Annotated in this window: 39 protein-coding genes (1 of these 39 running past the window's edge); 21 read left to right on the top strand and 18 right to left on the bottom strand. The window is 58.8% G+C overall.

The window, feature by feature from the left end:
• Nucleotides 1-239 precede the first annotated feature (239 nt).
• Nucleotides 240-1028: a response regulator transcription factor gene (locus AACY49_RS08765; RefSeq protein ID WP_258697718.1), complete on the bottom strand. Its 789-nt coding sequence runs from the start codon at nt 1026-1028 to the stop codon at nt 240-242.
• Nucleotides 1029-1150: 122 nt separating this feature from the next.
• Entirely contained in the window at nt 1151-1621 is a 471-nt protein-coding gene (locus tag AACY49_RS08770; protein ID WP_339523031.1) for a prepilin peptidase, read from the bottom strand.
• A gap of 75 nt (nt 1622-1696) precedes the next feature.
• On the opposite strand from AACY49_RS08770, the gene AACY49_RS08775 reads away from it, so the two are divergent.
• Nucleotides 1697-2137 (top strand): TadE/TadG family type IV pilus assembly protein, encoded by a 441-nt coding sequence (locus tag AACY49_RS08775; protein WP_258697720.1) that lies wholly within the window; start codon nt 1697-1699, stop codon nt 2135-2137.
• Nucleotides 2134-4902, top strand: coding sequence for an ATP-binding protein (locus AACY49_RS08780; RefSeq protein WP_339523035.1), 2769 nt, complete (start codon nt 2134-2136; stop codon nt 4900-4902). Before AACY49_RS08775 ends, AACY49_RS08780 begins: the two co-directional genes overlap by 4 nt.
• Here the strand turns inward: AACY49_RS08780 and AACY49_RS08785 are convergent.
• The 5 genes from AACY49_RS08785 to AACY49_RS08805 all read right to left on the bottom strand — a co-directional run bounded on the left by AACY49_RS08785 (nt 4872) and on the right by AACY49_RS08805 (nt 9297).
• Nucleotides 4872-6854: a pilus assembly protein TadG-related protein gene (locus tag AACY49_RS08785; protein ID WP_339523037.1), complete on the bottom strand. Its 1983-nt coding sequence runs from the start codon at nt 6852-6854 to the stop codon at nt 4872-4874. The genes AACY49_RS08780 and AACY49_RS08785 overlap by 31 nt on opposite strands.
• Before the next feature lie 171 nt (nt 6855-7025).
• The gene (locus AACY49_RS08790; RefSeq protein ID WP_258697723.1) at nt 7026-7583 is read right to left on the bottom strand and encodes a DUF4136 domain-containing protein; all 558 of its coding nucleotides are present in this window, start codon (nt 7581-7583) and stop codon (nt 7026-7028) included.
• Between the two features lie 38 nt (nt 7584-7621).
• The gene (locus AACY49_RS08795) at nt 7622-8233 is read right to left on the bottom strand and encodes a DUF4136 domain-containing protein (RefSeq protein WP_339523041.1); all 612 of its coding nucleotides are present in this window, start codon (nt 8231-8233) and stop codon (nt 7622-7624) included.
• A gap of 12 nt (nt 8234-8245) precedes the next feature.
• Nucleotides 8246-8995: a methyltransferase domain-containing protein gene (locus AACY49_RS08800; protein ID WP_339523043.1), complete on the bottom strand. Its 750-nt coding sequence runs from the start codon at nt 8993-8995 to the stop codon at nt 8246-8248.
• Nucleotides 8995-9297 (bottom strand): MazG-like family protein, encoded by a 303-nt coding sequence (locus AACY49_RS08805; RefSeq protein WP_205887656.1) that lies wholly within the window; start codon nt 9295-9297, stop codon nt 8995-8997. The genes AACY49_RS08800 and AACY49_RS08805 overlap by 1 nt, the downstream gene beginning before the upstream one ends.
• Nucleotides 9298-9568: 271 nt before the next feature.
• Between AACY49_RS08805 and AACY49_RS08810 the strand changes: the two genes are divergently transcribed.
• Both AACY49_RS08810 and AACY49_RS08815 read left to right on the top strand, forming a co-directional pair.
• Nucleotides 9569-9862, top strand: a complete 294-nt coding sequence (locus AACY49_RS08810) for a hypothetical protein (RefSeq protein WP_258697726.1) — start codon at nt 9569-9571, stop codon at nt 9860-9862.
• 181 nt (nt 9863-10043) lie between these two features.
• Entirely contained in the window at nt 10044-11384 is a 1341-nt protein-coding gene (locus AACY49_RS08815) for an MATE family efflux transporter (RefSeq protein ID WP_258697727.1), read from the top strand.
• A gap of 23 nt (nt 11385-11407) precedes the next feature.
• Here the strand turns inward: AACY49_RS08815 and AACY49_RS08820 are convergent, their stop codons facing one another.
• The 6 genes from AACY49_RS08820 to AACY49_RS08845 all read right to left on the bottom strand — a co-directional run bounded on the left by AACY49_RS08820 (nt 11408) and on the right by AACY49_RS08845 (nt 18183).
• Entirely contained in the window at nt 11408-12205 is a 798-nt protein-coding gene (locus AACY49_RS08820) for a DUF4123 domain-containing protein (protein ID WP_258697728.1), read from the bottom strand.
• Nucleotides 12202-13524, bottom strand: coding sequence for a contractile injection system protein, VgrG/Pvc8 family (locus tag AACY49_RS08825; protein ID WP_339523047.1), 1323 nt, complete (start codon nt 13522-13524; stop codon nt 12202-12204). The genes AACY49_RS08820 and AACY49_RS08825 overlap by 4 nt, the downstream gene beginning before the upstream one ends.
• 233 nt (nt 13525-13757) lie before the next feature.
• The gene (speA, locus tag AACY49_RS08830; protein WP_339523048.1) at nt 13758-15671 is read right to left on the bottom strand and encodes an arginine decarboxylase; all 1914 of its coding nucleotides are present in this window, start codon (nt 15669-15671) and stop codon (nt 13758-13760) included.
• A gap of 222 nt (nt 15672-15893) precedes the next feature.
• Entirely contained in the window at nt 15894-16265 is a 372-nt protein-coding gene (locus tag AACY49_RS08835) for a translation initiation factor Sui1 (RefSeq protein WP_320392362.1), read from the bottom strand.
• Nucleotides 16266-16542: 277 nt separating this feature from the next.
• Nucleotides 16543-17112 carry an NUDIX hydrolase gene (locus AACY49_RS08840; RefSeq protein WP_258697731.1) on the bottom strand — a complete coding sequence of 190 codons (570 nt, stop codon included), beginning with the start codon at nt 17110-17112 and terminating at the stop codon, nt 16543-16545.
• Nucleotides 17113-17115: 3 nt separating this feature from the next.
• The gene (locus tag AACY49_RS08845; protein ID WP_258697732.1) at nt 17116-18183 is read right to left on the bottom strand and encodes a DUF2333 family protein; all 1068 of its coding nucleotides are present in this window, start codon (nt 18181-18183) and stop codon (nt 17116-17118) included.
• A 315-nt stretch (nt 18184-18498) separates the two neighbouring features.
• Here AACY49_RS08845 and gcbA point away from each other — a divergent pair, with 315 nt between their 5' ends.
• From gcbA to AACY49_RS08925, 16 genes are all read left to right on the top strand, one after another.
• Nucleotides 18499-20169, top strand: a complete 1671-nt coding sequence (gene gcbA / locus AACY49_RS08850) for a diguanylate cyclase GcbA (protein ID WP_258697733.1) — start codon at nt 18499-18501, stop codon at nt 20167-20169.
• A 954-nt stretch (nt 20170-21123) separates the two neighbouring features.
• Complete coding sequence (locus AACY49_RS31790; protein WP_445262635.1) at nt 21124-22167, top strand: methyl-accepting chemotaxis protein; 1044 nt, start codon at nt 21124-21126, stop codon at nt 22165-22167.
• Between the two features lie 153 nt (nt 22168-22320).
• Entirely contained in the window at nt 22321-22818 is a 498-nt protein-coding gene (locus tag AACY49_RS08860) for a hypothetical protein (protein ID WP_258697735.1), read from the top strand.
• 348 nt (nt 22819-23166) lie between these two features.
• Nucleotides 23167-24906, top strand: a complete 1740-nt coding sequence (locus AACY49_RS08865; protein ID WP_339523055.1) for a protein-disulfide reductase DsbD — start codon at nt 23167-23169, stop codon at nt 24904-24906.
• Nucleotides 24907-25038: 132 nt separating this feature from the next.
• Nucleotides 25039-25491 carry a type II 3-dehydroquinate dehydratase gene (gene aroQ, locus AACY49_RS08870; protein ID WP_123358611.1) on the top strand — a complete coding sequence of 151 codons (453 nt, stop codon included), beginning with the start codon at nt 25039-25041 and terminating at the stop codon, nt 25489-25491.
• A gap of 46 nt (nt 25492-25537) precedes the next feature.
• Nucleotides 25538-25999 (top strand): acetyl-CoA carboxylase biotin carboxyl carrier protein, encoded by a 462-nt coding sequence (gene accB / locus AACY49_RS08875; RefSeq protein WP_258697737.1) that lies wholly within the window; start codon nt 25538-25540, stop codon nt 25997-25999.
• Nucleotides 26000-26016: 17 nt separating this feature from the next.
• Complete coding sequence (gene accC, locus AACY49_RS08880) at nt 26017-27375, top strand: acetyl-CoA carboxylase biotin carboxylase subunit (RefSeq protein WP_258697738.1); 1359 nt, start codon at nt 26017-26019, stop codon at nt 27373-27375.
• A 156-nt stretch (nt 27376-27531) separates the two neighbouring features.
• The gene (locus tag AACY49_RS08885) at nt 27532-29085 is read left to right on the top strand and encodes a Fic family protein (protein ID WP_258697739.1); all 1554 of its coding nucleotides are present in this window, start codon (nt 27532-27534) and stop codon (nt 29083-29085) included.
• Nucleotides 29086-29263: 178 nt separating this feature from the next.
• A complete protein-coding gene (gene prmA, locus AACY49_RS08890) occupies nt 29264-30142 on the top strand; it encodes a 50S ribosomal protein L11 methyltransferase (RefSeq protein WP_258697740.1) in 879 nt (292 codons plus the stop codon).
• Between the two features lie 30 nt (nt 30143-30172).
• Entirely contained in the window at nt 30173-31396 is a 1224-nt protein-coding gene (locus tag AACY49_RS08895; protein WP_339523062.1) for a DUF3426 domain-containing protein, read from the top strand.
• 185 nt (nt 31397-31581) lie between these two features.
• Nucleotides 31582-32592: a tRNA dihydrouridine synthase DusB gene (dusB, locus tag AACY49_RS08900; RefSeq protein ID WP_258697742.1), complete on the top strand. Its 1011-nt coding sequence runs from the start codon at nt 31582-31584 to the stop codon at nt 32590-32592.
• Entirely contained in the window at nt 32589-32909 is a 321-nt protein-coding gene (fis, locus tag AACY49_RS08905; protein WP_003186237.1) for a DNA-binding transcriptional regulator Fis, read from the top strand. Before dusB ends, fis begins: the two co-directional genes overlap by 4 nt.
• Before the next feature lie 80 nt (nt 32910-32989).
• Entirely contained in the window at nt 32990-34597 is a 1608-nt protein-coding gene (gene purH, locus AACY49_RS08910) for a bifunctional phosphoribosylaminoimidazolecarboxamide formyltransferase/IMP cyclohydrolase (RefSeq protein ID WP_258697743.1), read from the top strand.
• Nucleotides 34598-34748: 151 nt separating this feature from the next.
• The gene (gene purD / locus AACY49_RS08915) at nt 34749-36044 is read left to right on the top strand and encodes a phosphoribosylamine--glycine ligase (protein WP_258697744.1); all 1296 of its coding nucleotides are present in this window, start codon (nt 34749-34751) and stop codon (nt 36042-36044) included.
• 99 nt (nt 36045-36143) lie between these two features.
• Nucleotides 36144-38921 (top strand): hybrid sensor histidine kinase/response regulator, encoded by a 2778-nt coding sequence (locus tag AACY49_RS08920; RefSeq protein ID WP_339523065.1) that lies wholly within the window; start codon nt 36144-36146, stop codon nt 38919-38921.
• A 64-nt stretch (nt 38922-38985) separates the two neighbouring features.
• Nucleotides 38986-39582, top strand: a complete 597-nt coding sequence (locus AACY49_RS08925) for a MarC family protein (RefSeq protein WP_017336334.1) — start codon at nt 38986-38988, stop codon at nt 39580-39582.
• A 16-nt stretch (nt 39583-39598) separates the two neighbouring features.
• Here AACY49_RS08925 and AACY49_RS08930 read toward each other — a convergent pair whose 3' ends face one another.
• A complete protein-coding gene (locus AACY49_RS08930; RefSeq protein ID WP_339523069.1) occupies nt 39599-40306 on the bottom strand; it encodes a hypothetical protein in 708 nt (235 codons plus the stop codon).
• Nucleotides 40307-40365: 59 nt separating this feature from the next.
• A complete protein-coding gene (locus AACY49_RS08935; RefSeq protein ID WP_339523071.1) occupies nt 40366-41190 on the bottom strand; it encodes a hypothetical protein in 825 nt (274 codons plus the stop codon).
• Between the two features lie 242 nt (nt 41191-41432).
• On the opposite strand from AACY49_RS08935, the gene AACY49_RS08940 reads away from it, so the two are divergent.
• Nucleotides 41433-42083 (top strand): hypothetical protein, encoded by a 651-nt coding sequence (locus tag AACY49_RS08940; protein ID WP_339523073.1) that lies wholly within the window; start codon nt 41433-41435, stop codon nt 42081-42083.
• Nucleotides 42084-42205: 122 nt separating this feature from the next.
• On the opposite strand, the gene AACY49_RS08945 is transcribed toward AACY49_RS08940, so the two are convergent.
• The 3 genes from AACY49_RS08945 to cobJ form a co-directional block, all read right to left on the bottom strand.
• Nucleotides 42206-49240, bottom strand: coding sequence for a TcdA/TcdB pore-forming domain-containing protein (locus AACY49_RS08945; protein WP_339523075.1), 7035 nt, complete (start codon nt 49238-49240; stop codon nt 42206-42208).
• 76 nt (nt 49241-49316) lie between these two features.
• Nucleotides 49317-56402 carry a TcdA/TcdB pore-forming domain-containing protein gene (locus AACY49_RS08950; RefSeq protein ID WP_339523077.1) on the bottom strand — a complete coding sequence of 2362 codons (7086 nt, stop codon included), beginning with the start codon at nt 56400-56402 and terminating at the stop codon, nt 49317-49319.
• Nucleotides 56403-56990: 588 nt separating this feature from the next.
• Nucleotides 56991-57671: the final stretch of a precorrin-3B C(17)-methyltransferase gene (cobJ, locus tag AACY49_RS08955; protein ID WP_339523079.1), read on the bottom strand. 1023 nt of this gene lie beyond the right edge of the window; only the last 681 of its 1704 coding nucleotides appear in the window; its start codon lies beyond the right edge, outside the window; it ends in the stop codon at nt 56991-56993.

Genomic DNA, 57671 nt, shown 5'->3' on the forward strand with positions numbered 1-57671 from the left:
TCGTCATAACGCTTTGCCATTGCTAATCACCTTCGCCCTCTTGAGTGACTGAGTCAATCAACAAGGGCGACAGGTAGCCTGACACGGAGGGCGTTTGCCAAAAGTGACCCGCTGTAAGAGCGGAACCATAGGTGGCCGTTACCGCAGAAATGGATATGTACTCAGTCAACAAACTACAGGTCGGCTGTCAGGCCGCCTTCGCGGGCAAGCCCGCTCCCACAGTTGATCAGCGTACTCGCCTAGTGTGCAGTAACCCCCCGCACACCTGCATTACCGGGCGACAACGCCAACGCCACTTGTGTGCGGTTATGCATATGCGTCAACCGCAACACCTGCGACACATAAAGCTTCACCGTGTTCTCGGTAATCCCCAACTCACAGGCAATCTGATAATTGGTCTGCCCCTTGCCCACCAGCCGCGCCACTTCCAACTGCCGCGGCGACAGTTGATTGAAAACCGCCGGCATCGCCACTCGCTCCGTCTCACTGAGCACACCGTCAGCCGAATCTGACGCAGGCACCGAGGACGGCCCCCGACGAACCTTGTCCAGATCCTGATAAAGCTCGTCGATCGATTCACAAAGGTACTGCAGCTTCTGACTCAAATGCCCCAACTGCAGGTTTTTCTGCCGCTCCTGCAAGGCCACTTCCTGACGCTGCAAACCTTCGAGCAACTCAGTCAGATCAATCGGCTTCTGATAGTAATCGGCGAACCCGGTCCGCAAGGCCTTGATCACATCCTGCTTGTCCGCCCGCCCGGTGAGCATGATCGCCTCGAACGCCCGGTGCTTGCCGGACAACCGTTGCAGCGACTGGACGAGCTGGATGCCATCCATGTCGGGCATCTGCAAATCACAGAGCACCAGGCCGACATTCACGTCTTCTCTGAAACGTTCGATCGCCTGTTTGCCGCAGACACAAGGCACACAGCGATAACCGCTGCGCTCGAGAAACTCGCATAGCTCTTCGACAATCAATGGCTCGTCATCGACCACAAGGACTTTTATTGCCGAGGTAAGCTTGTTCACGTGTTACTCCATACCTGGTCAGGCTTGACCGCTCCCGTACCGACAGCCACAGGCTGTGCCACTACAGTGTTGAAAGTAGACGCACTTTCCAGCTCTGTACATAGAACGGCTGGCGCCTGCGACTAATGCATCCAGGCCAGTGTGAGCAACATGCCCACCAGCACGAACGGCGCAAAGGGCTGTTTTTTTGACGTTCCCGGTCCCAGGTAGCGAAGACGATCCCTAAGTCTCTGGCTCATATACAGCCAGAGTCTTGGCGCCAACAGCAGCCAGAACGCACTGGCCAATCCGGCGCCGATGAAACCGCCGAGCAGGTGCATGCCGTCCGTCGCAAGGCCCAGCGTCGCCATCAGTTTCACATCGCCCGCCCCCAGACGTCTCAAGGCATAACCGGGCAAGGTGAAGGCCAATGCCAACAAAAAAGCCCACCCCCCCTGTACCGCATCGGCCCCCAGCCACGTGGTGCCCGTCCACAGCAGATACGCCAGCGCCAGCCCACCCGCGCCAAGGGTCAGGCCATTGGCGATGTGCCGCTCCCGGACATCCTGTGCGGCGCAAAGCGCCAGCCAGATAAGTAGGACAACGTTCTGCATCCGGTAAAAAACGTCCGTTTTGGCTGAATGATTCTATGCTGATGTTACGCCGTGATGGTCAGGGTAGACGCACTCATGAAAACAGGCCTCCCCCGCAAACAAAAAGGTGCCGTGGCGATTGAGTTCGCCTTGGTGTTCATCATCTTCTTCGCCGTGTTTTATGGGCTGGTCAGTTACAGCTTGCCGCTGTTGCTGATGCAATCGTTCCATCAATCGACGGCCGAAGCGGTGCGCCGCAGTGTGGCGCTGGACCCGAGTACCGCCAATTACGACATCGCCGTCAGAAACATAGCGACCACCGAACTCACACGGCAACTGGCCTGGATTCCCGCCGCACTGAACTTCAATGTGGCCACCGACGCCAGCGCCACCTACACCGGCGGCGTGCTGACGGTCACCATCAACTACCCCACCAGTAAACTGAATCAAGTGCTGCCGTTCCTGGTGCTACCGGGGATCGGCTCGGTGCCCAATCTGCCGGCGACTCTTACCGCCCGATCGAGCCTGCAGTTTTGAGTTCCGGGGACAAACTCTTCGGGCGTCTGCTCAATCGCCAGCCACCACAGCCTCCGAACACGCCAGACCCTGCGAGCGTGCAACGTGTCGGTTTGCAGCTGCATCTGGATGACGAAGGTCGAGTGATTCACCTGAACGGCCCGCTGCGGCATTTGCTGACGCAACAAGTGCCACACGCACAGACACCGCACCTGCTCGATTACCTCATGCCCCATAGCAGCCTGTCGGTCGAAGGCGCGCCAGCCGACTGGCAGGGACAGAGCCTGGACCTGGACTTTTTCAGCCTCGCCGGGCAACCGCTGCACCTGCGTGGCTGGGTGCAGCCGTTGGGCGAAAAATGGCTGTTGCAGTTGATCGACATCGGCGACCTGTTGCTCGAACGCCGACAAGCACGCAGCCGTGAACAATGCCAGTTGCTCGCGGCTCAGGTCAGTGAACAGTTGCGCCTGTGCAGCCTGACGCGTCTGCCCGAGGTGCTGGCGGAGCAACTGCAAGGCCTGGCCCTGCGCTTTCAGATCCCGTGCATGGCCATGGCCTTGCTCGACGAACAGGCAGAGGGTTGGCTGATTCACCAGCATTACGCGGCCTTCGATGCACCCCGCTTGTGGGACATCAATCAACGCCTGGGCACCGGCCTCGACAGTTTGAATGGCTCCGCGCCCCAACACCTGACACCCAGCGAGCACCCGCGTCTGCAAAGCATCTTCGGCAATGCCGAAGGGTTCGCGGTGCCTTATCACAATGCCCAGGGTGTGGTCGCCTGGTTACTCTGTGGTTTCTACCCGGTGCAAGAGCGCGCCCCCGACCTGAACGAGCGCGACTGGTTGCAACTCACCGCCGCCCTGGCCGGGCCGCTGCTTGAGCGCTTGCGCGAGCATCAGCACCATCTGCAACTGGAGCGGCTGGAGTCGTTGCAAGCCTTGCTCGGCACCGGCTGGTGGGAGGTCTTCAGCGACACCGCCGAGGTGCAATTGGCGCCGTCACTCGCCAGTACGCTGAACCTTGCGAGTACTCGTTTGCCGCTGCACGACTGGCTCGAACAGATTCACCCCGCCGACCGTGAAGAGCTGACGATTCGCCTGCAAACCTTGCAAGACGAAAGCACACCGCTACTGCTGTGCGTGCGCCTGCATCGCCCCGACATGGCGCAAACACCGATCTGGTACCGACTGCAAGGCCAGGCCTTGGGCATCGGCAAAAACCGGCGGCTGGTGGGTTTCATGCTCGACATCAGCGACATCAAAAATCAGGAACAGAACGCCGCTGCCGCCCATGCCCGGCTGGACAACCTGATCGCCAGCTCACCGGCGGTGATCTACGTGCAGCGCTATGTCGAAGGGGCGCTGCAACCGACATTTTTCAGCGACAGCCTGCTGCCGCTGCTCGGCTGGTCGCTTGCCGATTGCGCCGCCGGCGCGCTGGTGGAACGGGTCCACCCCGAAGACCGTGATCGCTATTTCGAGCGCACCCGGCAACTGCTGCGCGAAGGTTCGGTGCGCGCCCGTTATCGGCTGCGCGACAGTCGCGGCGATTACCACTGGCTGCTCGACGAAGCCAAACTGCTGCGCGATGACCTCGGGCTGCCGGTGGAAGCCGTGGGGCTGTGGCTGGATGTCACCGAGGCGACCCTGGCCGCCGAGCAAGTCAAACAGAGTGAAGAGCGCTATCGGATTCTCGTTGAAGATTCCCCGGCGATGATCTGCCGCTACCTTCCAGACCTGACGCTGACCTTCGGCAACCGGCCGCTGGCGACCTACCTGGAATGCCAGCCCGAGCAACTGCCGGGGGCGAACCTGGGCAGCTGGATGTCGCCGGAACAGCGCGAAGCGTTCCTCCAGCGGCTCAGTCGGCTGAGCCCGGAGTTCCCGGTCAGCACCGCGGAAATCAACCTGCAACTGCCGGGAAGGGAACACGCCTGGTGGGTCTGGTCGGATCGCGGAGTGTTCGACGAGCAGGGTCGCTTGCTTGAGATTCAAGCCGTAGGCCGCGACAACACCGAAGTCCGGCGCGCCCAGCAACAGCTCACTCAAAGCGCGAAAATGGCCACCCTCGGCGAAATGGCCACCGGGCTGGCCCATGAAATCAATCAACCACTGAACGTGATGCGCATGGCCATCGTCAATGTGCTCAAGCGCCTGAGCAATGGCGATGCGCAAATCGATTACCTGACAGACAAGCTCAACCGCATCGACGCGCAAGTTCAGCGTGCGGCGCGGGTGGTGGATCACATGCGGGTGTTCGGCCGGCGTTCGGAGATCGAGCAGCACCCGTTCAATCCGGCTCAAGCCATCGAGGGCACGCTGTCACTGCTGTCCGAAGGCATGCGCGGCAAAGGCGTCGAGCTGCGGGTCAGCGAGACCGCTTTTGAAGTGCAGGTGCGCGGTTACGTCGATCAGCTGGAACAAGTGCTGATCAATCTGATGGTCAATGCGCGGGATGCATTGTTGAGCAAACGCGAGGCCGATCGGGAGTTCAAACCGTGGATTTCGGTGTACGCCGAACGCGATGAAGACTCGGTGCGACTGTGGGTCGAGGACAACGGCGGTGGTATCGATCCACGGCTGCTGGAGCGGATTTTCGAACCGTTCTTCACCACCAAACCGGTGGGCGTCGGCACCGGGCTCGGGTTGTCGGTCAGTTACGGCATCGTCGAAAACATGGGCGGTAAGTTGAGTGTAAGAAACTCGACCGAGGGCGCGCGGTTTTGTATCGAGTTGCCGATTGCCACGGGCGATCAGATCACCAGCGTCGCGCGCCCCGAGTGACAACTGAGGTTGGCACCGACGTCGACCATGTTCAAATCGATCCCGAGGCTTAACAGCAAGGTGTTGATCAAGCTGTCGAGCAACGGGCTGAGCACGCTGTTGATCGCGCTGACCAGCAAAGTGGTGACACTGCTCAGGATCGTCCCCAGATCACTGACGAGACTGCCCGACGGACCATACATATCCACGTGAATGTTAAGCGGGGTGTTGAGCAGACTGCTGACGATGCTGCTGGTGGAAAACGAGTAGTAGAACGGTGGCTGGTTGATTTCCGGCAGGCTGCTGGCGGGTGGTGCGGAGTAGATGTGGGAGATGTTGGTGTTCGCCGCCACGCTGGTGTCGGCAACGATATCGATACCGCCACCGACGCCGGGCACACGCGGATCGCAGGTGATGGGCAGAAAGAGAAGCCTGCGACAGGTTTTGATCCCGATATCGATCACCTTCAACGGCTGCACCGTGACCGTCGGCGGCGTGGTGTTGCTGCCGAACATGCTGGCCGCATCGATCCGGCCGATTTTCAGGTTGACCAGCGACGTATTGGTGCTGGTGGTCAGGGTTTTGTTGGTATTACTGACGCAGCTGTAGGCCGTGACGTAACTGCTGGCACTGGCGACCTCCAGCGCTACATCGAGCCGTATCGGCCCCGGTAGGACGATGATATCGGGCGTCTGGCAGGGCACGCCCAAGGCACAGGTCAGTGAATTGAGCACCGCCACCAGGTTGAGGTTGAGCAAGGCGTTGAGGGTGTTGGTCAGCGGCCCTGCAAGGTCCGCCACTGCATTGACCAGCGCCACAATGGCGTCGAGTGCCGGCAAGTCGATCGACAACAATGTGCGAACCTGCGCGGTTCTCACGTAGATCCTATTGGGGCCCAGTGGATCCAGCGCGGCGTTTTTCGGGTTGCCGATTGCCGAGAGTTGCGGCGGCTCCAGGACCTGCACCCGGGCCGTGATTTGCGCCAGCCCTGCCAGATTGATCGGCAGCGTTGCCACCAGACCATTCTTCTTGTTGGCCAGTTGCACGATGCCTTCGATCAGGTTGAACACGCTCACGTTTGTCGCCAACGCCGACATATTGCTGCCGTTCTCGACGTGCAGCATATTGCCCAGCACCACGGTCGTTGAGCCAGCGGCAACCTTGAGTGCTTGCAGCCCGACGATGGTCGCCGTCGCGCCGAGAGTGCCGCCGGGGTCCAGCACATTGACGGTGGTCTGGATCAACTGGCTGACGGTCACCGAAGCGCCCAACACCTGGTCATACCCGGCGGCATTGAGGCCAAGGTCGACCTTCAGCCGATCGAGATAATCAAGCAGGCTGATATTGGTGTTCACCAAACCGTTCCAGCCTGCCACGGAGAGGTTCAGACTGCCGCCCAGCAAACCGCCGAACAGCCCATTGAGGGTGGCCGACTTGCTGGTATCGATCGTCAGCACCGTGCTGCGAATGGTCAGCGATGCCAGCGGTGGCGGCAACGCAGCCACGGCGATCGCGGTCAGGTTGAGGGTCGCCCCGGCTGGAGCACCGCCGAACAGGGCGCCAATGCCTGCGGCGAAACTCTGCGGAACCGAATGGCTGACGCTCACCCGAATGGCTTCGCTGCTGCTCGGATCCGCCGCAAATACCCGAAGATTACTGGCATCCAGACTCAAGGTGCCACAGGCCACCGCCAGGCTGCGCGTGGGGTCAGGAAGGGTGAAGCCGTTGCGGTTTGCACTGGCGGTGGCATAGGCGGAAGCGGTGTCACCCACGGCGCAATCACCGTTGCGCGTGGCAACCTCCAGCGCGGCCATGTCCGCTACTTGCTGCAGGTGGCGTTTTTCCAGGTACAGGCGACCACTGTCGACCACGATCAGCAGGAACACCAAGGCCATGCCGAGCGTCAGCACCGCCATCAAACCGATCGCTCCCCGTTGCCGGGCCGGGCTACGAAACTGCAAGCCGGGAGACATGACGCACTCCTTTGCCGGCGCACTGCCGAGGGTTACCTCCATGGGTGAGCAGCAGTGTAGACAAGGGATCGCCAGATTGCTGGCAACTCGCCATCCCAGATAACAAAAAACCCATGTGGGAATGGGCTAATTGTGGGGGCGGGCTTGCTCGCGAAGGCGGCCGTTCAGCGTTTAGCGCGGTGGATAGTTAGCCAATATCCGCCCAACCGTCTCGCGGATCGTATTGCTGCGCTCCTGCGGATTCGGTGTGCGGCTGAGGGTCTGCTCGTCGCTGCCGCGCCACACCAGTTTGCCATCCTTGCCATCGAGCAGGTCGACCTGGATGGTCGCCACCTTGTAGCTGATGTTGCGGGTTTCGTTATACATCGGCCCGCCCCAATAACCGTTCCATGGGCTGCCCCAACCGCCGCCATAGTTAGTGGTCACCTGTTGCTGACGATCTTCGACGATCAGGTAGGTCTGCACCTTCAGATCCGAGCTGGCGCCGGCGGCGGCTGGGCGCAAACCGCGCTGATCCAGCTGATCGGCAACGGCCTGGCGGATGCGTTGTTCGGTCAGGTCACTCTTGATCCGTGGGTCGTCGGGACGGTATTGCAAGGCGGGCTCTTTCCAGCTCCAGCTACGATAGGCGGCAAAGTCGCGGCTGGCATCGAAGTCATGGTAGACCTGGTTGGCGGCACAGGCAGTGAGCAGCGCGGCCATGGCCAGTGAAACGAGACGGCGGAACATGATTTTTCTCCGATGAGGACATGCACCTGAACAGGAGGCTAACTGGGAGGATACGCCGACATGGCCTTTTCCACAGCTTCGCGAATGGCATCGGCACGCTCGCCCTGGTTGCCCTGACTGCTGGTTTCAGCGCTGGCACTCCACACCGGTTGACCGGTACTCGCGTCGAACAGATCGACCCGCACCACCACGACTTGCACCTGATAAGTACGGATGACCGGCACCGTGTTGTACATGCCGTAACCACTGCCGTAGCGGTTGTAGCCGCCATAACCGCCACCGTAATCAGAGCCGTCCTGCACCTGACGCAAACGGGTTTCCAAGCGCAAATCGGCGCTGACCCACAGGTCTGCCGGGCGGTTGTCGTGCAACGGGCGCAAGCCGCGTTGATCGAGGGCATTGCTGACGGCTTCGGCCACCTGCGCCGAGTCGGCCCAGGCCGTGCCCGGAGGCAGGCGCCCGTTGAGCCAGGCCCAACTGCGATAGCGCCCGTAATCCCGAGGCGCCGCCGGGTAGGCGCTGCGGTCGAAGGTGCTGGCGGCCTGCGGGGGGGCTGGTGGCAGAGGATTGGACGTCGCGACATAAGGGTTGCTGCCCTGACAGGCCGCCAACCCGAGACAGATCACCAGTAACCCTGAACGACTATGCATTTTGTGCTCCGGTCAGATCGGCCGACAGATCCAGTGCAAGTAGCGCCCAAGCCCGGCGAAGCTTGGGTGACGGCGGTGCGCCAGTTCCATTTCGAGCAAGTCCGGCAGTTCGACGCGGGCCTGGAACTCCACCGGCATGTAGTCGTAAAAAACCCGCATCCCACTCTGGGTTTCGACCTGCCACATGCCCTCAAGTTGCGCCGCCAGTTCCCGTGGATCCAGTGGCTGCTGCGGCGTCAGGCTCTGCTTTTCGCCGGCCATGTCATTCTTGCGCATCTTGCGAAAATGGCCCTTGAGCAGGTTCCGGTAGATCAACGCGTCACGGTTGTAGAACGCCAGGGACAACCAGCCATCCGGCTTCGTCAGCTGATGCAGCACCGGCAAAATCGCATGGGGTTCGGCCAACCATTCCAGCACGGCGTGGCACAGCACCAGGTCGTAGGGTTCGGTGAGCTGACCGAGCAGGTCCTGCCACGGCGCCTGAATGAATGTCGCCGTCTGCCCGGCTTCGGCGAAACGCTGGCGGGCGCCTTCAAGCATCGGTTCGGCGGGCTCGGCGAGGGTTACCTGATGACCGCGCTGGGCCAGCCACAACGACATGTGGCCCAGGCCGGCGCCGATGTCCAGTACCCGCAACGGGCGGTCCGGCAGGGTTTCGGCCAGGTCGGCCTGCAGCACGGCGAGCCGGATTGCCCCTTTGGCGCCCCCGTAGATTTTTTCGGCAAAGCGGGTCGCCAGCTGATCGAAATGACGGTCGCTCATCAGCTGAACCGCCGTTCGCTGTCCGCGAGTTTGTTGCGCACCACTTCATTCATGTCCAACCCCAACTCGCTGCACAGCAGCAGTAGATACAGCACGATGTCGCCGATTTCCTGCCCGGCATGGGCGAGTTTGTCCGCCGGCAACTGGCGCGACTGGTCTTCGCTCAGCCACTGGAAGATTTCCACCAGTTCGGACATTTCCACGCTCGCGGCCATGGCCAGGTTTTTCGGGCTATGAAATTGCCGCCAGTCATTGCGGTCGCGGATGGCGTGCAGGCGTTCGGTCAGTTCAACAAGGTTCATCGGGCTCTCCTGAAGGCGTATAGCTTCAGGGGGATGGCGGGTGAAGGCAAGTGGCAGTGGTTAAGCGGCGGAGGCGATTTTTTGTGGGAGCGAGCCTGCTCGCGAATGCGCGTTGATATTCAACGTAGATGTTGACTGACAGACCATCGCGAGCAGGCTCGCTCCTACAGGAATAGTGCAACCCTCTATGCTTGTGGGGAACCCGGGAGCACGATCAGTAGCCCAACGCTCGGACCCGGCAACCACGCCACCACTCCATCAGGACGTACACATGCAGGTAGAAAGCTTTTTCGAATGGCTCGGCCAGGCAATCGGTTCGGTCATCCGCTTTATCATCGATACCCTCAGTGGTCTGTTCAACCTGTTGAGCAACGCCGGCAGCAATTTTGTCGAAGGGCTGGCCCAGGCACTGGGCATGGAAACTTCGATCATCAGCATCATCATCTTGATCATCGGGCTGATGCTGCTGTGGTCGGCGATCCGCGCCTTCATGAACGCGTCGATCATCATGGGGATTGTCTGGTTGCTGCTGGGGCTGTGGTTGCTGAGCTGGATCATTCACTAACCCCAATCCCTCCCGCCCTGATCGTTCCCACGCTCTGCGTGGGAATGCAGCCCGGGGCGCTCCGCGTCCCTGACGGCGTGACGCAGAGCGTCACAGGAGTCATTCCCACGCAGAGCATGGGAACGATCATGCAGATCGCGCTCACCTGCCGCTACAATGCAGGCGCCCCCAAGGAGCCTGCATGTCCAACCTGATTGCCGACTGGCGCGACCGTCCGACTCATCGTCGCGTCTGGGCGCTCGCCGCCCCCATGATTCTCTCGAACATTTCCGTACCGCTGGTGGCGCTGGTCGACAGTACCGTCATCGGCCACCTGCCCCATGCTCATCAGCTCGGTGCCGTTGCGGTGGGCGCCAGCCTGTATACCTTTCTCGCCTGGGCCATGGGTTTTCTGCGCATGGGCTCCACCGGGTTCGCCGCCCAGGCTGCCGGGCGCGGGGATGGCGCCGCGTTGCGGCAGATATTGCTGCAAGGTTTGTTGTTGGCCATGGGCCTGGCCATTCTGTTGGGGGCGTTGGGCGTGCCGTTGAGCGGCGTCGCGTTGCACTTCATGCAACCGTCGGCGGAGCTGGATCAACTGACCCGCGAGTTCTTCCACACGCGGCTGTTCGGCTTGCCGGCGGCGCTGGCCAGTTATGCGCTGGTCGGCTGGTTCCTCGGCACCCAGAACGCCCGGGCACCGCTGGCCATTCTGTTGAGCACCAACCTGGTCAACATCGCGCTGAACCTGTGGTTCGTGCTCGGCCTGGAGTGGGGCGTGGTCGGCGCGGCGCGGGCCTCGGTGATCGCCGAGTGGACCGGCGCGCTGATCGGCCTGTTCATGACCCGCAAAGCCCTGCGCGCCTATCCCGGCCATATCGCCTGGGCCGCGCTGGCGTTGTGGCAGAGCTGGCGCCCATTACTGGCGGTCAACCGCGACATCTTCATCCGCAGCCTGGCGTTGCAGTCGGTGTTTTTCCTGATCACCGTGCAGGGTACGCGGCTGGGCGACGCCACGGTCGCCGCCAACGCATTGCTGCTCAACGGCCTGCTGCTGACCGCCCACGCACTGGACGGTCTGGCCCACGCCGTGGAAGCCCTGTGCGGACACGCCATCGGCGCTCGCGACCGAGAGGCCCTGCGCCGCTCACTGGTGGTAGCGTGCGGCTGGTCGTTGCTGGCGAGTGTGGGGTTTGCCTTGCTGTTTCTGTTCGCCGGGCACCTGTTCATCCAGATGCAGACCGACATCCAGAGCGTGCGCGACACCGCCTTCATCTACCTGCCTTACCTCGCCGCACTGCCGCTGATTGCCGTCTGGAGTTACCTGCTCGACGGCCTGTTCATCGGCGCCACCCGTGCCCGGGAAATGCGCAACGGCATGCTGTTGACGGTGCTCCTGCTGCTGCCCTTCGCCTGGGCGCTGCAAGGTCTGGGCAACCATGGCCTGTGGATAACCTTCCTGCTGTTCATGTTGCTGCGCAGCCTGACCCTTGGCGCGTTCGCCTGGTACTTGCGCAAGAACGACAGCTGGTTCAAAGGCTGACGAGGGGCAGACCTTCAACACATTCAGGGTTGATCGTTCTGCCACAGGTTGCGCAGGCTATCGAGACGTTCCTGCTGAGTGATTCCCGGCAACGGTAGCTGGGGCATAGCATCGGGGTGCTGCAAGCGTAGCCATAACCAGCCATCGAGCACCGGGCGTTCGCTGAAACCCAGCGCCAGCCCTTCCTGCAGATGGGCCCACAAGCTGTTGTAGTCAGTCCCGGTGGATCGGCTCCAGCGCCAGGCATGTTGCTCCAGCAGGCAGGTTTGCAAGGAGTCTCGCTGACGCAGGCTGAGGTTTTCTTCGATGGCCAGCGGCCTGACGGCAAGCCGCGGATTGAGCAACTGCTGCCAGCCCGGACAGCCAATGGCTCGATCGGCCCAGGTGCCTCCGAACCAGCGCAACTGGTCGATCGGACCGAGCCAGCGACTCAGCTCCAGCGCGTCGCAGGCATCAAAAAAGTAACTTGCCGCTTGAGGGTTGTAGTAGCTCAGCAAGGCCCGGTGATGCAGACCGAAGGTGACTGTGAGCATGCGTCGCAAATGCTCCAGCAACTGCGATGGCGGTGCTTCACTGACCAGCAGCAACCCACTCCAGATGTGCGGCTCACTTGAGTACAGCTCGGCGAGTGCCGGGCACTCGCGAAGGTCGACCAACGCCGGCCCGCGCTCACGCAACGGGTGAAACTCGGTGCTTTCGAACAGCCAGAACCATCGGGCATGAGCGAACTGTTGCCGCAGCATCACACCGGCCCCAGGCACGCCCGGTATATCGAGCAACAGCCATTGCGGGGTCGAGTCGGGCGCCTGAGCGGCGATCATGCCGCACCGCTCTGGCCGAGCTGCGCCGCTGCCCGGCACGTGCAAAAGGATTGCGCGCAATGACTGAAACTGCCCCCGCCCGGCAGCAGGCACAGAAGCACCAAAGGTTCGCTCGATTGCAGTAAACCCAATAAACCATCGACCGCGCGGCTGGCTTCAGTCGTCGAGGCGGATAGCAGGTCGGGTAGGGCTGGCTCTGCGCTGGACGGTGGTCGGGGAAGAAATCCGCTGATCAAGGGTTGATCCGGATCGCCTTCGATAAAACTCACCAGCACCTGCGTGCCTTCACTCAACGGCATGGCTCCTGCGCTTTCCAGCTCGGGAGCCAACGGCAACCAGCAGTGGCTGGGGGCTGCGCCTTCGCCCTGATAAAGCCAGTCAAACTGCACGGCAACCGGTCTGGATGGATCGGGGCGAGACTCACTGACGTTGACTACCCACGCCCGCTGCAAGCTGTGCATTCTGGGTTTCACACCCGCATAAGCCGCCACGAAAGGCACTTCCTGTGCAATGGCGCGCAACTGATTGCTATAAGACCCCCCCGGTTCCTGCCCTCCCTGATGCCCGACATGGGTCAACAGCCAGAGACGATTCAAGTCCGCGCAAGGATGGCCGGACAACGGCATCAGCTGACCGCTGCGCAGCGTCGCCAGGTTCGTCTGGCCTTCGGCAATCTGCCCGCAGCCGTGAAGCTTGAACGGGTGCACCCCCGGCCGTTCGCTCTCACCCTCGAAGACGCTCTCTTCGCCACGGTGAAACGGCCCCAGGCCATCACCGAAAACCAGGCTGTGCCCGTGCACGCGGTGCTCGAAATAGTAATGAAGCCGTTCCTGGGCGCACAGACGCTGGAGAAACTGCAGGTCCGATTCCCGGTACTGCGTGCAGAAATCACGGGGTGGGTAATCGCCGCTCAACTCGAAGCGACGATCCTTGCCGGCAATGCCGTGCTCCTTGAGCACCTGAGCGAGAATCTGCGGCACCGAGCGATTGCTGAAGATTCGCTGATTGAAGCGCTGGGCCAGACACGCCAGCCTGGGTCCCAGATGCACACGGCAAAGCCTGGGTTCGTCGCCATGGCCGGGTTGAGCGAGGCCAAGCAACTGCCCGTGAATACCCTCCCCCGGCGGCCCGAAGTGCAAAAAGGCCGAACGGTACAGCAGGCTAGCAAGGTCCAGCGTCGGGTCATCGTTCAGCAGATCCACGTCGAACACAAAAGGCTCGCTGATGGCTTCACTACCGGTAAAGGCCAAGACCTCAAAGGAGTCGGGCAGACCCGCTATATCCAGACGAAATGACGGCTCGTTGACTGGATCGAACATCGGCGATTCTCTACAGGAGGGGCGGCTGGGGATTCTCGCTGAGAGACATGGCCGAGTAGAGTGCCGAAGTACAACTTAGGAAATGACCTACGTGAAAAGAAGACCACATCGCTTGGATTGCTAGGAATGTGGGTCATTTCGCGTGAAAAAAGAGAAGCCCCGCACCAGGTCATCTGAAATTTCCGCAACGTACGGAGAATTTTCAGACAACCCGATGGGCGCAGCGCCTTACCTCAAGAAGACAGGTAAGACGAACGGGTCAGGCCCAGACGCAAGGCATCGAGGAACTGGGTGCGCTCGGCGGCGCTGATGCGGGCACTGGCGCACTTGTCGCGGTAGTGGGTCATCAGCTCTTCCGGCGACAAGTGCACGTAACGCAGCATGTCTTCGATGGTGTCGTGGGTTTCGATACCGGCGTGGTACACACTGCCGTCGGCGTTCTGGTAGATGTTCACCGAGTCGGTGTCACCGAACAGGTTGTGCATGTCGCCGAGAATTTCCTGGTAGGCACCCACCAGGAAAATCCCCAGCAGATAGTCTTCACCGTCATTCAGACCGTGCACCGGCAGGCTGGTCTCGATGCTCTGCTCGTCGACGTACTGCTTGATCTTGCCGTCGGAGTCGCAGGTCAGGTCTTGCAGCACCGCACGGCGCAGCGGCTCTTCGTCGAGACGGTGCAACGGCAGGATCGGCAGAACCTGGCCGATGGCCCAGGTGTCCGGCAGGCTCTGGAACACCGAGAAGTTGCAGATGTACTTGTCGGCCAGCTTGTCGTTGAGTTCGTCGAGCACCTGACGGTGGGAACGCTGACGGGCCTTCAACGAGTTGTGCAGGCGGCGGCAAACGGCGAAGTAGCATTGCTCGGCCAGGGCTTTTTGCGCCAGGGTCAGCTTGCCATCGGCGTATTGAGTGGCCACGTCGCTCATGTAGTGCGTGGCGCGCCAGTAGGTCTCGGTGACCATTTCAATGTCGGTCGGACCGAGCAGGTCAACCAGCCACTGCACGGTTTCCGGCAGCTCTTCCTTGTTATCGATCTTCGGCACGTCGTCGTTGTGTTTCTCGACGTCGGTCACCTGCACCACCAGCATGGCGTGGTGAGCGGTCAGGGAGCGGCCGCTTTCAGAGAAGATGTTCGGGTGCGGCAGGCTCTGCGCGTCGCAGAACTCCTTGAGCATCCCGACCACGACACCGGCGTAATCGTCCATGTCGTAGTTGATCGAACTGGCGTTACGCGAGTGAGTACCGTCGTAGTCGACACCCAGGCCGCCACCGACGTCGATGTGATCGACCGGCAGGCCAAGGTTGCGCAGTTCGCCGTAATAGCGGATCGCTTCCTTGAAACCGTGCTGGTAGTCCGCCAGGTTGGCGATCTGCGAACCCATGTGAAAGTGCAGCAGGCGAATGCCCTGGTCCAGACCCGCAGCGCGGAAACGATCGACCACCGACAGCAGCTGCGCCGCCGACAGGCCGAACTTGGATTTTTCGCCACCGGTGTCTGCCCACTTGCTCGACGCCAGGGACGACAGACGCACGCGCAGGCCAACCTGTGGCTTGACCTTGAGCGCCGCCGCTTCTTCGATCACCAGACCGACTTCGGATTCTTTCTCGATGACGATGAACACGTTGTGACCGAGCTTCTGGCCCATCAACGCCAGACGGATGAACTCGCGGTCCTTGTAACCGTTGCAGACGATGGTGCCGCCCTTCGGCGCCAGCGCCAGTACCGCCAACAGCTCAGGCTTGGAGCCAGCTTCCAGACCGATCGATACGTTCTGGGTGGCGATGATGTTTTCGATCACCGCTTCCTGCTGGTTGACCTTGATCGGGTACAGCGCGGTGTACTTGCTCTGGTATTCCAGACGCTCGATGTTGGCGTCGAACGCACCGGTCAGCTGACGCACGCGGTCTTGCAGAATGTCGGGGAAGCGCACCAGCAACGGCAAGGACAAACCGCTTTTGCGCAGTTGGTCGACTTGCTCGAACAGGTCGATAGGCGAACTGGTCGGGCCGTTCGGACGAACTTCGACGCGACCGGCGTCATTGATCGCGAAATACCCGGCCCCCCAATGGCGAATCCCATAAACACTGCGGCTGTCCGCAACTGTCCATTGGCTGCCATCGTCTTTGCGTGTGCGTCTTACGGACATCGAAGTCCCCTATAAAGAAGTCATAGAGCGTCGCCTTGAGTTCAGGCCGGCGCAGTCTAAAGAATGAAAATGACGGTTCGTCAACGAGGGGGTAGACCTCGTTGACCGCAGTGAGTTTAGAAGCCGGTCATGAACAGGCTCTGTGAAAACCATGGAGACGACGCCAGGCCAAAATGAAAAATCAGGACTGGATCAAGCCGCGGGTGGTTTTCACAGAGGCTGCTAGCCGCCGGACTTCTTCGCCTTGAAACCGTGTTTGATCAGCTCGCCCAAGAGTAGCTCGACATGATCGCCCTGGATTTCGATGATCCCGTCTTTCAACGCCCCACCGGTCCCGCAACGTTTCTTCAACGTGGTGGCCAGTTCCTTGAGTGCGTCTTCGGCCAACGGCACGCCGGTGATGGTAGTCACCGTCTTGCCGCCACGGCCTTTGCTTTCGCGACGCACGCGAGCGATGCCGTCGCCGGCCGGGATGACGGTTTGTTTGCAGATGCAGGCATCCACCGGTTGACGGCAATCGGGGCAATGACGACCTGCGTCGGTGGAAAATACCAGGCCACCAAGGGCGGCGAAGGATGCGGCTTTTTTGGCCACCGGCAATCCTCTTGGGAGGACAAAGACTGGTCGCGGCAACTGAGTGCCATCGACCGCGAAGCCCCACTCAGGCAGGGGCAGCGCTACTGAAACGGAAAACCCGGTGTAGGAGCTGACGAGTGCAACGAGGCTGCGATCTTTTGATTTTGACTCAAAAGCTAAAGTCAAAAGATCGCAGCCGCGGCAGCTCCTACAACAAGCATTACCGGTTCAGCTTGAAAAGGTCGCGCAGTGTAACGGCAAAAAGCCGACTTGCTAAGAGCCAATCGGCGCCAATTTACAGCTCTTTTGCGACGTTCTCCCCTTGGGCACGAAGATAGCGCTTCAAGGCCGCCAGAGAGTCCGGGCAATAAGGCTTCTGCGTGATTTCCAGCAGAACCTGATCGATCGGGATGAAGCGCGCTTCAAGCACTTCTTCCGGCTGCAGGATCAACGGGCCATCCCACACCGCCGAAAACGCCGAACACCAGAGCCGGTTGCCGGTGTCCTCGAAGAAAAAGTGATCATGGGCGCTCAGTTCCACACCGCTCACACCCAGCTCTTCTTCCAGCTCACGGGCCGCCGATTCGGCGTAGGTCTCGGTAGCCAGCACCATGCCGCCGGCCGCCACGTCCCAATAACCGGGATATATCGCTTTGCTCAGGGTACGCCGGTGCACGCACAGCTCACCGGCAGAATTGAACAGCATGATGTAGGTGCCGCGCCCGATCAGCCCTCGTTCACGCAGGTCGGAGCGGACCAGTGCGCCGAGCAGGTTGTCCTGCTCGTCGACCCAGGCGATCTGCTCGGCATCCGAGGCCGCACGGTGGGCGGCCTCCCGCATGCTATCGACGGAGTTATCGACCATGACTCAGCCCTGATTGAGCAACTGACGCAAATCGATCACCGCGGCGTTGGCCCGGGAGATGTAATTGGCCATGACCAGCGAGTGGTTGGCCAGCACGCCGAAGCCGCTGCCGTTGAGGATCATCGGGCTCCAGACCGGCTCTTGCGAGGCCTCCAGCTCACGGATGATCTGGCGCACGCTGACCGTGGCGTTTTTCTTCGCCAACACATCGGCGAAGTCGACTTCGATGGCGCGCAGCAGGTGGGACAAGGCCCAGGCCTGACCGCGGGCCTCGTAGAACACGTTATCGATCTGCATCCACGGGGTTTCGACGACTTCTTCATCAACCTGCGGCACTTGACCGAGCGCCGGGACTTCGGTTTTCAGCGCGGTGTTGAGCTTGACCCGGCCTACGCTGGCCGACAGCCGTTGCGACAGCGAACCCAAACGGGTTCCCACATCACCCAGCCAGTTGTTCAGGTTGTCGGCGCGGGCATAGAACAGCGCACTTTTCTGGTCAGCCCCCGACAGACGTGCCTGATAGCGGCTCAGGGAATTGATGCCTTCCTGATACTCGGACTCACTGGACGGCAGCACCCAGCTCTTGTTGTCGAAGTTGAAACGCGGCTCGGCCTTGGCCAGGTCGGCGTCTTCGGCGGACTGCGACTGGGAACGGGCGAAGTCTTTGCGCAACGCACGACTCAGGTCGCGAACCTGGACCAGCACGCCATATTCCCAGCTCGGCATGTTGTCCATCCACAGGCCCGGCGGAAAGCGGTCGTTGGAAATATAGCCACCCGGTTTGGTCAGCAGGGTACCGGCAACCGTCTTGAGGGTTTCCACCGTGGTGTAACCCACGACCATCTGCTTGCCTTCTTTTTCGGCCGCCATCTGGGCATTCTGCTGAACCGGGAACAATGCGGGCTCCTGGCTCCAGTACCAGCCCAGCGCGATAGCCACCAACAGGTAAAGGCCAGTCAGAGTGGCCAGCGCCCGGCTGAACAACAGGCCGCCCAAATAACTGCGGGTGGCCGATTTCGGTTCAGCGGCACGTTCAGGCGCGCTGCCCGTGCGGTTCTTCCAGTCCAGCATGGCGGTATCCTTTCAATCACTTGAGTTCATCGGTTCGACCACAACCCTACGCCATCGTGCCTCATTTTGCCGCGCATTAATCCGCGCGGAGCACTGAGCCACACAATCGCATGGTCGATGCGCCACTATAAATGAAGCACGCCCCTTGTAGCAGCTGGCGAAGCCTGCTGCTACACGGCTATCCGACCAGTCGGTCGGGAACTGAATGAAGTCGCTTTGCAGATTATTGACGTACGACACTCATGCAATCGAAAAGAGGTGCTAGCATAGAGCCATCAGTCGATCTCAGCATGCACCCTAACTAGTAGTCAGGATATGACCGAGCCAGAAGACCCCAGCCGTGAGCGCCTCAAGCACCACTTTGCCCAGCGGGTAATTCATCAGGCGCGTCAGATTCTTGAAATATGGCAACGCCTGCAACGCAACGAATGGTCCACCACCGACTTGTCGGAGCTGAGTGAGGCCAACCTGCGCCTGCTGCGTTTTGCCGAACGCTTCGAACAGCCGGAACACACCCAGCTGGCACGCCACATCGGCCAGTCACTGGAAGCGGTGGATGCCAACCGCGGACGCCTGAGCAGCGGACTGATCACTGACCTTAATCGCCTGATGCAGCGCTTGTCCCGCACGGGCCTGCGCCATGGCGATCAGTTCGAGCAAACCTTCCTGCCGCCGCTGCGCAAACCGATCTACGTGATGCTGCAGGATCACGACCGGGCCGAGCGGCTGGCCAAGCAACTTGAATTCTTCGGGCTCAGCGCTCAATCCCTCGACAGTGTCGCCGCGTTCCGCGCCTCGATGGTCGAGCGTTTGCCGGCGGCGATTGTCATGGATGTCGACTTCAGTGGTGCCGGCATCGGCCTGAAACTGGCGGCCGAAGCCCAGATCGGTCTGGATGAACCGTTACCGCTACTTTTCTTCAGCCTGCACGAAACCGATACCCCGACCCGCCTCGCCGCCGTGCGCGCCGGCGGCCAGGAGTTTCTCACCGGCACCCTCGAAGCCTCGAGCCTGCTGGAAAAGATCGAAGTCCTGACCTGCGTCGCCCAGTACGAACCTTATAAAGTGCTGATCATCGACGACTCCCGCGCCCAGGCCTTGCACACCGAGCGTCTGCTCAATAGCGCCGGGATCGTCACGCGAACCTTGATCGAACCGATCCACGCCATGGCCGAACTGGCGGATTTCCAGCCGGACCTGATCATCCTCGACATGTACATGCCAGCCTGCACCGGTACTGAACTGGCCAAGGTGATCCGGCACAACGACCGCTATGTCAGCGTGCCGATCATTTATCTGTCGGCCGAAGACGACCTGGACAAGCAGCTCGACGCCATGAGCGAGGGCGGCGACGACTTCCTGACCAAGCCAATCAAGCCACGGCACCTGATCACCACCGTGCGCAACCGTGCGGCGCGGGCGCGCAATTTGAAAGCGCGGATGGTTCGCGACAGCCTGACCGGTTTGTACAACCACACCCATATTTTGCAATTGCTCGAAGATTGTTCATTCCGCGCCCGTCGCGAGAACAAGCCACTGAGCTTTGCGATGCTCGACATCGACCACTTCAAACGGGTCAACGACAGCCACGGCCATCCCATGGGCGACCGGGTGATCAAGAGCCTGGCGCTGTTCCTCAAGCAACGGTTGCGCAAGACCGACTTCATCGGCCGCTACGGCGGTGAAGAGTTCGCCATCGTCATGCCGGACACCGATATCGAATCGGCCTGCAAGGTGCTCGATGAGATCCGCCAGCGCTTTGCCGAGATTCACTACCCCGCTCAGCCCCAGGACCTCTGGTGCACCTTCAGCGCCGGCGTCGTCGATCTGCGCGAAGACTCCGACAGCCTGCTGATGGCCAGCCAGGCGGACGAGGCGCTGTACCGCGCCAAGAACGCGGGACGCAACCGTGTGCAAGCCGCGCGGGAGTCAAAGCAAAGTGCCACTTTTTCATCGGAATCGACCGATTCGGTCATAACCCTGTAACAAAAACGCAATAACTTCAGGCACTTACCATTCTGCCGTTGGTAGACCACGATGCGCCTGAAGCTGCTGACCAATCTCAATACCCTCCTTCTGGTCGCCGTGTGCGTGGCCCTCGGCGTCACCCTCTGGTGGTCGCAAAAAGCCCTGGAACGCCCCTATCTGTTAATGGAGCACTACCTGGGCCTGTCTCAGCAGTTTCAAAATGAAGTGGCGCGCAACGTTGAGGATTACCTGGCCAGCGGCGATGCCTTGCGCCTGAGCAGCGCCAGCCAGGCCATCGACAGCCTGCAAAAGGAGCTCGGCGAGTTGCCGCCCCCCTTGGCTGACACCTTGCGGCCCAGCCTGTCGAGCCTGGATGAGTTCAGCAAGACGGACCTGTTGGCCGCTGGCAAACTCGCCGGCGATCCACAGGCCCTGCTGCTGCAAGCTGAACGCGAGCTCGGCGCCAGCCTCGATCAGCTCAGCCAGTACGCCAGTGGCAACGCAGCGTATCTTGCGCCCTTGCTCGCCGCCTCCCAGCATCTGGGCAAGCTGTCTCTGGCCCGGGACAAACTGGTCAGCAGCGGACGCAGCGAACTGGCTGCCGATGTCGAGCGCGAAGTCGCCAGCATTCGCATTCAGGCCGAACAACTGGGCGCCTTGCCGCTGCTGGGGGTAACCACCAGCAGTGAATCGAACACCGATGATTTCGCCGCCATGATGGGCCTGGAGAACACCGAAAAAACCGTCGCCGAAGACGCCGGTGTCGCTCTCAAGCGTGAACTCAACAGCCTGCTCACCCGCTACCCCGCTGAACTGGCACGCACGCGCGAACAGATCCAGAAACGCACCGACCTCAGCACCGCGACGCACTTGAAAATTACCGCCGTGCAACAGGCCATCGCCGGGCTGGAACCGGTGGTGCGCGCCCAGCACGGGCAAATCCAGGGCGAAGTACGGCTGATGCAGGGAGTGATGATCGGGCTGATCCTGCTGATCGCATTGCTCATCGATACCTTGCAGCGACGCCTGGCCCGAACCCTGACCAACCTGGCCCCGGCGCTTTCGACCTGGGCCGAGGGCGACTTCAGCCGCGACATTCAACTGGGCGCGACCAACCGCGAACTGCATGACATTCAAGCCTCGCTCAATCGCTTGCGCGCCTATCTGGTCGACCTGGTAGGTACCATTCGCCTCAACGCAGAACAGGTCGCCGGCAGCAGCCGAACGCTGGCCGAATTGAGCAACGACCTGCACAGCGGCGCCGAGCATCAGGCCGGCGACACGGCACTGATCCGCGACTCCCTCGGTGAACTCGAGGCGACGATTCAACAAGTCGCCGGTGACGCCAGCCAGGCCGCTGACGCCAGTCGCCACGCCGGGCTTGCGGTGGAGCACGGCCAGAAAGTAATCGGCCTGAGCCTCACCGGGCTGCATGCGCTGGTGGGCGAAGTGCAAGGCAATGCGCAGATGATCGAACATCTGGCTGAAGAGTCAGCGACCATCGGCGGTGTGCTGACAGTGATCCGCTCGATTGCCGACCAGACCAACCTGCTGGCCCTGAACGCTGCCATCGAAGCGGCCCGCGCCGGAGAAATGGGCCGGGGGTTTGCGGTGGTGGCCGAAGAGGTTCGCTCACTGGCACAACGCACCGCCGGTGCCACGGCCGAGATTCAAACACTGATCGCCGGCCTGCAAACCGCCGCGCGGCAATCGGTCGAAGGCATGCGCGCCCAGGTCGAACACGCCGAAGCCACGGCCAATCAGGCCCAGGCGGCCGACGGCGCGCTGGATAAAATTGTCGGGGCGATCCAGACCATTTCCGACACCGCCGTGCGCATCGCCGATGTCACCGCCCAGCAGAGCGGCGCTGTCAGCGAAATTCGCGATCACAGTGAACGGATTCATCAATTGGGTGGGGATAACTTGCTGAGGATTGGTGAAGGCCGCAGCCAGGGCGAACATTTACTGACGCTGGGTGGGCAGTTGCATACGGCGGTGCAGGCATTTCGGGTCTAAGGGTTGCGGGCCCGAACGCAACTAACGGGCAGGACTATCGCCACCTAAGCCCTTGCATGAAAACTCCTGTTTATCCATGCGGTGGTTTTTAGTAGTCGTTTTGATGCTAGGGTTTAGCGCTTCAATTTATCGAGCGCGCAACAGGAGTGCCCCGTGATAGTTCCAACTTCGCCCCCAGACGCATCAATGCCCGGTTCAGGAACTAGAAAAAAAAATACTTACACAATTGTCACCTCCTGCCTGCTGGCTGTATGCCTGGCATACATCGGCTGGACATGGCTTATGTCTTCCAGCGCCCCGGTGCTGACCGATGTAGTACTCAAACTACCCCTTGGCGCAAATGGCTTCATCTACGGTCTCAAGGATGATCGAGGCGGAGCAACAGTGCCGTTCAGCTATCGATACTATGTCTATCGCGAACTGACATCCGATGAACAAATAGCATCTGAGCTAAAGAATGCCGGTCCGTTTCTCGTCACCCGGGATCCGGCTATAAAGGTCGATGCGCAAGGCTCGGTCATCAATGTATCGACCACTCAGGAAGTGTACGAGTATCACAGCAGCACGCTGTTTCGGCATACCAACAGCACCCAATACACCCCTGTAACAATCAACTTGTGCAACCATTCCAACGATCAATCAACAAAGTAAGCTCGACGCTGCCCACCGGAGCGACCAGAAAAAACGTCAAGATCCGGCAACATGGGCGGCCCCCTATACATGGCCGCTCATGCATTCAGGCGTCTGGTGAGCAAGGGGGGAATTTGTTGGTGCCGGGTGGACGACTGCATACAGTCGCTCAGGCCTTCCGCGTCTGATAGGCCACCTTCGCGAGCAGGCCTGCTCCCACATTTGATCGCATTCCCCTGAGCGAACTCGGTTAAATGTGAGAGCGGGCTTGCTCGCGAAGACGTCGGAACATTCACCACAGAACGCCCCACCCTGCACACCCCGCGACTGTCCGCTATCATGCCCACACTTTCGATACGCGAGATTGTCATGCGCCGTTTGCTCTGCCTGCTGTTTTTAGTGCTCGCCCTGCCGGCTACCGCCGCCGGCTTGCTGGACAGTCGGCCCAGTTCCACCCTGGGTTCGATCAACAACAGCGCCGACTTCCTGCCGGTGCGCGAAGCCTTTCAGTTGAGTCTGGTAGACAGCACGCCGCAATCGGTCAAGCTGCGTTTCGTCGCCACCGAGGGTTACTACCTTTATCGCCATCGCTTCCAGTTTCGCGCCGATCCGGCCGACGTTGGCCTCGGCGCGGTGCAACTGCCCAAGGGCGAACAAAAGCACGATGAGTACTTCGGCGATGTCGAGGTTTACCACGGCATTCTCGATGTAGAACTGCCGCGCACCGATTCTCGCGCCTTTACGCTGGCCGTGACCTATCAGGGCTGCGCCGACAAAGGCCTGTGCTACCCACCCGAGACCGAGCGCCTGAGCATTGATGGCAGCGGCGTTGCGACGACGGCGTGGAGCTGGCGAGAACTGGCGCTGTTCTTCCTCGCAGGCCTCGGCCTGACCTTCACCCCTTGCGTGCTGCCGATGCTGCCGATCCTCTCCGGCGTGGTCCTGCGCGGGCAAGTCGGTGGTTTACGCGGTTTCAATCTGTCACTGGCTTATGTGTTGCCGATGGCAGCCTGTTTCGCCCTGCTCGGTGCCTTGATGGGCATGTTCGGCGCGCAGCTGAATCTTCAGGCGCGCTTGCAATCGGCTTGGGTGCTGGTGCCGTTCGCGCTGTTTTTCGCGGTGTTTGCCTTGGCCATGTTTGGCGTATTCGAACTGAAACTGCCCCACGCCATCAGCAGCCGTCTGGACCGGATCGCCGGACGTACCGAAGGCGGCTCGCTGTGGGGCGCGGCGGTGCTGGGCGTGGTGTCCAGTCTGTTGGTTTCGCCTTGTGTGTCGGCACCATTGGCCGGCGCGCTGCTGTACATCAGCGCCAGCGGCGACGCTCTGGGCGGCGGATTGAAACTGTTCATGCTCGGCTTGGGCATGGGTGCGCCACTGTTGCTGGTGGCGACCGGTGGTGCGGCCTGGCTGCCAAAAAGCGGGCCGTGGCTGATCTACGTGAAAAACGCGATTGGCGTCTTGCTGCTGGGGCTGGCGATCGGCTTGCTCAGCCGAGTGTTGCCGGGCCAGATCACCTTGCTGTTGATCGGCTTGCTCGCCGGTGGCGTCGGGTTGTTCATGGGCGCGCTGGAGTTCGTCTATAAACCGCCGAGAAAACGCCTGGGGCAATTGCTGGGAATGTTCCTGCTGTTTTATGCGCTGGCCTGCTGGTATGGCGCGTTCAGCGGTCAGACCGATCCGCTCAACCCCATTGGCCAACCGCGCATTGTCGCGGGCAACGATCAACCGCAAAACACCAGCAACTGGCAGACCATCACCACGCCAGCCGAACTGGATCGCGCCCTCAATGACGCCAAAGCCGCCGGCACACCGCTGCTGCTCGACTGGTATGCCGACTGGTGCATCAGTTGCAAAGTCATCGAACACGAAGTCCTCAACGATGCCAACGTCGTCGAACGCCTGAAAGGCTATCGACTGATCCGCTTCGACATCACCGCCAGCAATACCGAACAACGTGCCCTGCTCGACCGCTACACGCTGTTCGGTCCTCCGGCGCTGATGTTTTTCGGCAAGGACGGCGTCGAACGCACCGATGTGCGAGTGATCGGCGAGATCAATGCCACGGACTTCGCCGAACGTGTTGCGAAAGCAAATGACCGGATTTAATTACCCGGTCACAAATTTCGCGCAAACATCGGCCATCGTGCTGGCTATTGCATAGAACTGGACAGTCACAAAGGCTTTGCGGCATAGTCGCCGGGTTCTGACAATTGCACACAGATAACAAAGGAGCAGCAGATGGCGACCCTATTGGTTTTGCACGGCCCGAACCTGAACCTGCTCGGCACCCGGGAACCGGGCGTCTACGGTGCAACCACCCTGGCGCAAATCAACCAGGATCTGGAACAGCGGGCGCGCAATGCCGGCCACCATTTGCTCTACCTGCAAAGCAACGCCGAGTACGAATTGATTGACCGCATCCACGCTGCTCGCGGCGAAGGTGTGGACTTCATTCTGATCAATCCAGCAGCTTTTACGCACACAAGTGTCGCATTACGTGACGCGCTGCTGGCGGTGAGCATCCCATTCATCGAAGTGCATTTGTCTAACGTGCACAAACGCGAACCTTTCCGCCATCACTCTTACTTCTCCGACGTAGCGGTGGGAGTGATCTGCGGCCTTGGCGCCAGCGGTTATCGACTGGCCCTGGAGGCCGCCCTAGAGCAGCTTGAAAGACCGGCAACAGCTTGAACAACAAGCGTAACGCCCCTGACCGACCCTTGGGAGTTGATGATTCATGGATATCCGTAAAGTTAAGAAACTGATCGAACTGCTGGAAGAGTCCGGCATCGACGAGCTCGAGATCAAGGAAGGCGAAGAGTCCGTACGCATCAGCCGTCACAGCAAGACGCCGGCTCAGCAGTACTACGCACCGGCTCCAATGCCTGCTCCGGTTGCCGCGCCTGTCGCTGCCGCTCCGGTTGCCGCTGCCGCCCCTGCGGCTCCGGCTGCCCCAACGCTGAACGGCAACGTTGCCCGTTCGCCAATGGTCGGCACCTTCTATCGCAAATCTTCGCCAAGCTCGCCGTCCTTCGTTGAAGTCGGCCAGACCGTGAAGAAAGGCGACACCCTGTGCATCGTCGAAGCCATGAAGATGATGAACCACATCGAAGCTGAAACCAGCGGTGTGATCGAATCCATCCTTGTCGAAGACGGCCAGCCGGTTGAGTACGACCAACCGCTGTTCACCATCGTTTGAACCGCGGAGAAACTTTGATGACTGCGAAGTTGGAAAAAGTTCTGATCGCCAACCGCGGTGAGATTGCCCTGCGGATTCTGCGTGCCTGCAAAGAGATGGGCATCAAGACTGTCGCCGTTTACTCCAAGGCCGACAAAGAGCTGATGCACCTGGGCCTGGCAGACGAATCAGTCTGCATCGGCCCGGCCTCGGCCGCGCACTCTTACCTACACATTCCGGCCATCATCGCCGCGGCTGAAGTGACCGGCGCTACCGCCATTCACCCAGGCTACGGTTTCCTTGCGGAAAACGCCGACTTTGCCGAACAGGTCGAGAACTCCGGCTTCGCGTTCATTGGCCCGAAAGCCGACACCATTCGCCTGATGGGCGACAAGGTATCGGCCAAGCACGCCATGATCGCCGCCGGCGTTCCAACCGTTCCGGGCTCCGACGGCCCGCTGCCTGAAGACGAAGAAACCGCTCTGCGCATCGGTCGCGAAGTCGGTTACCCGGTGATCATCAAAGCCGCTGGCGGCGGTGGTGGTCGCGGCATGCGCGTTGTGCATAAAGAAGAAGACCTGATCTCCTTCGCCAAACTGACCCGCACCGAAGCAGGCGCGGCGTTCGGCAACCCGATGGTCTATCTGGAAAAATTCCTGACCAACCCACGTCACGTGGAAGTTCAGGTGCTTTCCGATGGCCAAGGCCATGCTATCCATTTGGGCGACCGCGATTGCTCGCTGCAACGTCGTCACCAGAAGGTTCTCGAAGAAGCGCCAGCACCGGGCATCGACGAGAAAGCACGCGCTGAAGTCCTCGCTCGCTGCGTCAAGGCTTGCATCGACATCAACTACCGTGGTGCGGGTACTTTCGAGTTCCTGTACGAGAACGGCGCGTTCTATTTCATCGAAATGAACACCCGCGTTCAGGTTGAGCACCCGGTTTCGGAAATGGTCACCGGCATCGACATCGTCAAGGAGATGCTCAGCATCGCCGCTGGCAACAAGCTGTCGTACACCCAGGATGACGTCGTTATCCGCGGTCACGCGCTGGAATGCCGGATCAACGCCGAAGACCCGAAAACCTTCATGCCTAGCCCAGGCACGGTCAAGCATTTCCACGCACCAGGCGGCAACGGCGTTCGCGTCGATTCGCACCTGTACAGTGGTTATGCCGTTCCGCCGAACTACGATTCGTTGATCGGCAAGCTGATCACCTACGGCGCAACCCGTGACGAAGCCATGGCGCGCATGCGCAATGCGCTGGACGAAATCGTTGTCGACGGGATCAAGACCAACATCCCGCTGCACCGCGATCTGGTCCGCGATGAAGGCTTCTGCAAAGGTGGAATCAACATCCACTACCTGGAACACAAGCTGGCTGGCGAAAAGCATTAAGCTGTGATCCATACCAACAAAGCCGCTTTCGAGCGGCTTTGTTGTTTCTGGAGGTTTCATCCATCTCTGTGGTGTTTAACTGGCAAGAACTAGCATGTCCGGGCTGGCTATAATCGCCCCTTTAATCAGCGCACCGCCACAAACCAGAGCCCGCCCATGCCTGAAAAACTACCAATAAATCTGAACGACCTGCTGCGTCAGCGGACAGTCGAGGGTGAGCGAATCGAATACAAAACGGGCTGGAATCCTGACCCGATCATTCGCACGCTCTGCGCCTTCGCCAATGACTTTGAAAACCTGGGCGGTGGCTATGTGGTGATTGGGCAAGATTGCGACGCCAACGGTCAGCCGGTTTTTCCACCGTCGGGCCTTGCTGATCAGATGCTCGACAAGATCCAACTTGAACTGTTAGCAGCTTGCCAATCGATTCAACCCGCCTATTTTCCAGTACTGAGCGTGGAAGAAGTCGAAGGCCGCAAGCTGATCGTATTGTGGGCGCCGGGCGGGCAAAATCGCCCGTATAAAGCCCCGGCGGCGGTGACAGCCAAACACCGGAGCCTGCATTACTACATCCGCCGCTACAGCAGCACAGTGGAAGCCAAGGGAGAAGCTGAGCAGGAACTCTTGAGCCTTACTGCCAAGGTGCCTTTCGATGATCGCTTCCACTTGGGGGCCAGCGTCAGCGACCTGTCCAAACCGTTGATGCAAAACTTCCTGCAAGAGATTGGCAGCGCCCTCGCAGAAGACGCCGACCACCTGTCTACCGAGGCGCTAGGCCGACAAATGAACGTCGTGGGTGGCCCAACTGAATCGCCGTGGCCCAAGAATGTGGGTCTGATGTTCTTCAGCAACGCCCCGGAACAGTTCTTTCCCGGCACCCAGATTGATGTGCTCTGGTTTCCCGAAGGTGCTGGCGGCGACCGTTTTGACGAAAAAATCTTCAAAGGCCCTCTAGCAACCATGACCCGTGAGGCTTTGGCCTACATCCAGCGTAATTACCTGCATCAAACGGTTATCAAACACCCAGACCGTGCCGAGGCCACAAGGATCTGGAACTTCCCCTACGGGGCGATTGAAGAAGCTTTGGTCAATGCCGTGTATCACCGCTCCTACGAAGAACGCGAACCGATCGAGGTCCGCATCAGCCAGGAGGAGCTGGTGATTTTGAGTTTCCCGGGACCCGACCGTTCAATCCGCCTGGAGGACCTGCGAGCCGGTCGCGCCGTTAGCCGCCGCTACCGCAACCGGCGAATCGGGGAGTTCTTGAAAGAGCTGGACCTGACCGAAGGCCGCTCGACCGGGATCCCAAAAATCCTCAAGGTCATGGCTGCCAATGGTTCGCCCGCACCACTATTTGAAAGCGACGACGACCGGATCTCGTACGTCGTGAGGCTGTCCGCACACCCTCAATCGCAGAAGACTGATGCAACGACCGGGGAAGTCACCATGGAAGTCACCATGGAAGTCACCATGGAAGTCGCTGCGCTGCTGAAGGTCATTGACGGTGAGATGAGCCGACAAGAACTTCAAACCGCCATGAGCCTGAAAAATGCCGACCACTTTCGCAAGGCTTACATACTACCGGCAATCGCTGCCGGGACCCTTGAAATGACGCTGCCCGAACAACCTAACAGCCGTCTGCAACGCTATCGCCTGACGAACAAAGGCTTGCAATGGCTCAAAGCCAATAATGCAGGGAGCCAGCATTAAGATGTGATCCAGCGACAAAGCCGCTTTCGAGCGGCTTTGTTGTTTCTGGAGATAGCCTCGGCCCTACAAAAAAGCATGCACGTATCGGCCTTGTCGTCTTCTGCCTCGCGCTCGCGTAAACTTGCGCGCTTCTCGCAGCCCGCTAGGCTGCAATCTATATTTTTCAAAGGTGCCCGCCATGCCTTGGCTGCAAGTCCGTCTCGCCATCAGCCCAGAACAAGCCGAAACCTACGAAGACGCTTTCCTTGAAGTGGGCGCCGTGTCGGTGACCTTCATGGATGCCGAAGATCAGCCGATCTTCGAGCCAGAACTCAACACCACCCCGCTGTGGTCGCACACGCACCTGCTGGCCCTGTTCGAAGGTGGCACCGAAGCCGCCAGCGTGCTGGCCCACCTCGAGTTGCTGACCGGCAGCCCGCTGCCCGAACATCACAGCGAAGTGATCGAAGACCAGGACTGGGAACGCAGCTGGATGGATGGTTTCCAGCCGATGCGCTTCGGCCAGCGCCTGTGGATCGTCCCGAGCTGGCACGCCGCGCCCGAGCCTGACGCAGTGAACCTGCTGCTGGACCCGGGCCTGGCGTTCGGCACCGGCACTCACCCCACCACCGCGCTGTGCCTGGAATGGCTCGACGGCCAGGACCTCAAGGGTTGCAACGTGCTGGACTTCGGTTGCGGATCGGGGATTTTGGCGATTGCCGCCCTGTTGCTGGGCGCCAAGGAAGCCGTCGGCACCGATATCGACGTGCAGGCGCTGGAAGCCTCCCGCGACAATGCCGGGCGCAACAACATTGCCGAAGCGCTGTTCCCGCTGTATCTGCCGCAAGACCTGCCGCAGGTTCAAGCCGACGTACTGGTCGCCAACATCCTCGCCGGCCCGCTGGTTTCCCTGGCGCCGCAACTGTCCAGCCTGGTCAAGCCGGGCGGTCGCCTGGCGCTGTCGGGCATCCTCGCCGAACAGGGCGAGGAAGTTGCCGCCGCTTACGCTCAGGACTTCGATCTGGACCCGATTGCCAATCGCGATGGCTGGGTGCGCATCACTGGCCGTCGGCGCTAGAATGAGTGCCTGCATAAACCGGATTGCCGCATGACCGACAGCTTCGTCACCCAGTGCCCGCATTGCCAAACCAGCTTCCGTGTCAGCCATGCTCAGTTGAGCGTGGCCCGCGGAGTGGTTCGTTGCGGCTCGTGCTTGCAGGTGTTCAACGCCGCCAGGCAGTTGCTCGAGCAACGAGCAACCGGCAAGGAAGCGGTCAAACCGGTTGCACCGGCACCCGTCGAACCGCCGGTACAGCGGGCCATCAGCCAAAAGCAATGGACCGCTGCCGAAATGGATCTGGACAGCCTGGACCTGGACGAAGAGCTTGCCCGGCTCGAACAGCGGGAAATCCAGCCAACAACGGAATTCGGTCGGCCCCGCGAAGACAGCCTCAGCGCTCGCCGTGATAACACCGAGCACGACGAAGCCCCCTGGTCCGACAGTCTCTTCAGTGAGTCAGCCGCCGATCGCGCACAAGCCGCCGACGCGCCGATGCCAGAACCGACGATCGAGCCTGGCAAACACGCGCGCACCGAGCCTTCGCTGTCCCTGGAGCCCGTGGAGCCGAACGACGAGCCCCAGATACAACAGCTGCGCCTGCACGACCCGCTCGACGCCCCAATCCCCTTTGGCGGCCTGTCGGCGACAACCGACGAGATCGACGACGACCTGCCCTCGGTCGAACCCCTGCGCAAGCGACGCGAACGCAGCGAACCAGCCCTGCGCGCTGAAGTGCTGCAGGACCTGACCGACGACCCGTTGCAACTCGATTGGCAACGACGTCGCTCCCCCTGGGGTCGGCGCTTTTTCTGGTTGCTGCTGATCCTGCTCGGTGCCGCCGGCCTCGTCGGTCAATACGTCGCCTACCACTTCGACGAACTGGCTCGTCAGGACCAGTACCGTCCATGGTTCCAGCAACTGTGCCCGCACATCGGCTGCACGGTGCCGTCCAAGGTCGACATCGCCAAAGTCAAAAGCAGCAACCTGGTGGTTCGCAGCCACCCGGACTTCAACGGTGCGCTGGTGGTCGACGCCATCATCTACAACCGCGCCCCCTTCTCCCAGCCGTTCCCGCTGCTGGAACTGCGCTTTGCCGACCTCAACGGCCACCTGATCGCCAGCCGCCGCTTCAAGCCCGGCGAGTACCTCAACGGCGATCTTGAAGGCTTGGCGGAAATGCCGCCGCAAACGCCGATCCACATCGCGCTGGACATTCTCGATCCAGGCCCCAAAGCGGTGAACTACAGCCTGAGCTTCCACTCTCCCGAGTGAAACGCTCGAGCGTTACGGGCTTGACGGCGGTTTCCTGACTTAGACCGTTCCAACCAAACCGCTGGCGATAACGAATTAACTGTTCAGATTTTGTTCAATTCAGCCTTTATCCAGTCATCGAGAGCGGGTATCATGCCAACCCTTTTTCGAACTCTCATGATCCGGCCCCACAACAGGGAAGTCCTATGTCGGCGGTACGCATCGGTCCATATACATTGCACAACGGCTTGATCCTCGCCCCAATGGCGGGTGTCACCGACCAACCCTTTCGTCAGCTGTGCAAGCGGCTGGGCGCGGGTCTTGTAGTCTCGGAAATGGTCACCAGCGACATGAGCTTGTGGAATACCCGCAAATCGCGGATGCGCATGATCCACGAAGGCGATCCCGAGCCACGCTCGGTTCAGATCGCCGGTGGTGATGCGCAGATGCTGGCGGATGCGGCCCGGGCCAACGTCGAGCTGGGTGCACAGATTATTGATATCAACATGGGCTGTCCGGCGAAGAAGGTCTGTAACAAGGCCGCCGGTTCCGCCCTGTTGAAGGATGAAGCATTGGTGACCGAGATCCTGCAGGCCGTGGTGGCCGCAGTCGATGTGCCGGTCACCCTGAAGATCCGCACCGGCTGGGACCGGGCGAACAAGAACGGTCTGACGGTGGCGAAGATCGCCGAACAGGCAGGCATTACGGCGCTGGCGGTGCATGGCCGCACCCGCGCCGATCTGTACACCGGTGAAGCCGAGTACGACACCATTGCCGCGATCAAGCAGGCGGTGTCGATTCCGGTCTTCGCCAACGGCGATATCGACTCACCCGAGAAGGCCCGGTACGTGCTTGACGCGACTGGTGCCGATGGCCTGTTGGTGGGTCGGGCTGCCCAGGGGCAGCCATGGATTTTTCGTGAAATCGACCATTATCTGCGTACCGGCGAAAAACTCCCGGCACCGGAACTGATCGAGGTGGAATGTATTCTGCTTGAGCATCTGGCCGCGCTGCATGCCTTCTATGGCGACGTCATGGGCGTGCGCATAGCTCGCAAGCATGTGGGCTGGTATCTCGCAACCTTGCCGGGCGCCAGGGAGTTCCGCGCCCACTTCAATCGTTTGGAAGATACGGAAGCACAATGCGCCTACGTTCGGGCCTTCTTCGCCGAACGCTACAAGAGCCTGACAGGGGACGGAGAAGGGGTGGCTGCATGACGATGATGACCGAGACTTTAGTGAGTGGAACAACACCCGTGAGCGACAACGTGAATTTGAAACAGCACCTCAATACGCCGAGCGAAGAAGGTCAGACCCTTCGCGGGAGTGTCGAGAAGGCGCTGCACAATTATTTCGCCCACCTTGAGGGCGCTGCCGTCACGGATGTGTACAACCTGGTGCTCTCCGAAGTCGAGGCTCCCCTGCTCGAAAGCGTGATGAACTACGTCAAGGGCAACCAGACCAAGGCCAGCGAGCTGCTCGGGCTGAACCGGGGCACCCTGCGCAAGAAACTCAAGCAATACGATTTGCTGTAAGCATTCAATCAAACCAGAAAGGCGCCTGCGTAAACCGGTCGCCTTTTTTGCTGACTCCTTTGCTTTTGATGGACATTGAAATGACCGACCAGACTACCCGCCTGCCGATCCGCCGCGCCTTGATCAGCGTTTCCGACAAGACCGGGATTCTCGAATTCGCCAAAGAGCTCGAAGCCCTGGGCGTCGAAATCCTCTCCACCGGCGGGACATTCAAGCTGCTGCGCGACAACGGCGTTGCCGCAGTGGAAGTCGCGGATTACACCGGTTTCGCAGAAATGATGGACGGTCGGGTGAAAACCCTGCACCCGAAAATCCACGGCGGGATCCTCGGTCGTCGCGGTATCGACGATGCCATCATGAACGAGCACGGCATCAAGCCGATCGACCTGGTAGCGGTCAACCTGTACCCGTTCGAAGCCACCATCAACAAGCCAGGCTGCGACCTGCCGACCGCGATCGAGAACATCGACATCGGCGGCCCGACCATGGTCCGTTCGGCAGCCAAGAACCACAAAGACGTGGCCATCGTGGTGAATGCCAGCGATTACGCCAACGTCCTGGAAAACCTCAAGGCCGGCGGCCTGACCTATGCTCAGCGTTTCGACCTGATGCTCAAGGCCTTCGAACACACCGCCGCCTACGACGGCATGATCGCCAACTACATGGGCACCGTGAATCAGGCGGCTGAAACCCTCAGCACAGAAGGTCGCAGCGAATTCCCGCGCACCTTCAACAGCCAGTTCATCAAGGCTCAGGAAATGCGCTACGGCGAGAACCCGCACCAGAGCGCGGCGTTCTACGTTGAAGCCAAGCCTGCCGAAGTCGGCATCGCCACCGCGACCCAACTGCAAGGCAAGGAGCTGTCGTTCAACAACGTGGCCGACACCGACGCCGCGCTGGAATGCGTGAAGAGCTTCGTCAAGCCGGCCTGCGTGATCGTCAAGCATGCCAACCCGTGCGGCGTGGCCGTGAGCCCGGACGCCGAAGGCGGTATCCGTCAGGCCTACGAACTGGCCTACGCCACCGACACCGAGTCCGCGTTCGGCGGCATCATCGCGTTCAACCGCGAGCTGGATGCTGAAACCGCAAAAGCCATCGTCGAGCGTCAGTTCGTCGAAGTGATCATCGCCCCGTCCGTCAGCCCGGAAGCCCGCGCCATCGTGGCTGCAAAAGCCAACGTACGCCTGCTGGCCTGCGGCGAGTGGTCGGCTGACCGCGTTCCGGCCTGGGACTACAAACGCGTCAACGGCGGTTTGCTGGTGCAAAGCCGCGACATCGGCATGATCGGCAGTGAAGACCTGAAAGTGGTGACCAAGCGCGCGCCAACCGAACAGGAAATCAATGACCTGATCTTCGCCTGGAAAGTCGCCAAGTACGTCAAGTCCAACGCCATCGTCTACGCCAAGAACCGTCAGACCATCGGTGTCGGCGCTGGCCAGATGAGCCGCGTGAACTCCGCGCGCATCGCCGCGATCAAGGCTGAACACGCAGGCTTGCAGGTAGCCGGCTCGGTGATGGCTTCCGACGCGTTCTTCCCGTTCCGCGATGGTCTGGACAATGCGGCCAAGGCTGGCGTGACTGCTGTGATTCAGCCGGGTGGTTCGATGCGTGATGCTGAAGTGATTGCTGCGGCGGATGAAGCCGGCATCGCGATGGTATTCACCGGCATGCGCCACTTCCGTCACTGATTTCTTTGTTTGATCGTACCCACGCTCTGCGTGGGCACGCAGCCCGGGACGCTCCGCGTCCCTCGGACGCAGAGCGTCCGTAGAGGCATTCCCACGCAGAGCATGGGAACGATCAGTCCCCACAGAATTAGCGTCATCCGAGGTTTTTGAAATGAATGTTTTGATCATTGGCAGCGGTGGCCGTGAACACGCCCTGGCCTGGAAAGTGGCTCAGGATCCGCGTGTGCAGAAAGTTTTCGTTGCCCCGGGCAATGCCGGCACGGCCATTGAAGCCAAGTGCGAGAACGTCGCCATCGACGTGCTGGCCCTCGAGCAACTGGCTGACTTTGCCGAGAAGAACGTTTCCCTGACGATCGTCGGTCCGGAAGTACCGCTGGTCGCAGGCGTTGTCGATCTGTTCCGCTCCCGTGGCCTGGATTGCTTCGGCCCGACCGCTGGCGCTGCTCAGCTGGAAGGTTCGAAAGCCTTCACCAAGGACTTCCTGGCGCGCCACAAGATCCCGACCGCCGATTATCAGAACTTCACCGAGATCGAGCCAGCCCTGGCTTATCTGCGTGAGAAAGGCGCACCGATCGTGATCAAGGCCGACGGCCTGGCCGCCGGTAAAGGCGTGATCGTGGCCATGACATTGGCCGAAGCCGAAGACGCCGTGCGCGACATGCTGGCTGGCAACGCATTCGGCGACGCCGGTTCCCGTGTGGTGATCGAAGAGTTCCTGGACGGCGAAGAAGCCAGTTTCATCGTCATGGTCGATGGCAAGAACGTGCTGCCGATGGCCACCAGCCAGGACCATAAACGCGTCGGCGACGGTGACACCGGTCCGAACACCGGCGGCATGGGCGCTTACTCCCCGGCTCCGGTCGTCACGACCGAAGTCCATCAGCGGGTCATGGACCTGGTGATCTGGCCGACCGTGCGCGGCATGGCCGAGGAAGGTAACGTTTACACCGGTTTCCTCTATGCCGGCCTGATGATCGACAAGGCTGGTAACCCAAAAGTCATCGAGTTCAACTGCCGTTTCGGCGATCCTGAGACCCAACCGGTGATGCTGCGTTTGCAGTCGAGCCTGGTGTTGCTGGTCGAAGCTGCCCTGGCGCAAGCGCTGGACAAGGTCGAAGCACAATGGGATCCACGTCCGAGCGTCGGTATCGTATTGGCCGCTGGCGGTTACCCGGGTGACTACGCCAAAGGCGTCGCCATCAACGGTCTGGATGCAGCCGCGGCACTGGAAGGCAAAGTCTTCCATGCCGGTACTGCACTCAAGGACGGTCAGGTGGTGACAGCCGGTGGTCGAGTGCTGTGTGCAACCGCCATGGGCGCCAGCGTCGACGCAGCCCAGCAGCAGGCTTACAAACTGGCGGCTAAAATCGACTGGGAAGGCTGCTTCTACCGCAAGGACATTGGCTACCGTGCCATTGCCCGTGAGCGTGGCGAAAATCAGGAATAAGCCATCCATTCGGCCAGGCAAGGGCTTGCGGCCCTTGCCGGACTATTCCGGCGCCGCGCATAGTTATATTCTGGCATCAACCTACGAAGGGATTTCGCCGTGCGCTGGCTCAGGATCGCCATAGGCTTCACCGTCACTCTGCTGACCTTGCTCTGCATGCTCCCGGCCCAGGCCACGCAAGGCAGTGGGTGGGCGGTATTGCTCGACGAACAGGGCGACCTGCAGCTGAGCGACATCCGCTCCAGCCGCTACACCAATCAATTCAGCCCCATCGAACTCGACCACCTCACCGCGGCCGGGCCCGAGGGTGCGCTATGGCTGCGTTTCAGGCTAGCGCCCGGCAAGCACGAGCAATTGCTGCGGGTATTCGCTCCCGACCTGTCGCACCTCAATCTGTATGTGCTCGACGGCGACCAGCTGATCGATCAACTGAATACCGGTACCCGGCAGCCCCAGACTGAGCGCCCCCTGCCCAGCAGTGACTTCATGTTGCCGCTGCCACAAAGCGACAAAACCCTCGACGTCTATTTGCGGCTGGTCTCCGAACATCAGTTGCGGCCTTACATCACCCTGCAATCGGCGGTCGTGACCGCGGCCACTCAGAGTCAGACGTTGATCTACGGCCTGCTGTTTGGCTGCATCGGGATGCTGATCCTGCATAACCTGACCCGTTACGCCTACACCCGCTCGCGCAGCAGTCTCTGGCTGGCGGCGTGCGAAGTGTTGTTGCTGCTCAGCCTGGTGCTGCTGCTGAACCTGGCCGGCCCATGGTTGCCGAACTGGCACGCCGTGCAAACCCCCGGCGCCTATCTCGCCTTGCTGCTGACCGCACCTTGCGGCCTGATGTTTGCCTACTGCTTCTTCGCCCCGCTCGGCCCCCACCCGCTGAACAAATTGCTGCTGGGGGACATCCTGTTCATCGTGGCCTGCGGCCTGCTGTTGTTGTTCGTCAATACGCTGCCGCTGAACCTGATCACGTACGCGCTGGTTGCCCTGGCCGGCCTGAGCATGCTGTTCGTCAGTGCCTATCACTGGCAGAAAGGTTATCGCCCGGCACGTCTGTTCGTGGCGGCCATGGTGGTGTTCAACCTCGGCACATTGATTATCCTGCCGGCGCTGCTGGGGCTGACCCTTGTCGCCCCGCAAGGCCTGATCGTCACGCTGTTGGTGTTTATCTGTATCAGTGGCCTGTTGATGAGTGTTGCCTTGGGCGAGCGGCAGCGCAGCATCACCGAAGACCGTTTCAGCGTCAGCCGCGACCTGGCCGCCAGCAATGCCGAAATCAATGCCAAGGCGGAGTTCCTGGCGAAGATCAGCCACGAAATCCGCACCCCGATGAATGGCGTGCTGGGCATGACCGAACTGCTGCTGGGCACACCGTTGTCGGTCAAGCAGCGCGACTACGTGCAGACGATCCATAGCGCCGGTAACGAGCTGCTGACACTGATCAACGAAATTCTCGACATCTCCAAGCTTGAGTCAGGGCAGATCGAACTGGACGACGTGCAGTTCGACCTCAACGCCCTGATCGAAGACTGCCTGAGCATCTTCCGCGCCAAGGCCGAACAGCAGAACGTCGAGCTGATCAGCTTTATCCAGCCGCAGGTACCACGGGTCATCAGCGGCGATCCGACGCGCCTGCGCCAGACCTTGCTCAGCCTGCTGGAAAACGCTCTGAAGAAAACCGACGAAGGCGAAGTCCTGATCGTCGTCGCGCTGGATGAGCGCAGCGCCAAACCGCGGCTGCGCATCGCCGTGCAGGACAGTGGCCAGCCGATGGAAGCGCAAGAACGCGACGCGCTGATGCATGCCGAACTGCACAGCAAGCACTTCCTCTCGGCTAGCACCCTGGGGGGCAATCTGGGGCTGGTGATTGCCCGTCAGCTGATCCGTTTGATGCAGGGCGAGTTCGGCATCAAGAGCGGCGCCAACCAGGGCAGCACATTGTGGCTGACCCTGCCGCTGGACCCGGACCGTCTCGAACATCCGACTTCGGACCTGGACAGCCCGTTGCAAGGCGCACGGGTACTGGTGGTGGACGACAACGATACCTGTCGCAAGGTGCTGGTACAGCAATGCAGCGCCTGGGGCCTGAATGTCAGCGCCGTTCCGTCCGGCAAGGAGGCCCTGGCGCTGCTGCGCACCAAGGCCCACCTGCGCGATTACTTCGACGTGGTGCTGCTGGACCAGAACATGCCCGGCATGACCGGCATGCAACTGGCCGCCAAGATCAAGGAAGACCCGAGCCTGAACCACGACATTCTGCTGATCATGCTCACCGGCATCAGCAACGCACCGAGCAAGATCATCGCCCGTAACTCCGGGATCAAACGCATCCTCGCCAAGCCAGTGGCCGGCTACACCCTCAAGACTACCCTGGCGGACGAGCTGAACCAGCGCAACAAAGGCCCGGCCATCTCGCAGCATCTGCCCACAGGCCCTACCCTTCCGGTCAAGGTGCCGAGCGATTTCCGTATTCTGGTGGCCGAAGACAACAGCATCTCGACCAAGGTCATTCGCGGCATGCTGGGCAAACTCAACCTGCAACCGGACACCGCCAGCAATGGCGAAGAAGCCCTGGTGGCGATGAAGGCCCAGCGTTACGACCTGGTGCTGATGGACTGTGAAATGCCGATCCTTGACGGTTTCTCTGCCACCCAGCAATTGCGTGCCTGGGAAGTCGGCAACCAGCGGATTCGCACCCCCGTGGTGGCGTTGACCGCACACATCCTTGCCGAGCACAAAGAACGCGCGCGCCAAGCCGGCATGGACGGGCACATGGCCAAACCGGTCGAGCTGTCGCAACTGCGCGACCTGATCGAGCATTGGGTTGCCCAGCGTGATCAGCAGAACCGGGCAGCGGTTCAGACTTCTTGAGCCGACAGCCCCCGCAGCGCCTGATAGACTCCCCCACGACTTCCCTCGCCAGTGAGCTTGCACCATGCTCCACGTGTTGTTCAGCGTTTACCTGAAGATGCTGGTGCTCTACAGCCCGTTCTTCGTGTTGTCCTGTTTTATCAGCCTGACTCGCGGCTATTCGCGCAAGGAGCAACGACGCCTGGCTTGGAAAGTGGCAACCGCCACCCTGGTTTCCAGCGTCTTGCTGTATCTGTTCGGTCGCGTGATTTTCAATGTCTTCGGCATCACCGTGGACGCCTTCCGCATCGGCGCCGGCAGTGTGCTGTTTATCTCGGCATTGGGCATGGCCCAAGGCAAATCGGCGGTGCAGACCGACAACGTGCAACAGGACGTGACTATCGTCCCGCTGACCATCCCCTTGACGGTCGGCCCCGGCACCATCGGCGCCTTGCTGGTGATGGGCGTGAGTCAGCCACATTGGGACGACAAACTCACGGCGATTCTCAGCATTGCCCTGGCCAGTTTCACCGTCGGCGTAGTGCTGTATCTGTCGAACCGTATCGAACGGATTCTGGGTGATCAGGGTTTGCAGATTGTCAGCCGATTGATGGGGCTGTTCGTGTGCGCATTGGCGGCGCAAATTATTTTTACCGGCGTGAAAGGCTATCTGGTTCCCTGAATACACAAGGCAGGATTTAAAGCCCTCGGCCCTCGCTTTCGCCAATCGATAGAGAGGGCTCAATCTCGATACATTGAGTGCCCCGAAGCCCCCCTAACCACTGCACGGTGTCTTCCCTGTATTCGTTAAAGTGATCCTGATTAAAACGAGCCCGGTAAAACCGGCGTCTCACGGCACCGTCAACTTTATTCAACCCAATCTCTTTCTCAAAGACATGTTCGCCTATTGCTCCGCGAGTAGCGAAAGACACAGACGTCATATTCAAAAACCCATCCGCCTCCACAATACCTGTCATCACCCTTACCCGCGTCGTCTCTGCGCCGCCCCCCAAGAGGCAGTATTCTCGAAAGACTTGTGCCGCGTCCGAATCGGGCGACAACGTCGCGACTTTATTCATTACAGCTGAAACAGCCGCTACCTGATGTTCGGGAAAATTACGGTTAACGGATTCGGCGAGTACCCTCCTCACTGAAAACGTCGCATCAAAAGACCTGGAAAACACCTCATCTGTGTCTTCCTTCGCGTAAAAGGTCCAACCACAGGCAGATAAGGTGTTCGTAAAGACCTCAAACCATTGCGAGTCATTCAAACCGCCAGGAAAATCCTCGTCAGCTGCAAGTTGAGAAAATAGAACAGTATCAAGCACGTCTTGTTTCCTGGCAGGCAATAAAGCCTGCGGCACGACCAGAAGACTGCATGCATTTAAATAAAAAGAATATCTCACTTCCGTACTCCCCCCGCCTAAAAACAGGCCAGTGACATTGGTCACTGGCCTGACAGGTTTTATTGGGCCTCGTTTTTGCGTCGCTGAAACCTTTTACTCAGGACCGCCTTATAATACTTTCCAAGGTACCCTTCCAGATCCTCCTTTATTGCCGCATAACGAAGGGGGTTAAAGGTAATGTAAGAGTTACCCCGGAAGATAGTACGACTGGATGTTTTCCAGTCGAAAAAAACAACCCCGGTTTCCTTGTCGCCACCGTCGCTATCGATCGACGCTAACGACGTAATAATAAGACCGTTCGCCAGTTGGTCACATGGCATGACCGTCAACCTGACGCCTTTGCTTTTGGTCACTTCACGATGAAACAAATCAATCGCTTCAGGTTCCTTCTTTAGCGCGTCCAATGTCGAGTCGACAATTGCGCTGAGAGCCGTTGCCCCTGGAATTGCCGCTTTCGCCGCCTCAACACCAGCCTTGATAATATCGGTAACAATGTTATCCATTGTCAATTGATGAGAGCTCTTCTCATAGGCGGTATAACCGGAGTCCGCGACAAGACAACCCGCCTCATCCATGCACTGTAGAAAGGCGAGGTACCAGGCTTTCGGATCATTGCCAGGAACTTCATAGCTCGCCTCCAGCTTCGAAAACTTAATCAGATTTTCGATAATCGCCATGTTTTCAAGGGAAATATTTGCGCCATAACCCACCAGCGTATCGGACAATACTGCGGCATCCAATTCTTTGGCTGGACTAGTAGGGTCTATTGCTGCAAATGCCTTTACGCGAGCAACAGAGGGCTGCATTAATTGGCGTTTACTAATACGCGCCTTTATCAACGCAACGCTTTTATCAAGGCTAACGGCACTTTCCATAACTTCCATATTCAACATTCCTTTGATGAGTCAATTCATGCTCCCTGTGGGCATGCATTGAATTTATCGCACAGCACTCCAACGAACAAACCGAATCTTGATTCCACATATGTACAACAACCCCTTCACCCGGCCAACAAGCAAGAAACATATTAAGAACAAATTCCATAGCGCTACTTCATCTCAACAAATGCAATCTACTTGAGTTACTTTGCACGCAAAGCAACTACCAAAATTAATCAGGAATACTTATGAGCAACAACACACCCTGCGGAATGGTCACAGGCCACAATCTTATCTCGTGTATTGACGAACTATCCTTGCAAGACTTTGATGACATGACAGACTGCACGCGAATTGCAACAAGATCAGCCGACCTCGGCCATGGCCGCTTTGCCAACTCACAAGACTGGCTGGAAGAATATGTTCGCACGTTGATGTTTTTGGGATGGTCGCTCCATGAAGGCGTCATCAGGACACGTACACGCTCGGATATCACCGGGAGCGTTGCCGACCTCCTGGTACGCAGTGCGCAATCCATGAGCGACTCAAGGCAAGGGAACGCCATGATCGACACCCTGGATGCTTTGAAGCCCGAAAAGCCCGTCGTGCTTTCACTGGATGAAGAGAGTCGTAAAGGGCGTCGCTTCCAGGTAGCACCCTCGCGTTACGATTCAAGTGGAAACCTTCATATGGCGGTTTTTAATCTCGAACTGGTTGCCAATACCGAGAAGAGCGGCTTTTTGTTTTGGTCTTGGGAGAAACAAACAGCAAAAATCGTCCAGCAGAGTGCCTTTCTTAAATTGGACAGAGAGGTACTCGACACCAAAAGGGAACTCATGGAGAAGAAACTCAGAGATCAAATCATGAAGCGGTTTGCCTTGGCGAAGAGACAGCCATAAACCCTGCGATAAATGAGCCCCGAAAGGCGTTGCTGCTCCGATTGAAGCAACAACGCCCCGCAGAGGCGCGCAACGCAAGGCTGGCCATTCCACAGACCATCACCTCGCGCCACAGATCATCTTTAAGGGGTCAAAGGTTCCGTGACGGCCATCTTCGTCAAGAGTGCCGCAAGCTGATTGTCTTCATCTTCGATAGCCAACACTTGCACCAAGTCATCCTGGGTAACAGTCATCGTAGCGCCATGCACCTGAAGGCGCAGCGTCACCGGGTTGTACGAGTTTGAATCGGCGAACTGATCGCGCATGATCAGCGTGTGCCCTGTGGCCGGGTCAGTCAACAGCAGCTGCCCTTCGACCCGACTGACCCACCAGGTATCCTGGGCGCCCGTCTCTACGATCAATGTGCCCGGCATCACCGAACGGCGACCATCAACCACAATGCACTCAAGCTGCTGCCAGACAGCGCTCGACAAACAGCAGCTGATCGCACTCGATCCATAACTCAAGACCAACTGACTGACGCCGTCAGGTATCAACGGCATAAGGTCCTTGAGTTCGCCCTGAAACTCCAGCGACAACACCTCGCCCTCCCGACGTGCAACGCTGCTCTCCAGCCATACGTCCCTCGAAGTGCTGTAAGTCACTTGGCTGGGCACTTCGTGGAGCAAGGCCGTTTTTTTCTGTCGAACACCCAGCAGTCGGGTTTCAAGGCCCGTATTGACCTCGCCAACCACCTGATCAATGTCCACGACGTACCATTGATACCCCGAGTGACCGCCAATCGATATAAACGCTTCGTGGGGATGCTCGCTCACCAAAGCTTTCAAGGCGTGCCTCACACCCGCATCGTAAGGATCATTCGCTCCCTGCTTCGCCAGCACCCAATCTCCCGTGACGCCGACAATACGTGCCGGCTCACCGAAGCGCATCTCGAGTTCGACGCCCTCAAGCGTTCGCCCTCGCAGACCGGTTTCATGTGCCCATACGTGAGCAAAAGACCATTGCGACCAAACCTTTTGAGGCGCAGGCAGCAGGTCCTGCCGCAGAAGCTGCTGGCCATTTTCAAAGAGTATCTGTAGTTTTTCAGGCTCAAAAAACGCTTGACGATAGAGCTGGCCAGCGGACACATCCAACAGCCAGCCCGCCTGATCATTTGGCGTCGTTGCCACTAACCGCACCACCTTTTCCGGCCCGAAGTCAGCCATTAACCATCGATGGTCGGTGTACCAGGCGCACAGCTTTGCGCCTCCCCTGCCGTTACCCAGACCAAGAATCGCAAAGCTCAACGCTTGATACTCCCTGGCAACAGCCTCAACCTCTGTCCACCACTCAAAACCAATGCCCAACGGCCCCCTGGCATCCTCCAGCCAGTCTTCCGTTATCGCGGCCAGCTGCGATCGCCCTTGGTCATCGATATCGAAATACAGCCCCTCCCTGGTCAACGCGACATAGCGCCCTTCATTGGCGACGACCTCAATCACATTGTAGAGATCGATGCGCTCGGCCTGCGCATCCACGCCAGTGACTGCCGGCCCGATCTTCTGGCGATAGAGAGTGTGATTGTGCTTGTCATAGAACAGGAAGACATCGCCCGCACTCGTGGTAGGTGTCAGCAATAACGGGCTCACCGGCCCGCCTGGCCCTTCTGTCTGCGACATATCCGGACGGATCACCAAGCCATCGGCGTCACGCACCCAAGTGCTGACCGGATCCTTCTTACCCTCAGTCAACGGTGTGATCGAGACAAACGCCGCCGGCTTATAGTCCACGACCTTCACTTGAGTCAAAGGCCACAGTTTCGAATCCTTGACCAACAGTTCGTAATCCCAAAAGAAGTTTGACCACCCCTTCATCACATCCTTGAGCAGCAGGTTGTGCTGACGTTCGGTCAGATGGCATGCGATCGCCATCAGCTTCACTTCCTCCTCGCCCAACAGGTAGATCACCTCGGCTTCACGCCCGGTGCGCTGTGTCACCTGCTGAACGATGCGGATGACTCCGTGCCCGAGGTCTTGAAACACCGAAATACTCGAACCGGGCACCGGATCCATCAGACGATAGAATCGATGGACCTGCCCAGTGACCACGTCAGAGCGCCAGATGAGCGCTTCACGGGAGCAATAAAAATACGCCTGCTCCCCCATCACCGCGCCCAGCCTGGCTTGGTTTGCCAGCGCTGGCGGCAAGTCGCGAGCGTAGATAAAACGATCACGGGCCTGCTCATAAAAAGCCGTGGTCAACTGTGGCTCTTGCGGGTCTGCGAACGGAACCGGGAAATTCTGTACCGCAGTGAATGGGCTGGCCAAACGATTGGTGCGGGCCAGTTTCCTGACCCGAGCCTGGATCGTTGCAGTGTCGACAGACGGGTCGGCCTCCAGCTCTTCGAGCAACACCTGCCGCGCTGTCCAGTCAACCCGAAACGAGTTATGCGAAGTCTGGACAATCAATTCAGGCGTACCCATGACCTGGACATCGACAGCCCCCAGTTTCAGCTGACCCTCGCCGACATCAATATCCTCTTCGCTCAACCAGAGCGCATGTAGCGTCCAGGCCATCGGACGAGATTTCTGAGCCTGTGACAAACTGACTGATCGCACACCCGGGTTGAGTGTCAATGCGCAATGGCCACCCAAACCTTCAATGCTGTAGGACAGTTTGCCGCGCAATATTTTTGGCAGTTCGGGCACCAGCAACGAACGTGGTTCCTCATCCAACAAGATGTTGATTGTTGTCTCGACTTCCACCGGATACAGATTATGCAAGATGTACTCGGAGGGAAACTTGTAAAAGGTAAACCAGAATTGGCGACCGCCTGCTGCGTCGTACTCCAGTTTCAGTGCAGTTTCAAAATGCTCGGAACGCGTGGTCGAAAACGGCAGCGCCGAATAATTAAACCCGAACCAGGTCTTGGCCACGCAAGGCAGCACGAGGGCCTGAAAGGTCGTCGGATCGGTAATCGTGGCATGCTCCGATAACCCGAAGTGCTGTCGAATATTGATGGCTTTTGAACGATCGATATTCGGTTCCGGCGGGTGCAGCGTGGAGGTATTGGCCGAGAAAATTTCCTGGCTGTCGAACGTCAATTGCTTGTTGCGCAAATCAATCTCGCGAATGACCGCGTAAGGATTCGGATAAAACACCCCCTCTCTGACCGAGTGACCGCCCGAGCGATATGCATTGTCGACGCGATTCAGGTACTGACCGATCCGCCGCCCTCGTTCCAACGTGCCGTTGAACCCTTCGACCAGTGCGCTCACACCAATGGCCAACCCGCCGAGGATCACTCCGGCCCCGCCAAGAAACGCAGCGGCCGTACTGGCACCTGCCAGTCCGGCGCCCACACCGGCCACCGACAGTGCCAACCCCGTCGAATCGAACGCCAATTGCGTGCCGTATTGCGCCTGTTGCAGATCGTCCTTGGCATTGGCCAGCAGATAGATATCGAAACCCAGAGTGGCGAGTTGCAGCACTGTGGCCAGACCGTCCCGGGCAATATGCCCCAACGCGTTGACCACCACCGAGGAGGTGGTCCGGGCCACCAGTGGTGCATCGCTCAACGCCACCCGGAACAACTTGACCAGTTCCACGACGTCGAGCAGATTGCCATGCGCCAGTTGCGCGTAACTGAGGTAGCCATGCATTTGCACGGCAGTCGTCAGGCTCCGGTCTTCATTGATGTCGCTGACTTGCTCATGGGACTTGAGCGCCATCAGCAACGCCTGAACCGTAAAAGCCGCATTCAGGGTATGCACGGCGCTGACGTCGGTCGGGTCGACCTTGCCCGGTACTGACGGCTTGACCGACAGCGTCTGAAAAGTCTCCGTCAGGTAAGAGCGGATTCGCGACAGTACACTGTCAGAGCTCGACACCCTGACGGTGCGCGCGGGGTCCTTGAGATTGACCAGGCTGATTTCATACTGACCACCAGGCATTTCTCGCACACTGTCGAACACCGGCGCAAAGTCTCGCCCAAGGTTGTTTTCCGCGTGTAGACGAGCTGCACTGTTCTGAATCTGTCCTGCCCAGTAGCGAGCGTCCAGTTCGTTCAGTCCACGCCCCAGTCGGGCATTTTCCGACAACGAACGCGCCCTCAACGCGGCGTGATGCTCCCATGGTGTCACCGTCACACCGGGACTGATCGGATCATGGCTCAACAAACCCGATACATTATTGTGTGATGGCAGCGGCTGATCGGCGATAGCCGGGCCATTGAGGTCGACGACGTTGAACGTTGCGTCCATCAAGTGACTGATGTCATACAGTTTGGCCAGCTCCGGGCTGCTCAGAAATTGCTCAAGCGCACGGTTCAGGTCCTGCGCCTGTTCAAACCCGAAAACACCGAAATTCGGATCGTAGAAGCGGTAGGCACTCGCCCCCCCATTGACGATTTTTGCGACCAGCAGGGAATGGCTTTCGGTGTTGAGCATCAAGGTGCAGGTAGACGTCCTGGTCTCTAGTGCATGCATGACCTGATCCAGCCGGGACGCACCCAACAGGATGCCCGACCGCGCCATTGGCACCGTACGCAGTTCATCGAGGGTTGTTAGAAAAGCGTGGGTTTCATTGGCGTCGGGCGAGAGGTTGGCATTGGCCAGCCTGCCGCTCAGAGCGTCCACGGCCGAGGGGCCCTTTTCAAGGGCCGCTGCCATGGCCAACACCAGTGGATAACAGCGTCTTCCGGGATCGCCTTCACCCCGAACCAGCAATCCCTGAGGCATCAACCTCCCGCTGGAAGCGCCCTTCGCAATGAAAGTTTCCAACACTGTGGCGCTGCGCTCAAAGATAAGGTGACGCAGCTCGTATTCGGCCTGGAACCTGATCCTGGCAACGTGCTCACCCCATTGTCGGACACTCATCGGCTCCGCGAAGGCCAGCACCTTGAGCACTTGCGCACTAGGGACATCCCCGTGAAACGTCGACGGCTTTTTGAAGCCGGCCTCGAACCGGGGATTTTTTTGCTTGAGCAGCGTTTGCTCGATGGCTTCATAACGCGCCGCGAGGCCACGCTCGGCGGTATTGGAGGCAAGAGCCCGAGTAGCCTTCCAGGCTTCGCCGAAACCTTGTTCGTCGAGGGTATGCGCTCCGAACAGACCACCGAGCACGACCCGTTGCAAAGGGCTCAACTGGTTCAAGGGCAGCGAACCATGTTCAATGCGGGAGAACATTTCGTTCAGGTTGCCCACCGATTGCGCCCCGTCCGACTTCGGCAGTTCGCTGACCGTTTGTGCCAGGATCTGCTGGCGCTCAGCAAAACTGATGGACAGCGGTTTGTCTAAGGTTACTTCGCCACTTAACTTGTCGTTCATCGCCCGGATGAAGCGCTCGCCCTGTTCATCGAGCAGTCGCTGCAGCACGTCAGTCAACAAAACCGGCTTGCCTTCGATGACTGGCCATCCTTGTTTGAAGGTCAGGGTCTGCCCCTTCAGCAACTCCGCAAGATTGCCGGTATATCGAGCCTTATATTTGCCGTCGCGCCAACTCTGCTGTTCTTTCGACACCCACTCTTCATGTTCTGTGACATTGTCGACCCACCCGCTAATGGTCTCTTCTTCTGTCGCACGGTTGTATCCGGTGTCGAGTTTCAGCTGATCTTTCAGCTGCGCCATAGTGTCCGGAGCGCAGTTGGCTTGCATAAAATCGTCCATCCCCCAAATGGCAGCGCCGGGCCCGGTCAAGAGAATCGTCCCAGCGGCCTGGGGATAGATTCCGTCGCGATGGTAATTACCTATGGCGTTGAACAGTTTGGGAATATTCGGATCCCTATAGTCCAGGGGACGGTGTGTCAGCTCACTTTCCCGCTGAAGGATTTCTTGAGCGAACTGCCCGGCCAAATCGCTATCCCAATGAGCACCCGTTTCGATGATTTTCTGTTCCACATCGAGCAGCAAGTCGTAATTGCTGCGAATGCGCTTCATGATCGAATCAACCATTCCGGACTCAGGATGAGCCATGATGAAAGCGTTCATCTCTTTGTTGCCAAGCGCCGTTCCCAAACGAACACCTTCCTGTGGAACGGTCAGCCCTTTGGTCGCGGCAAAAATATCAAGCACGTCAGGACTGCTTTCTGAAAACTTGACTAAAGCTTCCCGGTCTTCGACGGGTACTGACTCCACGTGACTCTTGTACCTATTCTTGTCACGCTTGGGCATCAAGGCAGGATTACCATTGAGCAACAACTGCAAGACACCCAACTTTTGACCGAAGGAATACTTGCTGATGTCTACACCGCCCAACTCTTCGACCAATGGCGGCAGATAGTCCAGGTCACTGTAAGTACCGCCCTCCAGGCTTTGCGCCTGAAGTCGAACCACATCCGAAGCGGCGGCCAGATTCCCGCGAAACGACACTTCGCGCTCATAGACGTCCCACAGAAAGTGAGAGCTGAATGCCGCGCGGGCATCGCGTACCCGAACGTGCTCCCCCGCCATCGCCAAGTGACTCTCCAGGTATCGCGCCCTCGCGGCTTCAAGCGTGACCCGATCCTGCCCATAGGCGTTGACCAACAAATCTATGCGCGCATCGTCACCTTTGCCGCCACGTTGTTGAACAGCTTTGACGTGTTCGAACATTTGCTGTCGCAGAACCACCACACGACGTTCGACAAGTTCAAACAGATCCTTGAGCCGGGTCAGTTCCGCCCCACCCGTCTCCATGGCATGCGCCTTGGCGGCTTGGGTAATAATCCGATTGGTATCAAAAGCCATCAGCGCATCAGGGTCATACCAAAGATTCAAGGTATACCCGTCTTTACTCAGCACTTGCTTCCAGATATTGAAATAGTCGCGCTGATTATCCCCGAACAGGGCGCCGCCCACCCAGACAAAGTGCAACTTTTTTGGCACAGGTTTGGCAGCACTCAACAGTTCGACTGTTGTATTTAAACGCCGCAAGTAGTCCGCCAACTTATCCTGAACTGCTTGTAGCGCGGTACTTGAACCCCTTGGACTTATTGATTCAAGTGTTTCCTTCAAAAGGCTTACTGGCGTCAGCCGGGCCTGCGGACTCGATGCTTCGACAGCACCTTCGTAGTAACGCAAGGCTGCATCATACTCCGGCACGGTTTCGAAACCATTCAACGCCGACTCCAACTCGCTGCGCTCAAACAATGTCGAAAGAGCGTTAGCTTGATTAAGCGCTACAGGGGTTTTACTGTTCACTATCATTTCCTTATGAATAAAAATCGACAGCCACTCACACACTGAACAGGTCCAATGTGTGAGTAGCTTTCAGAATTTAACTTTCGACTGTTTCTACTTTTCCGACCGGCAAAAGTTTATTGAGCAATATGCTGTTCGAGGTGTCCTTTCTGGCGAGCAGTGCACTCACCAGTGTCGATACCGCAAAGGACTGATAGCCGCTCATTGCCAGAAATACATCTCCGCGCAAGGCTGGGTCCACCGCAAATACCTGACGGAAGATCAAACTGTGTCCGCTGTCGGAATCAACAATCACCAAATGTTCATCAACCCGGTTCACCCACAACTGATCCACAACTACGATATCCCAGATCAGTTTTCCTGGGACCGAAGGCGTGTGATCAAGTGAATAGCGGCAATCGACGATGACCGATTCAAGCTTCAACCACGCCGCCCTGGTAAGCCGACTGGTTATCGAACCTTGACCTATTTTGAGAACCAGGATGCTGACATCATCGGCAATCAACGGGAGTAGGTCCTTGCCCATCTTCGGCCCTTCGACCGTTAGGACTTCGTCATTTCGCTGAATATAGACAAGGGGCCCGACCTTGTTTTCTTGCGGATAGGTGTGCAAGAAACCATCCGCGTATTCGTGCAGCATCACATTGGTTTGATTCTGAGTGCCCACCAGCGCGTATTGCGCGGCAGTGTCGATAGTCGGAATCCGGATCAACCGTCCGGTCCGGACCACGTACCATTGCAAGTAGTCAGGGTCTTTGACGCAAAGAAAGTCAGCGCATCGATGTTCGTTCGCCAGCGCCGCCAATCCGTCACGCAATTCACCTTCCAGTGCAGCGACCCAATGGCTGTCAACGCCCGTAATCCGTGCCGGTTCGTTGTGCTGTAAATCCATCTCCACGCCTTCACGAGTCGTTGCCCTCAGGCCAGCGCCTTCCACTGTCACGTCGATAAAGGTCCAGGGCGCCCACTCCTGCATGGGGGTCGGCAATGCCTCAGCCTGTAACAGCTTCGTTCCCTGGGCAAATGCCGCGTCCAAGTGGTCCGGATCGATAAAACCTTGGCGGACAATCTTGCCGGTTGAAAGATCGAACAGCCAGACGGCCTGGTTGTCCGGAGTAATACTCAGCAACCGTACTTCTTTCCCCTGCCCCAGGTCCGCGAGTAGCAGTCGATCATCAAGGTACCAGGCGCACAAACCGGCATTGCCCTGCAAGCCTGTCAAGCCCAGGATGGCAAAGCTCGACACCGGGTACTGTGTCGCCACCGTTGCGAGTGCGGACCACCATTGGGTTCGATCTTTGAGCCAGGACTCAGTCAACCCGCCCAATCGCAGATGCCCGTCCGGCATCATATTAAAGAACAGGCCGGAGTCGGTCAGCGCAAGAAAGCCCTGCTCAACGGCGACAACATTTTTCAACCCCTGAGGGCCGATTCCGCTGGAGGACCATTGCGCGCGACCATTCACTGTCGACCTTTGCTGTCGCACGAGTCTTCGGTCAGTTTTGTCGAAGGTGACAAACACTTCACCCTCGACCCCAGCGGGAGCGATGAGCAGAAGGTCGGCCAAAGCCTTGATCGAGTCTGTCCATCCCCGCAAACGGTGACGCCTGGCCGGTGCACGGATGGTCAAGCCGTCACTGTCCCGAACCCAGATCAGATCTCGACGCTTGTCATCCAGCTGCCAACAAATCGATACCAGTGCACCGGGACGCCAGTTCACGGTATTCGTTGATTCTCTCGGCAATATATAATCGCCCAGCACCTGCTTCCAGTCAGTCAGCCTGTCCGCGTCCAGAACTGGCTGGAGTGCGGGAACCAGACCCAGGGTGATCGAACTTAGCCACACCGCACGGTCATGGATCAGGTAGGTCAGTTCATCATGCTGACCGTCCTTTCGAATGAACTGCTGCACGACCTGGACAGCACCATGGGCCGTCACCTCGCATCGGATAATGGTCGCTTTGCCCTGCGGTATGAGTAGACGATAGCTCTGAACCAGCGTGCCGGTGGTTGCGTCGACCTGCCAGACATCAAAACTCTCAGGGTGATAGAAGTAGGCAAAGTCCTCCGCCACTGCTCCCAATATGGCCTCATCGGCCAATATCACTTTCGAATCGCGTATATACAGAAAGCGATCCCGAGCCGAGTCGTAATACGCGGCCACCGTCCTGGGCTCATCCGGCTTTTCGAATGGAACGACAAACTCATGAACGGGGGTATATGGCATGGCCAGTCGATGCTCAAGGGCCAGTGACTTGAAATGATCCAGCAACGCTTGCTCCCCGAGCGCCGGATCCGCATCTTCTTCGACCACCTCCAACCGCAGGGCAACAAGATCAACGCGCATGATCTTGTTACCAGCCAGCTTGAGCAATACATCGTGAGCGCCATTGCCACTGAATTTCACATCCAAGGTGTTTGAAACAAGTCGACCCGCGGCTTCTATCCGGATGTCTGCCTCCGCCAGCCAGGGAGCCAGCAGCACCCAGCGCATCGCATTATGACCCGGCGCATTGAGTTCGAGGCTCACACCTGGGTTGAGCAGTACAGAACATAGAGCACCTGCCCCTTCTATCCGGTAGGAAGCCATGCCGTGCCACATCTTCGGCAGCACGGGCACCACCAGAGAGCGCTCGATGTTGTCGAGACGAACGTTGAAAACCGTTGGCTTGTATACGGGGTTCAACCGGTTGACCACGTACTCACCGGGAAATGAGTAGAACGAAAACAGGAACTGCCATTGCCCCTGTTCGTTCTTTTTCTCCAGCCGACGTGCCGTGTCGAATCCACCGGCATGACGAAACGTGACAAACGGCAGCAACTTGTATTCGTAGCCGTACCACGTCTTGGGTGTGCAAGGCAGAACGATCGTTTGCCCTGCCTGCGGTGAGAAAGGTGCCGAGCCGGGCAATTCAAGACCCTGGCGAATGTCGGTGGCGCGAGCGTAATCCACGTCGAAATCCGGAACCCCAAAATGGTCCCGAAGCGGAAACAGCTTCGGGCTGTCGAAACGGACAGTGGATGCGTGCAAATCCAACTCGGCGAATACCAGCGATGGATGTGCAATCCAGGCATTCGACGCCTTATCCAGGTGATAGCCGCCTTGCAAATAAGCCTTTTCCAGCCCATCGAAAAACAGCGCGACCTCCTTGGCCTCCTCCGCAATGGTGGCAAAACCTTCGGCCAGCGCAGCAACGCCCACCGCCAACCCGCCCAGAATCACCCCGCCGCCTCCCAATACCGCAGCAACCGTACCCGCACCTGCAAGTGCGGCACCCAGGCCTGCAGCGGCCAATACCACGCTGGCGGAGTCGAACGCCAACTGCGTCCCGAACTGTGCCTTTTCAATGTCATTGGCTGCGTGGCTCAATTGGTAAATATCAAAGCCGACATTCACCAGTCCCAACACCGTACCCACCCCTTCGTTGGCAATATGCCCCAAGGCTCTTTGCACGAGTGGCGCGCTGGTTCTGGCGATCAGCTTTTCATCGTCCAGTGCCTGGCGAACCAGTTTTACAATGCCAATGACATCCACGACATTGCCATGGGCAAGCTGGGCATAGTTCACATAAGCATGCAGGCGAATAGCGGTGGTCAGCGCATTGTCACCACCACTTGCCGCGCCTTCATGATGTCGCAGCGCGTTCATCAAAGCCTGTATGGTGAAACCGGCATTGAGCGTATGGACACTGCCCGCCTCAGTCGGATCGAACTCGGAGACTGGCGACCGTTGTTTGCTGGCCAACGTCTCGAAAAGCCCGGAGAGAAACGCCTTTATCCTGAGAAACCGGTGATCATCACTCGTGACATGCGCCATGGTCTGCTCAACCTTGGGGTCGACCAGACTGATCTTGTATTCCCCGCTCGGCGTAACCTCCAACGTCTCGAACAACGGGACGGCATCCGCCGATAATTGGTGCTGGGTCTGCAACTGCCTTGTCGCCTGGGCGATCTGTTCTCCCCACCAGTGAGCATCCAACTCCAGCAAAGAGCTGCCCAGCGCTACATTGCTCACCAGCGATCGCCCACGGGCACTGGCCACGCGTTGTCGAACCCGTGACAGCGTTTGTTCAGGCAAAGCGCCGGGTTTGGACAAGCTTGACACTTCGATACCGGACGCCAGCACCATCTTGTTCAGGCTGACGCCGTCGAGCTCGATCAGATCGAAGGTCGGCCTCTGCGCATCGCCAAAGGCTGCGTAATGCCTGGCCATCTGCTTACTGACGAAAAAGTGCGTCAATGCATCATTGAACGCCAGGGGTGTAACAAACTCGCAGATTCCGAAGTTCGGGTCGTAAAGAAGATAAATGCTGCGCTCGCCTTCGAAGACTTTCGCCACCAGCATCGAGTGGTTGTCCGAGTTGAGCATCATGGTAGTAGTGGCTGTTTTCTCTTCCAGCATCGCTACGATCTGAGTCAGTTCAGAGCGCATCAATGGCTTGCCGATGTCATCGACAGGGGCATCACGCAGCTCTTCGATCATGTTCACAAACACCCTTGAATCACTGGCCTCAGGCTCAGTGACGGCCAGGTAAAAGCGCTCCCGCAATGTGTTTGCCGCATTGTTGCCTTTATGAAGAGCAGCAGCCATGGCCAGCGCCAATGGGTAGCAGCGCCCGGCGACCCGGTCGCCCGTGCCTTCGAGCAACAAGTCCTGTGGCACCATTTTGAAAGTGCCTTGATCGAAGCTCGCCAGCACTTCTCCCATTTGCTCGCTGATCCGGTCGCGGTATTCGAGTTTCGCCACGCGCTGAATTTTAGCGACCTGCTTGCCCCACTGGCGCAAAGTCAGCGGTTGTTCCAGTGCATCTTTCTTCAGTCCCAAGGCGGTTTCGGAATACGTCGGTGGCTGATCGACAGGGCTTACAAGCCCGGCCAGAAAAGCCGGAGCCTGGCGCTGGTACAGCGCGTACTCGATCACCGAGTAACGGCCCGCCGTCCCCAGTTCGCGGAGGTTGCTGGCCAGCTTCTCCAACTGCGGGCGAGCCGCATCAAGGCTGCGATTATCCAGGGTTTGCGCGCCGGTCAAGGCACCGAGCAACAGACGTTGCAAGGGGCTCAACTGAGCGACTTCGACACTACCCTTGGCGAGTCGACTCAAGAGTTCATCAAGCGACAACTGTTGCGTCTGCGGATCGCTCAATGATGCAGGGGGCAGTGTCCTGGCACTTTGGGCGCGGATCGACTGACGCTCATCGAAGCTCAGTGAGACAGCCTTGTCGAAGGTCACCGCACCGTTATGGCGGCGATTCATCATGCGCATGAACGGTTCACCCAACTCATCAGCCAGATGCTGCAACAGGTCGGTGGACAATACATGGCGCCCCTCGATCACCGGCCAGCCTTCATCGAAGTCAATGCTCTGGTGCTTGAGCAGTTCTGCCATGTTTCCTTTGTAATGGGCTTTCAATTCGCCGTCGGTCCAGCGCTTTTTTTCCGCTTCGAGCCAAGCCTCCATGTTCTCAGCGTTTTCTTTCCACGAGTGGTCCCTATCCTCCTCCGTTGCGTTGTTGAACCCTGTGTGCAACCGTAAGGCATCCCGAAATGCATCAGCGCCACCCGGCGTCAAAAGCTTGCTTTCGTAGTCCACTAGACCGGCCCGCACAGCCCCCGGCCCCGTCAAGAATATCGAGCCCTGAGCTTGGGGACGGATGCCGTCACTGAAGTAATCGCCTATCCCCCTGCACAAGTCACTGGCCCGAAAATCATCGCCGCCGGCTTTTTGATCGAAGATATCGAATTCGTCCCTGAGCACTTCCTCCGTTAACCTATAAATGCTATTGCCATCGTGGTATTTGATTTTGCGCTTGTCGGCCTGAAGTTCAACTGCCAGCAGTACACGCTGGTGGATCTCGAAGCGCTCGATGATGGCTTCCAGCGCGGCCGACCCTGGATGGCTAATAATCAGCGCATTGGACTCGCCGTTGTCGATCATCGCCAACCGCAAACTGTCGGGCTGAACATTGCGATCCTTGAGTGGAGCAAACACCTGTTCTAACGCAGGCGCACTTTTGGCAAACCGCTCCAGGGCATCGCGGTGCGTCGCGGGGATTCGCCCGATATAGTTGGTATAGCGACTGCGCAAATTCTGGCGGTTCGGCATCCAGTGAGGATTGTGGTCCAGTAACAGCTGCAAAATACCGAGCCGTGCGTCGAACTCCAGTTCGTTAATTGCAATGCCTGCCAGTTTCTGAACAAGCGGCGGCAAGAAATCCACATCGTTATAAATCCCGCCTTCGCCGTATTCGACCACTACCCGCACAATGTCCGAGGCCGCTGCGAGATTGCCGCGCAAAGACATTTCACGGTTATAAAAACCTCCCAGCCGAGAGAATGCCTGGAGCTCATGAACATCGCGCAACCGGGTGTGTCCATCATTGAGGCTGGCCATGACTTGAGCATTTTTATCCCGCAGGGTCTGCAAGATTGCCTCGTCCTGACCATAGCCGCGAACCAGTAAGTCCATGCGCGCCTGATCAGCACTCTTACCGAGTTCGATCGCCTGATTGATGTGCCTGTACATCTGGCGCTTCAACGCCGTGGCTCGTTCTTCATAAAGATCGGCCAAATCATGGCCGGAGGTAACCTTTTGCCCTTCACCGGACAACACATCAGCCTTTGCCGCCTCGACAATGATTCGGTTGGTTTCGTGTACCAGCAACCCATCACTGTCATACCAGACATTCAGCCCGTAGCCATCCTTGGCCATCACCTGCTTCCAAATGTTGATGTAGTCGCGCTGAATCTCCCCTACGCCGCCCCCAAGCCAGACAAAATGCAGATTTTTCGGCACTTCGGTGGCGGGTAACTTCAGCTGTTCAAGGCCGTTGTGCAGGCGTGCCTCGAAACCCTCCACTCTGTTGTAGATGTCCGCCAAATCAGGAGCCCCGGCAACGCCAGGACTCGTTGGCGGTTCCGACGCGGCGGCGCGGCGGCTCCGGCCACCGCCCTCCAAGGCCCCCAACGCTTGCTTGAGCAGCCCCAACGGCTCCAACAGTTGTGGGGAGTCCTGCATACCGATACAACCGGAGTAATATCGGAACACCGCATCGTATTGATCGGTGCCCTTGCGCGATATCAAGGCCTGTTCAAGGTCCTCACGTTTAAACAGATCCACAAAATTGACGTAGCCATCCGCAATCGAGAACTTAGACTCGCTCATAAACAACACTTCCATTTATCGTATATAAATAGCCGGGATCGACTTTAGACATTCATGATCCCACACCCACGTTCAGGCACTCGCACACGCCACTGACTTGCAATAAGTACAAAAAAGCGTCGCCATTCCTAGACGAGCATCGAGAACACCCACAGATTTAACATTGAGTAAAACGTTACATAAGCTTTATAAAATCAACCAATATCAAAAACACAAAAGCAAAACTAACCCACCACTTGAACATTGCTCAAGCAACAAGAAATTCAATTAATTACGAAGCCAATATCACATTCAATGTTACAGATTCATGCACACTAACTCGTGGAGTGGCGACCTATACACTAGAGCCGTGAAAAAACCCTTTATAAGCCTGACCTCATAACAATCGTATTAAGTAATGAGTTGTCACGCCTTGAAAAACACCGACATCAAAGTAAAACTTCCTACAACGCAGGATCAAAGTTCTTCCTGGACAGATAACCCAATCCCACTCAAATGACCGAACAGGCTTACGCCCACAAATGCCGTAACAATCGGGGAAATAGCGGGATTCAGGTGATGAAGGCGGCCCGAACGGGCCGCCAGGGTTCAGCAGAGGGGTTTGCTGCCATACCAGCGCGGTGTGTATACCCAGTCACCCCCTTCGGTGCGGGGGAACACGCAGGTGGTGGACGAGCCGATCAGCACCATGGTGCGCATGTCCACTTGCTCCGGTGTGAGCGCACCGAGTGTGGTCACCCGCAGCGTCTGGCCGGGCCGCCCGATATCACGGCCCAGAACCACCGGGGTTTCAGGCGTACGGTGCTGTGCGACGATTTCCAGAGCACGGCCCAACTGCCATGGCCGCGAACGGGAAATCGGGTTATAGAAGGCCAGCGCCAGATCCGCTTCCGCAGCCAGATCCAGGCGCTTCTCGATGATCGACCACGGCTTGAGGTTGTCCGACAGCGACATCACGCAGAAGTCATGCCCCAGCGGCGCACCGGCCTGAGCGGCCGTCGCGAGGGAAGCGGAAACCCCCGGCAGAATCTCCAGATCGACGTTGTGCCAGGCCGGATCGCTCGACTCGTGCAACGCCTCAAGCACCGCTGCCGCCATGGCGAACACACCCGGGTCGCCGGACGACACCACGATCACCGAACGGCCCTGAGCCGCCAGTTCGAAGGCGTGACGGGCACGCTGCATCTCCTCGCGGTTGTCGGTGCAATGCTGCACCTGATCGGAGCGGAAGGGACCGGCCATGCGCACATAGGTTTCGTAACCCAGAAC

Source organism: Pseudomonas sp. EL_65y_Pfl2_R96, assembly GCF_963970905.1.
Taxonomy (GTDB): Bacteria; Pseudomonadota; Gammaproteobacteria; order Pseudomonadales; family Pseudomonadaceae; genus Aquipseudomonas.

Bases quoted from the DNA above. Each gene is read 5' to 3' on its own strand.
- AACY49_RS08770 (WP_339523031.1), bottom strand. From the start codon at position 1,621: ATGCAGAACGTTGTCCTACTTATCTGGCTGGCGCTTTGCGCCGCACAG.
- AACY49_RS08775 (WP_258697720.1), top strand. From the start codon at position 1,697: ATGAAAACAGGCCTCCCCCGCAAACAAAAAGGTGCCGTGGCGATTGAG.
- AACY49_RS08785 (WP_339523037.1), bottom strand. From the start codon at position 6,854: ATGTCTCCCGGCTTGCAGTTTCGTAGCCCGGCCCGGCAACGGGGAGCG.
- AACY49_RS08790 (WP_258697723.1), bottom strand. From the start codon at position 7,583: ATGTTCCGCCGTCTCGTTTCACTGGCCATGGCCGCGCTGCTCACTGCC.
- AACY49_RS08795 (WP_339523041.1), bottom strand. From the start codon at position 8,233: ATGCATAGTCGTTCAGGGTTACTGGTGATCTGTCTCGGGTTGGCGGCC.
- AACY49_RS08800 (WP_339523043.1), bottom strand. From the start codon at position 8,995: ATGAGCGACCGTCATTTCGATCAGCTGGCGACCCGCTTTGCCGAAAAA.
- AACY49_RS08805 (WP_205887656.1), bottom strand. From the start codon at position 9,297: ATGAACCTTGTTGAACTGACCGAACGCCTGCACGCCATCCGCGACCGC.
- AACY49_RS08810 (WP_258697726.1), top strand. From the start codon at position 9,569: ATGCAGGTAGAAAGCTTTTTCGAATGGCTCGGCCAGGCAATCGGTTCG.
- AACY49_RS08815 (WP_258697727.1), top strand. From the start codon at position 10,044: ATGTCCAACCTGATTGCCGACTGGCGCGACCGTCCGACTCATCGTCGC.
- AACY49_RS08820 (WP_258697728.1), bottom strand. From the start codon at position 12,205: ATGATCGCCGCTCAGGCGCCCGACTCGACCCCGCAATGGCTGTTGCTC.
- AACY49_RS08825 (WP_339523047.1), bottom strand. From the start codon at position 13,524: ATGTTCGATCCAGTCAACGAGCCGTCATTTCGTCTGGATATAGCGGGT.
- speA (WP_339523048.1), bottom strand. From the start codon at position 15,671: ATGTCCGTAAGACGCACACGCAAAGACGATGGCAGCCAATGGACAGTT.
- AACY49_RS08840 (WP_258697731.1), bottom strand. From the start codon at position 17,112: ATGGTCGATAACTCCGTCGATAGCATGCGGGAGGCCGCCCACCGTGCG.
- AACY49_RS08845 (WP_258697732.1), bottom strand. From the start codon at position 18,183: ATGCTGGACTGGAAGAACCGCACGGGCAGCGCGCCTGAACGTGCCGCT.
- gcbA (WP_258697733.1), top strand. From the start codon at position 18,499: ATGACCGAGCCAGAAGACCCCAGCCGTGAGCGCCTCAAGCACCACTTT.
- AACY49_RS31790 (WP_445262635.1), top strand. From the start codon at position 21,124: ATGATCGGGCTGATCCTGCTGATCGCATTGCTCATCGATACCTTGCAG.
- AACY49_RS08865 (WP_339523055.1), top strand. From the start codon at position 23,167: ATGCGCCGTTTGCTCTGCCTGCTGTTTTTAGTGCTCGCCCTGCCGGCT.
- aroQ (WP_123358611.1), top strand. From the start codon at position 25,039: ATGGCGACCCTATTGGTTTTGCACGGCCCGAACCTGAACCTGCTCGGC.
- accB (WP_258697737.1), top strand. From the start codon at position 25,538: ATGGATATCCGTAAAGTTAAGAAACTGATCGAACTGCTGGAAGAGTCC.
- accC (WP_258697738.1), top strand. From the start codon at position 26,017: ATGACTGCGAAGTTGGAAAAAGTTCTGATCGCCAACCGCGGTGAGATT.
- AACY49_RS08885 (WP_258697739.1), top strand. From the start codon at position 27,532: ATGCCTGAAAAACTACCAATAAATCTGAACGACCTGCTGCGTCAGCGG.
- prmA (WP_258697740.1), top strand. From the start codon at position 29,264: ATGCCTTGGCTGCAAGTCCGTCTCGCCATCAGCCCAGAACAAGCCGAA.
- AACY49_RS08895 (WP_339523062.1), top strand. From the start codon at position 30,173: ATGACCGACAGCTTCGTCACCCAGTGCCCGCATTGCCAAACCAGCTTC.
- dusB (WP_258697742.1), top strand. From the start codon at position 31,582: ATGTCGGCGGTACGCATCGGTCCATATACATTGCACAACGGCTTGATC.
- fis (WP_003186237.1), top strand. From the start codon at position 32,589: ATGACGATGATGACCGAGACTTTAGTGAGTGGAACAACACCCGTGAGC.
- purH (WP_258697743.1), top strand. From the start codon at position 32,990: ATGACCGACCAGACTACCCGCCTGCCGATCCGCCGCGCCTTGATCAGC.
- purD (WP_258697744.1), top strand. From the start codon at position 34,749: ATGAATGTTTTGATCATTGGCAGCGGTGGCCGTGAACACGCCCTGGCC.
- AACY49_RS08925 (WP_017336334.1), top strand. From the start codon at position 38,986: ATGCTCCACGTGTTGTTCAGCGTTTACCTGAAGATGCTGGTGCTCTAC.
- AACY49_RS08935 (WP_339523071.1), bottom strand. From the start codon at position 41,190: ATGGAAGTTATGGAAAGTGCCGTTAGCCTTGATAAAAGCGTTGCGTTG.
- AACY49_RS08940 (WP_339523073.1), top strand. From the start codon at position 41,433: ATGAGCAACAACACACCCTGCGGAATGGTCACAGGCCACAATCTTATC.
- AACY49_RS08950 (WP_339523077.1), bottom strand. From the start codon at position 56,402: ATGAGCGAGTCTAAGTTCTCGATTGCGGATGGCTACGTCAATTTTGTG.